The organism is Butyrivibrio sp. INlla14 (assembly GCF_900102515.1).
GTDB lineage: Bacteria > Bacillota > Clostridia > Lachnospirales > Lachnospiraceae > Butyrivibrio.
In genome coordinates, this window is the sequence record NZ_FMVS01000013.1 from 1 (window position 1) to 57,671 (window position 57,671).

A 57,671-nucleotide genomic window follows, 5' to 3' on the forward strand; every position below is an offset into this window, starting at 1 on the left:
AAGATCTAAAGAATGTAATTGTTAAGGCAAATGCAGAGAGGGAGGACTGATATCATGGCAAGAACAAGTTTAGACGATAGAATCAAGAAACAGGAAGAGGCAGTATTTAAGGCAAAAGACAGATATGAAGCAGAGCTTAAAGAACTGGACAAGCTCATAACAAAGCGCAGGGAACTTGAGAGCAAGGAACTGGTGAAGGCTTTCGAGAAGAGTAAAAAGTCACTGAAAGAGATCATAGAATTCATGAATGGGGACGCTGATGAGGAGGATTAAAAATCATCAACCCTGCATTAAGAGATTTTTTGAGGGGATTTACCGGAAGTGACGACGAGAGTTAAAAAGATAGGAAGTTAACAATATACAAAAAAGAATTTGACATATATCGGACATCGATATAGTATATAGATAAGCAATATATCGACAATCTATATAAGGAGGACAAGATGGCTGTAGATAAATCTCTTTTAACAGGAAGTATGACGATGCTGATTCTAAAGCTTTTGTCAGAAAAAGACATGTACGGTTATGAAATGATTGATACACTTAGGAAGAAATCACAGAATGTATTTGAACTCAAGGCAGGGACTCTTTACCCGCTTTTGCATGGACTGGAAGAGAAAGGAATGCTAAAGGTATACGAGCAGGAATACCTAGGGAAGACAAGGAAATATTACAGTATTACAAAAGAGGGGAAAAAACTTCTCAAAAGCAAGACAGAAGAATGGAATGAGTATTCAGGTGCGATAGCAAATGTATTGGCAATGGGGGTATGACAATGGAGGAGTACATTAAGAAGCTACTTGAGCAGGTTCGATTTAAGAAAGCTCATAAGGGGATTGAGGATGAGATCAGGGCACATATTGAAGATCAGATAAGTGACAACATGGCAGCCGGAATGGATAGAGAGTCCGCTGAAAAGGCCGCAGTCGCTGATATGGGAGATCCGGTTGAGGTTGGTATCTCAATGGATAGAGTTCATAAACCTCATTTGGCATGGAGTATGGTTATAGCAGCCCTTGTCGTTGGTATACTTGGCTCTATAATACACATTCTTATAACCAAAGATGCAGTAGCAAGTGGAAAAGAGATTTTTGTAAATGGGAGCGACAATTATATTCTGTATACAATATTTGGCATTATAGCGATGATTCTTTTTTACTTGATTGACTATACTAATATCGCCAAATATTCCAAATTTATAGTAGCAGCATTATTAGTGCAGTTTATGCTAGTAATAAATGATACCTTGATTGTTATTGGACATGAAGGAATATTTGCTTCATCACTTATGCTGTTAATGGTTCCGGCATATGCAGGAATAATCTATAAATATAGGGGCGATGGATTTGGGGCTTTGATAAAATCTCTTCTGTGGATCATTATTCCCTGCGGAATTGTTTTTATTAAGTTTCAGAAGATGCCTGCTGTAGTAATGATAATTAGTATGCTTGTACAGCTTACAATAGCTATTGTTAAGGGCTGGATAAAAGTACCAAAGATTCCTGCTATTGTGTCAATGTGGGCTTTCTTTACAGCTATTCCTGTAGCATGCTTGGCTATTATGTATAGATTTGGTCTTTTGGCGCAATATCAGATGGATAGAATCCGGGTTATGCTGAAAACTGACTCGGAGGCGTATTATACAATAAAAATGGTTCGCGATATTACTAAATCAGCAAGTCAGTCTGGTAAAACATCCTCAGAAATAATTGGAGTGTTGCCCAATCCTGACAGCTATTATATTTTGACTTATATATTGGCAACCTGGGGAGATGCCGTGTTAATAGCTGTGATCACAGTAGTAGCTGCAGTTATAGTAGCAGGGTTTGTAATCTCTTCAAAAGCCAAGAACCAACTGGGAATTGTTATGGGAAGCGGATGCATGATGGCGCTGGCTGTAAATGCTATTGCCAATATGTGTGCTGGATTTGGTGTAACACCATATTTTTCATCCTTCTTTCCATTTATTTCCTCCGGTGGTAGTAATCTCCTAATTTCATATGCTTTTCTTGGGATAGTAATGAGTATATATAAATATAAAGCTGCTTATCCCCAGCATGTGGATATAGATATTCGTGGAAGAATCAGATTAGGGAAAATAGAGATTACGAAGAGCTAAGCAATCAACAAATGGATATTATGGAATCTATTTTGGAGAAGTCTGTGCCTGGGCACTTGCTGATTGCATTTTGATAATTACATATTTTGTGTCTTTGAGTAGTTTTAGAAAATTACAGTGATTGACGTTTTTTGTTCCCGATGATATTATTAATCCGTAATTAACGATTTTTGAAGGGGGCAGATATGACAATAGGACAGAAGATATTCTTCTTACTAGAAGAGCGTCACATGACTCAGAAAGAGTTTTCTCTTAGAACCGGTATCTCAACGACTACTATAAGTGATTGGCGCAAGAAGAATACTAATCCGGGCTCTGATAAAATAATGGCTATATGTGCAGCGCTAGAAGTAACTCCAGAATATCTTTTATCTGGAGTTACAGAAGATAGTAATAGAGGAAGGAATGTTGATTACATGGTTATTCCCAAGGGAACGGATGAAAGAGAATTAATAGAATTGTTCAACTCTATGGACTGGCTGGATAGAGAGCATCTTCTCGAATATGCTCGTCGTACAATAGAAAAGAGAGCAGAATCTGGATATACAGACCAGACTGATAAGAAGTCAATGGTTAAAATTGCAGAATTCTGTGATATTGAGATATTTATGGATTCTGCTTTTGAAGGTAGTCCATCTGTTGATGTTAATTATCTGGATGATAATGTTCAGGGAAGCATTAAACTCAAAGAAGGAACTATAAAAGGTGGCTTTTCTAAATATGTAATTCCCGTTATAGAAGCATGGTACAAGGAACATAAGGCCAGTCTCTTAGAGATGTGGAATAATCATAATATTGAGACAATACCTGCTTGGGAGTGAGTTTTTAATGGCCTGCGTTGTTATAAAGAAACTTTTAGGGTACGAATTATGCGTGTTAGAAAAGGAAGGTACTCTATTTTATTCGGATCCGATTGTGATAATTAGAAAGGATGGCTTTACAGAGATTTACAATTTGCAAAAGCATGCACATGAGACTGGAGACACAATTAGTAAGAAAATTACGAGAAAAACTATTTATGAGTTTATAGAGGAAAATCATGATTTATTCTCGGTATAAAAGCGTAAGAACCGTCAACAGTATGTTGAAGGTTCTTACGTTTTTGTGTCCATTTTCTTTAAGCTGAATCGTATTATTAGTAGAAGGCCTTCTAAAAGAAACAGAAAGTGAGAATATTCACACATGGATGAACAGGAAGTTAGGCGTGTTGTAGATGAATACTCAGATATGATAAAACGAATCAGCTACAACTACCTGCAGCAAACTTATGACAGCGAGGATATATGTCAGACAGTTTTCTTAAAGTATATGACAAGCAGCATTTCTTTTGATAATAGAGAACATGAAAAGGCTTGGATGATACGAACAACGATCAATGCCTGTCATGACTTCAGGAAGAATGCATTTTTCAGGAAAACTGTATCACTGGACGAAGCTTCTGAAAAGGAAGCACAGCAGGTGCAGAACTCTGAAATACTTGAGGAAATTGCCAGATTGCCGGTTAATTATAGGACTGCCATATATCTGTATTACTATGAAGAATACAGCACAGAAGAAATTGCAGATATCATGGGTAAAAGAAAAACGGCAGTTTCCAAGTATCTATCAAGAGGCAGGAAGATTCTAAAGGATACATTGTCAGATGAATATGCCAGTATTTATAAGGTAGGTGAGCAGGCGTTATGAAGAGTGGAAATATAGAAAACTACAAAAAGTCCATGGAGAATATCAAATTTTCTGATTATGAAAAAGAGCATATGATCCGCCAGTTAATGAATGGTGGAAGTGCAAATGGAGGTCGTATGAAGGGAAAACTTGATATTAGAAAGTTAGGAATAGCAGTTGCAGCATGTCTGACACTATTTAGTGTTACTGCATTTGCTGCAGGAGAAGCGGCAGGAATAGTCAGCTGGAATAGGATAGATACCAGGACCAGTAGTTTTGAAGATTTAGCTAAAATTGAGGAAAAAGCTGAGCTTGATATCACAGCTGTTGAAGCCTTTAGTAATGGTTATACATTTGATTGTATGGAGGTTGAGGAAGCAAAGACTCAGGATGAAGATGGCAATGATCTTAGACATTTTAATGGTATTGACATAACCTATGTAAAAGAGGGATGCCCTTGGATAAGCCTCAGTGCTGATCCGGCAGAAATGTATGATGATCCCCACGAAGGAGATACAGCAGTCAGGGATATTGATGGAATTACCGTGTACTATAACTATACAGAGTGTCTAAATCTCCCTGTGGATGAGGAACCTAGTAAGGAAGAGCTTGAAAGAGAAGCAAACGAAAGAAACTTCTCCATTAGCGTTGGAAGCGACGAACGATACACAGATTATTGCAGTTCCGTGACTTTTGAAATAAATGGAATATCGTATTGTCTGCTAGGGTTTGACCTTGATATGACAGAGGATGAGCTCTTTGATATGGCTGAGGAGATAATTACAGCTCCATAACTAGCAGCACTCCTGTCGTGAATGGGAATATGATAGAATATTATAAATGCAATGTATGCGGCAATGTTTTTCCAATTACAAGGGAAAAAGAATAAAACTATTTGAAGTATAAAGACTGTAATTCGCATGGTTTGTGACATTACAGTCTTTTCTATGGAGTGAGTTGATTATGAAAACAAAGGTTGTACTGGGGATTTTACTAGGCACGCTGGCTTTGTCAGCATGTTCTTTTTCGGAAGTAAATGAATCCAATAAGCTTACAGCGGATCAGCCTGCAGAGGATGCGAGCCAGGAAGCGGAAGATGCTGAAACTGCAAGACAGAAGCTCTATGAATATAAACTTCTCTATGCGTTTAAGGATGTGGCGGAAGAAACTTTTCCAGATAAGATACAAAGAGGCCTTAGCTGGGAAGAAAAAGACTGTGCTGATAACACAATTGGTACAGTATCAGTTCCGATACTGGATGAAAACGGTATGCAGGATATGACCAAGTTTTGTGGTGATATCTGCGACTGGATAGAAAGCTCATTAAAAGAGGTTTCATATGAGGAAGCACCCTGGCTGTATCAGGAAATCCTTATTTATATGTATCCTGAGACGGTTACCTTTAATCTTGCACAGTATGTCAGTAATGGCTATGACAGAGAAATCCTCTACGGTGGACTCTATGATTTTGTGGATAAAGAGCTTACCAGACCCAAGAATGTGGAAAACTCTCAGGCAGAAGAGAATTCTGAAGGCCAGGCAGAGGACTTTTCATCTTATAGCCAAGGGAGCTCTTATAAAACTAAAAATGGAATTACCTATGAAATGGTTGCAACTGACAGGGCAGCAGGTAGTAGTTACTATGTCCTGATCTCTTATAAAGAAGGTAGAAACAGTGCAGCCCTGGTAAATAGGGATCCCTTTAATGGAAGTGGTGGAGAAGCTAAGTGGATTACCTTTATTGACGATACAGAGCTTGGCTTTGCCTGCCTTTCATATAATGGTGGAGATGACGCCTTTTTGTACAGGACAGCTGATGGAGGCAGGTCTTTTACCCAGATAAATTTCCCTTCTGCCAGGGTGGCCCTTGCTGATGGATCAATCTACAATCCCTTTGTGATTCCTGAAAAAGTGTGGGCAGAAGATGGTGATCTCTTTATGTTAGTAGGGCAGAGTGCCTGGTCTGGGGATTATTACAGCGAGGAACTAGGCAAACACCCTTCAGGACTATATGTATCTCATGATAATGGAATCAGCTTCGAATATGTAGGAGAGCAATAAACTACTGAATAATTTATAAAAAATTCCCATTTCGGTATTTTTAATTGAGTTATAATCTATATGTTGATAAAAAAGTATACGATGAGAGGGGAATTAAAAATGTTTGATATTCAGTATTTGTTGTGGCTACAGGAAATCAGAAATGCGACAGGGGGAATATTTGATGAATTCTTCAATGGCATTTCGAAAATTGCAGTAGATATTATGCCATTTTTGCCATTTATCATCTTCTGGTGTGTGGACAAGAAATGGGGCTATCGTTTTCTTACAACTCTAGGCGTTGGAGAACTGGTAAATGGAGTTATCAAGCTGACAGTTTGTGCATATCGCCCATGGATAAGGTCTGAACTTATTGAACCTGCGGGAGATTCCAAGGTGGCGGCGACAGGCTATTCTTTTCCTAGTGGACATACTATGAGCGCCACGTGTACTTATGGTACAACCTTTGCCTGGCAGAGGAAAAAGCGCACGTATCTTGCGGTAATCTGCGCAGTAATGATAGCTTTGACAGGTTTTTCCAGGAATTTCCTTGGTGTGCATACTCCACAGGACGTGATTGTGGGCTTTACAGAAGCTGTGATCATAATCTGCATAGTTGGAGCTGTTCAGAAGAAAATAGATGGCAATGATAAAATACTTGATATTCTTTCAATAGTTGGAGTCATTGCAGTCATAGGAGTTTTGATATACATCACCCAGAAGCCATATCCTATGGATTATGTGGATGGCGAACTTTTAGTAAATCCGCAAAAGATGATGAATGACAGCTTTAAGGCTTGTGGCGCTTTTACAGGCTTTTTGGTAGGTAGCTTTATTGAGCGTCATTATATAAAATACGAGATTCCAACAGGTTCAAAAAATCTCCCTGTTCTTGCCTTTGTTGGCTTTTTGATCACCTTTTCATGGAAAGAGTACATTGCACCTGCTACAGTCGGAGCAGCCCTCGGCGGACATTGGGGCAATTTCGTAGCACGTTGTATCCTATGGCTCTTTGTAGTTGCTATATGGCCAATGTTTATCAAGAAAGAGTGCCAAAGAGTTTGAGCATTCAATAAGACTAAAAAATCAGATAATAAAAGAAAAGCCCTTATGATCGGATGATTTCTGTACCGACCACAAGGGCTTTTTCTTTATTGCAGATTTATTATTGAAATATGTCAACTATGCTGACCAGCGGCTCATTGGCTCACATCAGAAATGATTCTTCTTGGATGATGAAGAAGATGATCTGCTTCCAAGAATACGAAGGATTCTGAGGAAGAGATTTATGATATCAAGGTAAATGTCAAGGGCGCTGTCTACAGCATTGTCCACAGTCTTGGGATACTGCTGAGCCTTGTAGTAGTCATACCCGATATACAGGGAAAAGAGTACAGCGCCTGCAAGAGCTGTAAGTGACTGAGAAACCCCAAGGATAAGAAATACTCCTTCTACAATAATAAGTCCGATAAGGCTTCCAAATAATACTCCACCCAGCTTTGAGAAAAACTCAGGCTTTAGGATGCTACAGCAGATCATGATACAAGTAATACCCGCTGTATAAACTATAGCCTGAAGAACAACATAGGAGCTAAGGCCTCCATACCAATATACAGCGGATGTAACTACAAGTCCTACAGGAATAACTACCAGGTTATAGCCCAGGAAACTGATAAGAGGACTGTTACTCTTTGATGAAATCATAGTTCCTGCAAATACGCTGACAAAATATCCAATGTAGAATAATATTGGATTTGTTCTAAGAACAAATTCAGTACAGGTAGAACAAAGTATTATATTGACTAAAAGTCCATAGATAACAACACCGCCAAGATACAGGTTGTACATCTGTGGGGAAACTATCTCATTCTCCATAACCTGTTTATATAGTCTTTCTTGTTTTCTTTCACTTAAACTAAACATAATGAAATCTCCTTGCTATGCACATTTCTATTTCATGGTGCATTTTAATTATCATAAGGCATCTTGTAAGCGATTTTCTCGACGCCTCATTATAGTATTATATTACGAATTGCAAGAGAGTAAATAAACCTCCAAATAGGCAAATTACACACGCACAATAAGTCATGTCGAAAATACATAGCAAAAATTGGTGAACTGTAAAGATCAATAAAGCCGCATTTGAGTAATTTCGGGCAATAAATGCGTAGTGCATCAGAAATTGATTTTGTATCATTAAAATTGCAAAAAATATATTGCACTAAGAGTATTTTTGCTCATATTGACATTACACCGGATAACGAGAGGGCAATCATGAACTTAAAAACCGCCTATGAACCATTTTTCAAGATTGGAGCAGCTATTTCCAGATGGAACCTCCATACAGCCGCTCACATGAAGCTTCTGACAGAGCAGTTTAACAGCTTCACCTGCGAAAACGACATGAAGCCTATGTACTTTCTTGATGTGGAAAAAAATAAAGAGCAGCCGGAAAAATATAACCTGTCACCGGCACTTAACTTCGAAAACGCAATTCCTTACCTTGAGTTTGCCAGGGAAAACGGCATTGCCATGCGCGGTCACACCCTTGTGTGGCACAATCAGACCCCTAAGTGGTTCTTCTGTGAGAACTACAATGAGCTCTTTCCCTATGCAGACAGAGAAACAATTCTAAAAAGGCTTGAAAGCTACATCCACGGCGTTCTTGACTTTGTGCAGACTAATTACCCTGGAATCATCTATGCCTGGGATGTGGTCAACGAGATCGTGGATGAGGGAGCCTTCAGGAAATCTATCTGGACCAAGACAGTTGGAGAGGACTTCTTTATAAAGGCCTTTGAATATGCCAGAAAATATGTGGCTCCTGGAGTAGATCTTTTCTACAACGACTATGAAGCAGCAGAGCCTTGGAAAAGAGATTACATAATAGAGCACGTTTTAAAGCCCCTTATGGAAGAAAAACTTGTAGATGGCATGGGAATGCAGTCTCACCTTCTAATGGACCACCCTGACCTTGAAAACTACAAGACAGCTGTAGAAATGTACGGAGCCCTTGGACTCAAACTCAATATAACAGAGCTTGATATGCACAACGCTGATCCAAGTGATGAGTCTATGCACGCACTGGCCCTTAGATATAAGGAGTTTTTCAAGATCTACCTTGATGCTAAAAAGTCAGGTAAAGCCAACATCACAAGCGTTACCTTCTGGAATCTTAGAGACGAAGACAGCTGGCTTACAGGCTTTAGAAGAGAGACAAGTTATCCGCTCCTGTTCCAGGGAAAATGCCAGGCCAAAGAGGCTTATTATGCGATACTTGAAGTAGCCCTTAAATCTTATGAAGATACTGCCAATGCAGAGAGTAAACAATCAAATACAGATTTTGCAGATATTAAGGAAGAATATAAATGGGAGCCAGACTATTCTGATGAAGACTATCTCCTTAAGGGCATGCCTCAAAATGGCCCTCAGATAAAGAGATTTCGCGAGAATATCTATCAGGATGGAGAGTACAACTACGCTGCAGCCTATGGTTTTACACCAAACGTATTTGCCTACCTTCATGAAGATAGTAAGAAACGCCCATGTATGCTGGTTATTCCAGGCGGCGGATATTGCATGTGCTGCTCCCACGAGGGAGAGTTGCCTGCTATGGAGTTCTTTGGCCGCGGGATGAACGTTTTCGTTCTTAGCTACACAACAGACATCACCATGTCCGTGCCCCTCAAGAAACAGCCACTAGAAGACATTTCAAGAGCTGTGAGATTTATAAGGAAAAACGCGGATAAGTACAACATAGATCCAGAAAAGTTCTTTATCATGGGCTTTTCAGCAGGCGCTCACGTCTGCGGATCTCTTGCAGTGCACTTTGATGATATAAAAGATACAAACCCTGAATACGCCGGAATTTCCAACAGGCCAGATGGCGTGATCCTCTCATATCCTGTTATCACAACAGGAGAGTTTACTCACAAGGACTCAGTAAGGACCCTCCTTGGAGATAACCCTGATGCGGAGGAACTTGAGTACTTCTCATTGGAGAAGCAGGTAAAAGAAAATACGCCTCCATGCTTTTTGTGGCAGACCCAGGAGGACAGTGCAGTTCCAGTAGAGAACAGCTACCTCTTTGCCATGGCACTTAGGAAAAAGAACATTCCATTTGCCCACTACGTATTCCCTGCAGGACACCACGGCCTTACAATAGCCAATAAGACCTTCTTCCAGGGCTGGTCTGGTGGCGATTACACTATGGAACAGGTTATGCGCGCAGCCTTTGCTGTTAAGGAAGGAAAGGGCGTAAATGTATCAGATAAACGAAGAGAAGAGTTGATAGAGCAGTTCTTTTCCGGTAATGAAATGCCAGCATCAGGCATAGACATGAGCCTTAAAGAAGACGTTGGTTACTGGTCAGACCTTGCCTGGGCCTGGATAAAGAGATTATGCGCAGCCTGCAAATAATCCAAGATAACTACTGATTTCAGGAAACACATATTAAAAATAAAAAATATGCACTCAAAAAATGACACCTAAATAAAAAAGGTGTCATTTTTTTACTTTTTTCCCAAATCTATAATTACCTCATAACAAAGAACGTCGGACATGTGCCCTGGTGGCACTGGAAGCATCCGATATACAGTAACCAATGTAATTGGAGGGAGGATTCATTATGGAATTCAAAAGAGTAATGGCTAGCGCGCTTGCTGGCGTAATGGCACTTTCCATGGTGGCATGCGGAAGCGATGGCAGCGCACAGACAGTAGCAGAAACAACAACAGAAACTGCAGAACCTGCAGCAAACACTAATACAGAGTCAGTTGGAACAAGTGGTGAGAAGCTTGTTATCTGGACTCTGGCCAAAGACCTTCAGACCTTCGCAGAGAAGTATGTAGAAGACCATGACGTACAGATTGAGACAGTTGTTATCGAGCCAGCTGACTATGTAACAAAGGTACAGACAGCACTTAACGGTGGACAGACAACACCAGATATCATCGTAGGTGAGCCTCAGATGCTTGAGGACTTCTACGAGGCAGGATATTTTGAAGACCTTAACCAGGCACCATACAACGCTCAGGACTATAAAGACCAGATCGTTGACTATGTATGGGAAGTAGGACAGGATTCAGAGGGAATCCAAAGAGCAATCTCTTATCAGATAACACCTGCAGGAATCTACTACAGAAGAGATATAGCAGAAAAAGTATTCGGCACAGATGATCCAGATGAAATCGGAAAACTCTTTAAGGATTACACAACAATCCTTGATACAGCTCAAAAGCTCAAGGACAGCGGCTATCGTATCTTTGCTTCTGATGCAGAGATTGGATACTTCTCAGGCGATACAGCCTGGGTTGTAGATGACAAGCTCAACCTTGACCAGGCACGTCTTGATTACATGGATCTTGTTGTAAATCTTTATCAGAATGACCTTACAGCTTATGCAAACCAGTGGTCAACACCATGGTATCAGGCTATGGCTGGTGAGGTACCTATCCTTACAGCAGAAGTACAGAGCTATGCAGATGATTCAGTAAACGTTTGGGATGCAGAGGCTTTCGCAGAGGCAACCAAGGACCTTGATACAACAGAAGTTTTTGCGTTTGGACTTCCAAGCTGGGGCGTACTCACACTCCGCGACAATGTTGGTGAAACATCAGGCAAATGGGGAGTATGTTCAGGACCAGCTTACGGTTTTGGAGGGGGCACTTTCATCGGCATTTCAGCAATGTCTGAGCACAAAGACCTGGCTTGGGATTTCCTTAAGTGGGTAACACTTGATGAGAACACAGCTGAGTGGTGGATTGAGAAGTCAGAAGGTGACACAGTATCACTTGTATCTGTTCTTGAGAAGCACAAAGATGATGAGAACGCAGTATATGGCGGACAGCACCTCTATTCATTCTGGCAGGCACAGGCAGCAGGTATCGACTACTCAAAGGTAACACGTTACGACAAGATCATTAACGATGCTTGGGGAGCAGCTTGCACAGCAGTTAAGACTGGAGAGGCTGACAAAGAGACAGCAATCAACGATTTCTACGATGTAATTGAGTCAACATATCCAGAAATTCAGATCGAGAGATAATTCTAAATCTCTATAAATTAAGTCAATAACGGGGCGCTGTACTTTCCTGTGGAGTTAACATTGCCGTGTGATCCGCAAGATGGTGACGGCGCCCCAAATATCCTTAGAAAAACCTTTTCGGGAGGAAATATGAGAGCAGCAATTAAAAAGAAGAAAAACAGGAATAACGCGGCGTATCTGTTCGTACTCCCGTTTGTTATTGTTTTCCTTATCTTTAGTGTTTATCCGGTTTTCAGAACCTTATTCCTAAGTTTTACTACCTATAAGGGCTACGGAGACCCGGAATTTACAGGCCTTGCCAACTATATCAGAGTAGTAAAAGATAAATTCTTCTGGCGGGCACTTTATAATACAGTCAAGATGTGGTCATTAAATATTGTACTGCAGCTGGGACTGGCTTTTCTTTTGACAATTGTATTTAGCGATATCAAGTATAAGGTTCGCGGGCTTGCAATCTTCCGTGCAGTATACTACCTGCCAAACCTGATTGCAGCTACATCAGTGGCATTTTTGTTTAAGACCTTGCTTGACTGGAAATATGGAACCTTTAACCAGCTCCTTCTGGCAACAGGTATAGTTGACCAGCAGATCAACTGGATGGGCCAAAGATCTACAGCTTGGGCTGTAATATCTGTGATCCAGGCATGGATGTGGTTTGGTAACTCCTTTATCATCCTGATGGCGGGAGTTCAGGGAATTCCTAATGACTATTTTGAGGCAGCAGCTATCGACGGCGCTGGCAGATGGAAAGTATTTGGCAGCATTACGCTTCCTCTTTTGCGCCCAATCCTCTTATATGTTGCTGTAACATCACTTATTGGCGGACTTCAGCTCTTTGATCTGCCATTCCTTATGACAGGCCCATCAACTGCAGGTGAACCAGGTGGAACACTTCAGACAGTTGTAATGTACCTTTATAAGTTTGGATTTGAAACTCGTCAGGTGGGCTTTGCATCTGCAATAGCTTACACCCTGTTCTTTATAATTTTGTTTATTTCCATTATGGAATTTAAGTTTATCGGTGGAAAGGAGGATTAAGACCTATGGCTAACAAGATCAAAAAAACTATATTGTACATATTACTGATAGGCCTTGCCCTTACATGCCTTCTTCCTTTTTACCTCATGATCGTCAACGCCACCAGATCTGGTGTTGAAATAACACATTCATTTTCATTCATGCCGGGAAAGAGCCTACACGACAACTGGGTAGTACTTTTTGACTATGTGAATCTTTTCCTTGGATTCTTTAACAGCTTAAAGGTTGCAGTCCCGGCTACTCTCCTTACAGCGTACTTCTCAGCTATTACAGCCTTTGGAATGGCAATGTACGAATGGAAGGGCAACAACCTTTTGTTTAAGATAATCGTGGTATTCATGATGATCCCAGGTCAGCTCTCACTTATAGGTTTCTACAACCTGTGCCAGAAGCTCCACCTCATCGACTCCTATATACCACTTATCATTCCAGCCATGGCATCTCCAGGAATCGTATTCTTCCTGCGCCAGTACGTAAAGGCTACACTTTCAAAGTCACTAATGGAAGCAGCCAGAATTGACGGCGCCTCAGAAATACATATATTCCATAGGATCGTGCTCCCTATCATGGCTCCTGGTATTGCTACAATGTCAATTGGAACATTCATTGGAAACTGGAACTCATACCTGGTTCCACTCATTCTTTTGAATTCACCCAAGAAGATGACGCTTCCGGTTATGATCTCGACTCTTAATGCAGCCACAGATCTTCAGAAGAACCAGGGTGCGATCTATCTTGGAGTAGCAATATCAGTAGTACCTATCATCATCGTATTTTGTTTCTGCTCCAAGTACATTATCAGCAGTATCTCAGCTGGTAGCGTCAAGGAATAAATACGCAATAATACAGAGTTTAACACACTTTTTCTGGCGACCTTTTTCAGGGTCGCCTTTAAGTGTTTTGTGTGCTATTATATTGCAATAAATAAAACGAAGATTCATGAATTTTTATGGGAGCAATAGTTTTTTGATGAAAAAGATATTTAAAAAGAGCATTGCTATCGTAGCGGCACTTTCTCTTGCCATGACTGGATGTGGCATCAGTCATAAGGAGGCTTTTGGTGATACATCTCTTTCCTCTTCGACGCCTGTGACAGACTCAGATAAGGTGACCTTTGACTGGTATATAAACTATTCCTGGTTTAATACCAAGTGGGGCGACAATGCTGTATCTAAGGCTATCACTGACAGAACAGGGGTGGATATAAACTTCATAGCACCGCAGGGCAATGAGGAGGAAAAACTCAATTCTCTTATAGCAGCAGGCACACTTCCAGATCTTATAACTCTTGGCTGGTGGGAACCCCAAGTCAATGAAATGATCCAGGGTGATATGGTCTACGCCCTGAATGAGCTGGCAGATCAGTATGATGCTTATTTTTACGAGGTTTCTGACCCTCAGGCCAGATCCTGGTACACCCAGGCTGACGGCAATATTTACGGATATCCTTGTTCAAGCGTAACTCCTGGAGACGTATCCAATAACGATAACATAGGCTCCAATCAGACCTTCCTTGTAAGAAAGGACATTTACGAAGCAATTGGTAGCCCTGATATGACTACAATTGAAGGCTTTGAGAAAGCAGTCAAAAAAGCTGCTGAGATGTTTCCGGAGGTAGATGGCAAGCCCCTTATACCTATAGGTGCTCATATCTTTGACGATACAGGAAATGTTTCTTTTGACCTATATCTTCAGAATTTCCTGGCTATTCCTTATGAGAAGGATGGCCAGCTTTATGACAGGGACACAGACCCAGAATACATTGAATGGCTTAAGATGTTCAGGCGCCTTGGAGAACAGGGATATCTTTCTACAGATCTTTTCATAGACCAGCGTGTGCAGATGGAGGAAAAGATTGAGGAGGGCAGGTACTTCTGCATGATGTACCAGTACACGGATATGTCTGCGCAGCAAAAGGCCCTCTATGCCAAGAATCCAGACAGCATCTATATTGCTGTGGATGGCCCCAAGAACAAAAATGGCGACGACCACGTGCTTCCAACCAACACAGTAAGCGGCTGGACCATAACCATGGTCAGCAAGAACTGCAAGAATCCTGACAGAGCTATAAAGTTCATAGACTACATGCTCTCAGAGGAAGGCCAGAAGATGGTATACCTTGGGGTGGAAGGCGTAACCTACGATGTGATAGATGGAAAAGAAGTAGTAAAGCCCGAGGTTCAAAAGCTCCTAAATACGGACAGAACAGCTTATGACGCCCTCTACGGAGCTGATGATGCCTACTGGATGTTCCAGGACAATGTAATGCAGCTTAAGTGGAAACAAAAGAGCGATAGCCCCACGCAGCAGCTGGAAGACTGGACATATCCTTATGCCACCTACACCGGCGTCTATGACATAATCCTTCCTGCAGATACAGAGGATGCTTATACAAACGCCAGGATTGAAAAGCTGTGGAGCGATACTCTTCAGAGCCTTCTTCTTGCAAAAAGCGATGAAGAGTTTGACCAGATTCTTGAAAAGTTTATAGCTGACAGGAATGCCTTAGGTTACAAGCAGCTTCAGGAAAAGAGATACCAATATGTCGAAAATGCAAAAGAAAAGCTGGGTCTTAAGTAAGATAAATGACCTAAAACTGAATATCAGACTAACCGGTGTCGTGCTGATCTTTGTCATGTTGCCAATAGCAGTCCTTGGAGGAATCGTCTTTTACAACATGGAACAGTCCTCTGTAAAAGAAAACGTGAACTTCATGCAGGCAACAATGGAAAGGCGCCAGGACTCCATAGCTAACAACATTGATTCAATCAACATGACCACACAGTTCTTTTTATCAAACGATACCATGAACAACGTACTGATCTGTGCTGCAGGAGGCGGCCAGTTCAGCACAAGGCAGTGGATAGATATTTACAGAAATGACGTGGCAGCCTTAGAGAGACTTATAAATAATAACCCTGTTTTAAAGGGAGTAAGATACTATGCAGTCAATGACAACATTCAGGAGATGATGCCGGTTCTCTTTACCCACAGCAGAATGAACAAGCAGAGCTGGGCTCACATGGCTTCAACTGGTGGATGGATATTTGATTATCGGGATAATCTTTTTGCAAACTCTGAGGGAGAGCCTCTGATAGCTCTTATAACACCTATGTCAGATAAGCTTCATGGCAGGATTGGCGTTATTGAAGCAAATATGGCCATGAGAACTATGTTCCCGTCAATGTATGAGGATATTAGCGGCGAGAGCAGCTGCTTTGTTACTGATGAAGGCAGGATCATCTATGGAAGTAATGAAGATGATGGCATTGCAGAGATTGCAATAGAGCTTGCTGATGCAATGAAAGAGCCTGATCAGTCGGGGGAACTTTCAAGGATCACAACCAGCTACAAAAAAGAGCAAAAAAGTGTAGTTTCAGGCATGTATATTCCGGAACTGAAGGGAACACTGGTTTCTGTAAACGACATATCAGACAGCCTCAGCGAAGTCTATAAGCTCAGGACCAATTACATCATAGGTATGCTGATAATACTTGCAGGTATGGCCTTTGTTATAGACGTTGTTGTCAATCATGTCCTTAAAAAATTCTATGAGGTTCTCGCAACCATCAGAAAGGTTCGCGGCGGCGACATGGACGTAAGGACCAGGGAAGATGGCAGAACTGATGAAATGGGTGAACTTGCCCATCAGGTCAACAGGATGCTTGATAATATCCATGACCTCATGAAGGAGAACATAAACAGAGAAGTTCTTGTAAAGGACTCCCAGATAAAGGCCCTGCAGAATCAGATAAATGCCCACTTTATCTATAATGTCCTTGAATCCATCAAGATGATGGCTGAGATAAAAGAGGACTATGACATCTCCGATGCTATAACAAGCCTTGGAAAACTTCTCAGATACAGTATGAAATGGACATCTGAGACAGTGCTGGTATCTGAGGAAATAGAATACATCAAAAACTATATGGCCCTTATCAATCTAAGATTTGATTATGAGATATATCTTTCTCTGAACATGCCAGAGGAGATACTAAGCCAGAGAATTCCCAAGATGTCTCTGCAGCCCATAATTGAAAACGCCATAGTTCACGGAATAGAAGAACTGGCGGACGATACCACAATTTACATGAAGGGCATTCCTGAAGGTGATCTTTGTACTATCGAGATCACAGATAATGGCCGTGGAATGAACGACGAGGAACTTGAGGTTCTAAGGAAAAAGATATCCGGAGAACTGCCAACTGCAGGCGGATCAGGAAACGGAATAGGACTTAAGAACGTTCAGGACAGGATACGAATGGAATATGGCGATGAATATGGAATCGAGGTTGCAGCCATGGAAGGGTGCTACACCAAGGTCTACGTCAAGATTCCTATGAAAAGAGGTTTGAATGCGGACAGTACTTGTAGTTGAGGATGAAAAGTTAATAAGACAGGGAATATCCACCATGATAAAGAGGTGCGGCGTTCCCGTTGAGGAAGTAATAGAGTGTGCCAATGGCTTAAAAGCTATGGAAGTTCTAAGAGAAAAGGATGTGGACGTAATGTTCACTGATATCAGAATGCCCAAGATGAACGGCATTGAGCTTGTAAATGCCATGCAGGAGCTTGAGAAAAAGCCAATTACTATTGCGGTAAGCGGGTATGATGATTTTTCCTATGCAGTAGAGATGATGAGAGGCGGAGTCAGAGAGTACATCCTAAAGCCTGTTGAGAGAGACAAGCTTAAAAACGTTATGGAAAAGCTAGAAGAAGAAATCTCCAAAATGAAGGATGCTCAGAAAAACAATAGAGAGCTCGGCAAAAAGTTCTTGAAATACGTGCTTGAAGATAAGGACGAGAGTCCCGAAACCCTTGAAGCTCTTGGCAAAAACATAAGAGAAGAGGTTGGAGACAGCTACTATATAGTAGTTTCCAGCAGCACAGATGAGATACAAAGGGAACTTTCCGGTAGTTTCATGCTATCTGAGACCAGTGGCTCTGTGATCCATATTTTGGGAAAAGAGAAATATGATCAGCTTATAGAAAAGCTATCCGATGAAGAAAATGGAATTGTATCTACTGCAGGGATCAGTGATTGCTACACTGATGCTGCATACCTGAAAAAGGCCTATCTTCAGGCGATAGACAGAAGGAGCAAAGCCTTTTTTACAGAGACAATTGTCTATGAAACAAAGGAAAATACTAATGTTCCACAAAAGCTTATAGAAAATGGCATAAGACTCTGCGACAAAACTCAAGTCAGTACAAGAGTTCATCTCATAGGCACAGATAAGACAGAGCAGCTTGAAAAAGAGTGGAACGGCTTTTTTATCGCAGCAGGCAGAGAGCAGATTCCTGCAAAAGAATTTGAGGCTGCCTTAGCATTTTTTACAAAGGAGTTTGAAAACGTATACAAGAAAAGCTTCCCTATGGACGCTTCAAAGCCTTATCTATATGGCTCACTTTCTGAGTTTCGGGATGCTTTTTTGGATGCAGTATACAAGGAAAATAGCAGATTTATGGAAAATTCAGGTGACACCCAGACAGAGAAAATGATACAGGCTGTAGATTACATAAAGAAAAACTTCCAGACAGATATAAATATGGCGGTTGTATCTAATTATGTATCTATGAATTATTCGCTCTTTTCCACAGCTTTCAAGAACTATACGGGGCAGAATTTTGTATCCTATGTAAGAGATCTTAGGATTTCTGAGGCTAAAAAGCTCCTTCTTGAGAGCCAGCTAAGAGTTAATGATATAGGTGCAAAAGTTGGTTATGACAACAGCAAGCACTTTATGAAGAATTTCAAGGCAGTTGTAGGAGTATCTCCAACAGAGTTCAGGAGAAACTCGGTACATTAGTAATTCTCAAGAGAGATGATCATCTCAGCAGCTTCCACAAGGTTACAGCCTGACTCCATGGAGCGCTTTTGAAGATACCTGTGGGCCTGTGGCTCTGTCATATGGTGCTTGTCCATCAGAATTTCTTTTGCCTTACCTATAGTTTGTTTATCAGCATCGCTTCTTTCGAGGCGATGCTGTTTTGCTTTTTTGCGGAGCCTGTGTACACCCTCCATCATCATGTTTATGGTGGAGTATAGGCTTTCTCTGGTCACAGGAGTGGGCAGATAAATAAGACGGGAATTATCGTTTCCTACTGGAGCCTTGTCCGGGGAGGCAATCATGAGCATTTGAAAGTACCCGGGAAGGTCAGAGGATAGGTCAGAATAGAGCATGTCACTTAAGCGGTAGCCACAGACTATGACTCCGCTTCCTAGATCCTCCATGGCAGACAGGGCCTGCATTCCGGATGTGACAGCAGTAACGCTCTCAAATCCGCCACGGAGCAATATGCTTTTGAATTTACTGGCATCTTCTGCCTTGGCAAAAGCTACGATAATGTTCACTGATCTGACCTCAAACTCTAAGTGTATTTATGTCTGTTTTAGTATAATCAAAAGTTGTTGAGGTACTTATCTATTTCCCATTTGGTAACGCAGGTTCTGAACTCTTTCCACTCAGCCTTTTTGACCTCCAGGATCTTGTGGTAAACAGATTCACTAAGGATATCTTTTCCAAAGGAGTCAGCTTTAAAGGCAGATATAGCTTCACCCAAGGTCATTGGAAGAATCTCTACACCGCTTTCCTTGGTCTGGTCAAAAGAAATACTTCTTATATTCTCAGAAAGCTCAGCAGGAGGAGTGAGCTTTTTCTCAATTCCTTCTAGGCCTGCGGCAAGGATCAGTGCAATTGCAAGATATGGATTGCAGGTTGCATCAGGGTTTCTGACCTCTACTCTTGTGGCGGCACCCTTTCTTGAAGGAATGCGGATAAGTGCGCTTCTGCCGTTGGATTTTTTGGACCAGGAAATATTTACGGGTGCATCATATCCTGGAACTAGTCTCTTATAGGAATTGACGATAGGATTTGTTATAAGTGTCATGCCCTTGGCGTGGGAGAGAACACCTGCGATAAAGCTTCCTGCTACGTCAGACAGATCACCATTTTTATCAACAAATACATTTTCTCCCTGGCTGTCCTGGGCAAGGAAACTAAGATGCATACCAGATCCGCTGATGCCTTCTACAGGCTTGGGCATAAAGGTTGCATAAAGACCGTGCTTTTTAGCAATAGTCTTGACAGCCATTCGGAAAGTCATGATCATATCTGCAGCCCTAAGAGCATCTTCCTCGTCAAACTGAATCTCATGCTGTGCAGGTGCAATCTCGTGGTGTGATGAGGAAATTGTAAAGCCCATTTCCTCGAGGTTTAATATAATCTCACGGCGAACATTCTCACCCTGATCAAGAGGTGCTACATCAAAATAGCCTGCTCTTTCCTTGGTGGTTGCTGTTGGATTGCCGTTGTCGTCATAGTCAAATAAAAAGAACTCAAGCCTTGGATTAACCTTGAAATTAAGGCCAAGTGCCTTAGCTTTATTAAGAACCTTTTCAAGAATTGTCCTGGGGTCTCCATTAAAGGGCTCCTTGTCTGAGGTATAAACGTTACAGAACATTCTTGCAACTTTACCTGCCTGTGGACGCCAGGGGTAGATCTCAAAGCTGTCAAGATCCGGATAAAGATACATGTCGCTTTCATCATCTCTTGTAAAGCCATCAATTGAAATCCCATCAAACATGCACTCATTATCAAGGGCCTTCTCAAGCTGACTTGATGGAATTGCAATGTTCTTGGGAACGCCGAAGAGATCGCAGAACTGAAGCCTAATAAAGGCCACATCCTCCTCCTCTACAATTCTGAAAATGTCTTCTCTAGTGTACTTGCTCATGATTTCCTCCTAAAGAATTAGTGAAATAAAAAGAGCGCACAAAGCAGAAGGACATAGTATGTCTCTGCTTTGGCGCCCTTGCCATGCTTAAATATATGTTAGGGGTTTTGCCTCAACATGTCAATGAAAATGTATGGAGGAAATGGTACTTGATATTGATGATATATTTGCTGATATTGTAATATTATGGTGTGTATGCAAATTCAGAAATTGCATGCATGGTACAGAGAAAAGCTAGTTATAACTAAAGCTACAAGAGAGGATTAGCCTATGAAAGATGATCTTGCGATAATCGCTCTGGAGTCTTATAGAGATCAGGGAGATAAGATAAACAGCATACTGTGTAAGTGGCGCGGTGCCGAGAATTACATGATTCCTTGCAGTTGTCCCAGGTTTAACAGCGGAGAAGCCAAGGGAATAATTTCAGAATCCATAAGGGATAAAGACCTGTATATTATGGTGGATGTGTGCAACAATTCAATCCGATACAAGATGGATGGGGAAATGAACCGCATGTCTCCCGATGACCACTACCAGGACCTTAAGAGAATAATTGCAGCTTGTAATGGCAAGGCCAAGAGACTTACCGTGATCATGCCTTTTCTCTATGAGTCACGTCAGCACAGAAGAACTACGAGAGAATCTCTTGATTGTGCAATCATGTTAAAAGAGATGGAGTTTCTGGGCGTAGATACAATTGTAACCTTTGATGCGCATGACCCCAGGATGGCAAATGTTCTTCCGCTTAAGGGAATTGAGAATGTATCTCCAGCGCTTCAGTTTACTCAAGGTTTTCTTACTGAATATGAGGATATCATTATAGACAAGGATCATCTTATGTTCATTGCACCTGATGAGGGAGCCACAGAAAGAGTGGTTTTTCTTGCTTCTGTCTATGGTGTCAATATTGGAATGTTCTACAAGAGGCGAGACTACTCCAACATAGTTGATGGTACTAACCCTATTATTGCTCATGACTTCTGCGGTGGAGACCTCCATGGTGTAGATGCAGTGGTTGTGGATGATATGATCGCATCAGGTGGCAGCATTATAGATGTATGCAAGCAGATCAAGGAAAGAGGCGCTAGAAGAGTCTTTATATTCTCTACCTTTGGACTATTCTCAAGTGGCTTTGATAAGCTTGATAAAGCCTACGAAGAGGGACTTTTTGACAGAATCTTTACAACGAATCTGGTTCACCAAAAACCCGAACTTCTGGAAAAAGAATATTACTATAGCATAAACATGAACCGCTATGTAGCAGCAATCATTGACACTCTAAACAAGAACGAGCCAATGCATGGTCTTGTGAAACCAGAAAAAAGAATTAAAGAGATCATTGAGAGCTATAAAGCTGGAAACTGAGCAGTAATGGCAAATTACCTGCCATATATTGTCTACAATAAAATAGTTGACAGTATAATAGCAGATAGTGTAAATTTGTATTTAATTAAATACCACGTTAAACCGATGAAGGAGAGGAGTACCTTTTCATGAGGCCTAAGAGAGAGCCGTGTTGCTGGGAAGCGGTAGGATAGTGATCTGGGAATGGACTCCTGAGGGCGCAGACAAATGGCAGAACTAATTATCAGAGCCAGAGTATCGTGCGACGTAAGGCACACGTCAGTTGCCAGGGATATGATGTATTACTAGCCGGCATATAATGAAATAGTTGGCATTTAGCAAGTGATCCGTATCCTGATAAGAGCATAGGTAAGCCCTATGAATTCAAGGTGGCACCGCGGATTTTATATTTCGTAAATTTCGTCCTTGATGGAAACACAACAGTTTCTATCAAGGATTTATCATTTTCCTTTTCCTTGATAGAACAACCAAAGGAGGAGGTACACATGCATTACTACCCAGATTTTGACACTATCAAAGAGTTTGCAGCAAGCGGAGATTACGACATTGCTCCCGTAAGCTGCGAGCTTCTCTCTGACTTCACAACTCCAATTGAAGTCATCCGCAAGCTAAAAAGAGTATCAACCCATTGCTACATGCTAGAGTCAGCCAAGGCCAACGAGAAATGGGGCAGATATTCATTCCTTGGCTTTGATCCCAAATTAGAGATCACCTGCATAGATGGACAGATGAAGATTGGGAATAAATCTTTTACCACAACAAATCCCTCAAGTCATATAAGAGAAATAATGGCAAGTCACAGAAGCCCCAAGCTTGATAGGCTTCCAACATTTACAGGGGGACTTGTTGGCTATTTTTCCTATGACTACTTAACCTACTCAGAGCCAACAGCCAAGGTCAAGGTCCACGACAACGAAGAGTTCAAGGATGTGGATCTCATGCTCTTTGACAAGGTTATTGCCTTTGATAATGTCAGACAAAAGATAATCCTGATAACCAACGTTGATCTAGGCTATGACCTTGAAGCAAATTATCAGAAAGCCAAGGCAGAGCTTGACTATTTAAGAGACCTTATTACCTACGGAGAAAAAGAGATAGAAAAAAAGGGAGAGCTCCTAAGCCCCATAACGCCTCTGTTTAGCAAGGCCCAGTACGCCAGCATGGTTACAAGCGCCAAAAGACATATCTATGAAGGAGACATCTTCCAGATAGTTTTGTCCAACTACCTTACAGCAGATTTCGAAGGGAGTCTTCTTGACACCTACAGGATGCTTAGAACCATCAACCCATCCCCCTATATGTTCTACTTTGCTGGAACTGATGTGGAGATTGCAGGAGCATCCCCGGAAACCCTTGTAAAGCTTGAAAATGGAGTACTTCACACCTTCCCACTTGCCGGAACCAGAAAAAGAGGCGCAACTGAGGAGGAAGACCTGGCTCTGGAAAAAGAACTACTGGCAGACGAAAAAGAACTGGCTGAGCACAACATGCTGGTAGATCTTGGAAGAAATGACCTTGGAAAAATAAGTGAGTTTGGCACAGTAGAGGTGGAAAAACTCCATAGTGTTGAACGATACTCACATGTTATGCATATAGGATCAACTGTAAGAGGCATCATCAGAAAAGACAAGGATGCCCTTGACGCCATAGAAGCAGTGCTACCTGCAGGAACTCTTTCTGGAGCCCCTAAGATACGTGCCTGTCAGCTTATTGGCGAACTTGAAAACAACAAGCGCGGCGTTTACGGCGGAGCCATAGGCTACATTGATTTTTCAGGAAACATGGATGCCTGCATTGCCATAAGGCTTGTCTATAAGAAAAACAGCAGAGTCTTTGTGAGAAGCGGAGCTGGAATAGTTGCAGATTCTGACCCTGAAAAAGAATATGAGGAAACCATTAACAAAGCCAAGGCTGCCCTAAGGGCTTTGGAGAGCAGCATCGAAGAAATCTAAAAGGCCTGCAGGAGGTGAACAATATGGTACTACTAATTGATAACTATGATAGCTTTTCATATAACCTGTATCAGATGGTTGGAGAGCTGGTCACACAAAAAAATGATTCTCAGAATGGCGAATTAACAAATATAGACAATAATGCTCATGATGACAAAAAGGGTAGTAACAGCGATCAGCTGAAGGTTATTCGTAATGATGAACTTACGATAGATGAGATCAGAGCCCTTGCTCCAGATAAGATCATAATTTCCCCAGGACCAGGCCGACCGGAAGATGCCGGGATCATCATAGAAACAGCCAGAGAACTGGGAAAAGAGATACCTATCCTTGGGGTGTGTCTTGGGCATCAGGCAATCTGTGCAGCATTTGGCGGCACAATTACCTACGCAAGGCACCTTATGCATGGCAAACAGTCGACAGTTACCTTTGAAGGAAAATGCCCAATTTTCAGTGGCCTTGGCGAGAAAGCAGAAGTGGCAAGATACCACTCACTTGCTCTTGACCCAGATACACTTCCAGACTGTCTTACAGTGACTGCAAGAACTGAAGATGGTGAGATCATGGCAGTTGAGCATAGAGAGTATCCAATCTACGGTCTTCAGTTCCACCCGGAGTCTATACTTACTCCAGAAGGAAAGACTATGCTACAAAACTTCATAAATTCTTGAACATACTCAGAAATCAAAATATAACATACCCCTTGTTCTTGACATCATAAAAAGAGTGGCATACAATCTTTTTAGTTTAAAGACAAAGGCGTCTTAGAGAACATCTCTAAGGCGCCTTTATGCGTATTAAAGGCTTTTGAATTTAGGAGGATTGTATGGCTGCTTCAATAAATAAGAACTATTTAAAACTTCCGGGAAGTTATCTCTTTTCCAGAATAGGAGAGAAGGTAAGAACTTTTCAGGAGGCTAATCCGGATAAAAAAGTTATTAGACTTGGAATCGGAGACGTTACAAGACCAATCGCTCCAGCGATTATAGAGGCGCTTCACGGTGCTGCCAATGAAATGGGCAATGAGGCTACCTTTAAGGGCTATGCACCAGACCTTGGCTACGAGTTTCTTAGAAGCGCTATTGCTGATTTTGATTATAAGGCAAGAGGCTGCGATATCTCAGCCGATGAGATTTTTGTATCTGACGGAGCAAAGGGAGATTGCAGTAATATTCAGGAGATTTTCGGAGCGGATAATAAGATTGCAGTCTGTGACCCCGTTTATCCCGTTTACGTTGATTCCAATGTTATGGCTGGCAGAACTGGCGAATACGACGATATAACTGATGGCTTTAAAGGCGTCATCTACATGCCCTGTACCAAGGAAAATGGCTTTGCTCCTGACTTTCCTTCTGAGGTGCCAGACCTTATTTACCTGTGTTTCCCCAATAACCCGACAGGCGCAGTTATAACTAAAGAGAGACTTCAGCAGTGGGTGGATTATGCAAACAAAAATGGCTCAATAATCCTTTATGATGCCGCCTATGAGTCTTTTATCACTGAAGATAACGTTCCTCATAGTATTTATGAATGCGATGGGGCAAAAGAGTGTGCGATTGAATTTAGATCTTTTTCAAAGACCGCAGGATTTACCGGCCTTAGACTAGGCTTTACAGTTATACCAAAAGAACTTAAGGCAGGCGGAGAAAGACTGTGGCCACTGTGGGCCAGAAGACACGGCACCAAGTACAATGGAGCTCCTTACATTATCCAGAAGGCAGGAGAAGCCTGCTACAGCCCTGAGGGTAGAGCACAGATAAAAGAGCAGGTGGCTTACTACCTTGAAAATGCCAGATATATCTATGATGGCCTTAAAGAAGCTGGATTTGAAGTATACGGCGGTGTAAATGCACCATATATCTGGCTTAGAACCCCAGGAAATATGACCAGTTGGGAGTTTTTTGACTATCTTCTTGAAAACGTAAATGTTGTCGGAACTCCAGGATCAGGCTTTGGCCCCCACGGTGAGCATTACTTCAGACTCACAGCTTTTGGAAGCAGAGAGAATACTATAGAGGCAGTTGATAGAATAAAATCTGCCGGACTTATTTCTTTACTTACCTGCCAGCATCTCTAAAAGGCGTTTTCTCTTGGTCCTGGTATCGCCCTCTATGTGGAGCTTGTAGTAGATCTGATTACTGTACTGCTTGACACTTCCTTCTGACAAGAAGAGCCTTTCTGCAATTTCGCAATTTGTCAGACGCTTTGCCATAAGAGATGCAATCTCATTTTCTCTGGAAGTCAGTTCATGAAGGCTCATTACAGTAGTAGAAGAATCGCGATTCTTTCCTAGCTTATTTATCTTTGCAACAAGCGATCCATATTCTTGAGAAAAAGTATCATCTGACAGAATATCTTTTATGTATGAGTAGCATTCTACAAAAGGAATAATAAGGCTATCAGGAGCTGCTATCTCAAAAGCCTCCTTAAGAAGCTGTATGCTCTGGTCGTGCTTATCAAGCATGTGATAGGCAGCAGCCGACTGAATTATTACATGCAGCTTTACTAGCTGGTAATGAAGCGCATCACACATTCCAAGGATTATCGGACTCTTGCCAAGTACCTTGGCGTAATCCTTCTGAGCCAGGTAAACCTGATTCTCAATCATATCTACCATAGGCTTACCAGGAGCTAAAACATTCATAGTTTCTGTTTTATGTGCTGCGAAAATAGCGGGAATTTTTTCTACTTCCCCTGAAAGCGCGTAGAAGTATGCACTAATGGAACTCCAGATATTTATAAAACCACTGTTGTGGTTGTCCACAAGCTCTTTATACCTCTCTTCCAGAGAAACCTTTATCACTGTATCCGCGATTAGTGACAGCCTCTGGCATAGGAAGTCACAGCAGAGCAGGATATTTTCCTGCGGAAATACTTTAAGCTGTGCGTAGGCCTGCTCGAGTTCTATTCTGGTGTCAGAGAGCTTTCCCTGGGCAAAAGAAGCCTCTGCCCGCATTACTGCCTCGGCACCCCAGCCATGGTTGTCTGTGACCTTGTAATAATGAGGCATGCACTCATCCATTTCCTTAAGCTCTTTTTCCAGATCACCTGACTGTCTGTAGAACATCATAAGGACAGATGGCGAGCCAAAGGTCCAGCCCGCGGTATTGCTGATACTTATTGCCGGCCTTGTCATCTGATGACTTGCGCTTTGATGGAGCCTACTCATGGCAGAAATGTCATTATACATGAGAAAACTTGTGACAAGATCGCTTTCTCCCAGAAGATTTCCTTTCTCCTCTTCACTTATTTCAATATGCTCTTTTATAGATTCATGAAGGAGCTCTTTTAACTCCAGCATTTTAGGTATATTGTGCCAGTTGAACATGCACCTCATAAGCACCAAAAGAGCTGCAGGGTGCGCCTTTAATACTTTTTCAGGACAATTCTCAAGGGAATCAAGGAAATTTTTGGGCTTTATGTAGGACAACAGTACTCCGGCGTCTTTTTCTATGACCTGTAAAATCTTGGAATAGTTATCGTCGTATCTGTAGGCTATCATGGCATGGATATACTGATTGTGTGCTTCGTACCAGGCCCCATAGCGATTTATATATTTAGCTCTTTTTTCTCTGTCTAATGTAGAGAAGGTCTTTTCGGCACATTCTTTCATCATATGGTGGAAACGGTAGGTGTGACCGTCAGCCAGCTTTTTTACAAAGGCATTGTGTTTGGTGAAAAGGTTCAGGATATTCCTGACATCGGAAATTTCTGTGATAAATGAAGCCATAGGGAGGTTGAATTCATCAGCAAGTCCCATAACTGCAAGGAATTCCCTCTGATCATCAGGAAGAGAATCAATCATGGCTTCTGTAAACATGGTATAGATATCTGAATCTGAGCTGGGGAGATGCCCCTGTCTTGAAAAGGTATTAAGATTCAGATAAACAGCGGAATACCATCCTTCACTTACGTAAAAGAGCTGCTGCAACTCTTCAGGAGTCATTTCTATACCACATTTGTGCGTGTATTGAACAATCTCATCAAAAGTTAATCTGAGCTGTTCAGTATCAATCTGATACAGCTTATTGCCTAGACTTATAACATCAGATGAATGCATGAAACTATCACGTCCGGCAATGACCAGATGCATATTGTCAGGAATTCTTCTTGCGAATGCGCACAGGAATGTAGATGCAGTCTCATCTGTAAGAAGATGGAAATCATCAATGAAAACATAGACAGGTCTTTTGCCTGATAGTGTGTTGCAAATGGCGTCAGTTACAAGCCCTCCGCTTATAGCATCAGTGGGGCAGGCATATTCTGATAAAAATGTAAGCCCGGCAAAAGAAAAAGCATCCTGAGCGCTTTTCCAGAAAATAGCCAGGTTTTCTGAATAAATATTTATTCTTATAACAAGAGAATTATCTTTTTTAGAACATTCCCCAAGATACCAGTTTACAAGCGTTGTCTTGCCATACCCCATGGGTGCTACAACGGTGGTTAGGGAACAGTTTGATATATTGCAGATTTCTTCTTTTAGCCTTTCTGGAACATAGACGGTATTTAGATTTGGCTTATTTTTAGACATAGAGTTTTCTCCAAAAGTAGGACGAAATAAGTTGATGTCAAATTAGATTTTATCACATTTTCGTTTGCCGGTGGACAAGTATCTGAAAATTTATTTCAGATAGCAAAAAACTTATAGAAAGGGTATTATAAACTAAGTATCAGGGTTAATGGTATGAGAACTACAGACCTATGATGCAGGAACCATTGACATCATAATCAGTATTTTGCACTAGCGTGCATATGAGAGAAAAATGATACAGGATATTTCACCATATAAAATTGATAATCATTATTATCCACAGGAAAGACCAGATGAAGGCAGCAGGTTCGTATGCTTTAGAGGCCCTTCTTCTGACAGGGAAATACTGGTAAAGGAGCTAGATAAGGCCGAGGAAATTCAGCTTCCAGGCTTTTTTGACATTTCCAAGAAGGAAAGAGAAAAGGCTATATATCTTTTTAAGATTGATAAGGAGAAGCTCTTTTTGCTTCCTGGAGATGTGGAAAACTGCGAAAGAGAATCTAATGATCCAGGGCCTGAGACAGCTCTTACATACACTAAGCTGACAGCTCTTCGCAGAAGCGGAATGGGACCAAGGCATCTTATTTTTGCCCTGTACACAGCTTACCATTTAAATGAATGGTATGAAGGAACAAGATTTTGCGGAAAATGCGGTCATAAAACGCAGCACGATACTCTTGAAAGGGCTATTATGTGTCCGGAGTGCGGTCACAAGGTTTATCCCAGAATAAACCCTGCTGTTATAATAGGCGTGATAGACAGGGAAGATAATAAGATACTCTTGACCAAGTACAGGACTGGATTTGCCCAGAATGCACTGGTTGCAGGATTTACAGAAATCGGAGAAACCCTGGAAGAGACAGTAAAAAGAGAAGTTCAGGAGGAAGTGGGGCTAAAAGTTAAAAACATCCGTTACTACAAGTCACAGCCCTGGGGCGTTGCCCTTGATATCCTGGCAGGCTTTTTCTGCGAGGTTGAGGGAGATAAAGAAATTAAGATGGATGAGTCTGAGCTGAAATACGCTGAGTGGGTCTCTCCGGAAGACGTCATTCTCCAGGTTCCGGACTATAGTCTTACTAACGAGATGATGAGATTATTTAAAGAAAAAGGAGCAAGCGGAGTATGAGCAAGGTCAGTGTAATACTCACAGTTTACAATACAGCTAAATACCTTGATCAGTGCATGGAGTCAGTCCTTGCACAGACTGAGAAGGACATAGAGATTATTCTTGTTGACGATGGATCAACAGATGGCATAAGCCCTCAGATGTGCGATGAATATGCTAAAAAGGATGACAGAGTCAGAATTATCCACAAGGAAAACGGAGGCCTTACCTCCGCCTGGATAAGAGGTACAAAAGAGGCAACATCCCCCTACGTCTGCTACATCGACAGTGACGATTGGGTAGAAAAAGATATGGTCCAGTCCCTTTACCCGTATACCAGCCTTGGCAGAGACAAAGACAAGGCTGATGCCCCCTTTGTTCAGAGCGAGATAATCTCCAGTAATTACATTGTGGAAAAGGCCGGCGAGCGCCGCAAGGAAACCCAGAGCCTTGCTCCTGGCGAATATACCGGAGATAAACTTGAGGAGGTTAGAACAAGACTCCTAGGCGAGGAAGTCCGCCCCGTCACCATGTCCAGATGCATGAAACTCATTTCCAAACAGCTCGTGCTTGATAATATCAAGTACTGTAAGGGCAATATAAAAATGGGAGAGGACGTTAATATGACTCTTCCCTGCCTGTGCGATTGCAAGAGACTCGTTGTAGTTAAAGAGGGATACTTCTATCACTACAGACTTGTTTTTGATTCCATGTCTCACGGTTATGATGCCAAACTCTTAAACAATCTTGACAACTATTATACTGTTTTCAGGGATATTTTAAGAGATAAGAAGATTGCAAATGCAGATCAGCAGATAGACAGAGAGTACGTCATTTATCTTTTCTGGGTTCTAAAAAATGAACTTAGATGTCAGGACAAAAATACTGTAAAAAGAGTAAGAGATATCTTTTTACGAGAGGATATAAAAAGGCGTATCGACACAGCAGAAGTTCAGATATCCTCTAAGTCAAACAAACTCCTATACTACTGCATGAAACATCCAAACCCACTGATTATATTTGCCACCAAGGCCATTCTCATAGCTTACGATAGAAAGACTAACTGAGATTTAATGAAAGCGCACTGATTTATTCATAATTATCAAAGATAGCATGTAGCTGAATTCATATACTGTGTCAAGTAATCTAGGCAATGCTAGTTGACAGGGTAGAGCAGTGGAGACACGAAGAAAACTGGCAATTATAAAAGGGCCGTCTTAGAACAGAAACTTCCGGTATAAGAGGCTGGCTCAATCGTCAGAAAGGCGAAAGTGCGCAATATTTTGCGACTTTTTAAACCACGGAGGAAAGACCAATCAGTCTCAAGTGCCCATGCACGCAGAGACTGATGCTATGGGCTTTACGAAGTGCTTGGTTTAACAGGAGCAAAAATTGCGCATTTTGCCGTCCTGGCGATGAGCCAGCCCCTTTCGGATAGCCAGTCACTTTCGGTTACCACCATAGCAAATTTTGCGCAGAATAAGTTGTAATGTGATAGGAAAATTATTGTTGCAGGGAATATCATAGGGGATAGATGAAAAGATTTTAATTGGGCGCTTTAGCCCGAAAGGAGAAGGTATGAAAATATATAATGTCACAGATCCAGAGTTCACAAACTATGGAAGAATAATTGAAGGCTACGAAGAAGAGAAAAAGGCAATCGTCGACGCACTCAAGGCACACACTCCAGTTCCTGAGGGAACAGACTACGTCGCAGAAGAGCCTGCACTTCAGAGCCTTGCAGCAGCTGATTCTATCACAAACAGCCTTTTTGGTGGATCACCAATGCAGTTTGGATGGTGCAACGGCCACAACACTAAGCTCAACTGCCTTGAGTATCACCGCTCATCAGAAATAAACCTTGGCTCAACAGACTTTATCCTCCTTCTTGCCAAGAGAGAAGAAATTGTAGATTACAAGCTTGATTCCAGCAAGGTTAAGGCTTTCTTCTGCCCAGCAGGCACAATGATCGAAGTTTATGCAACAGCACTTCACTATGCTCCTTGCCAGGCTCACAAGGACTCAGGATTCCAGGTACTTGTAGGACTTCCTAAGGGAACAAACGTAGGTAAGCCTGAGTTTGAAGCTAGAAACCAGGAAGATAGAATGCTCACAGCAACTAACAAGTGGCTTCTTGCACACGCTGAGGCAAGTGAAGCAAAAGACGGCGCATGGGTAGGGATTACAGGCGAGAACATCGATATCGCAGCAGACATCGACTGATCAGCCACTCTGAAAAAATAAAGAAAACGCCTGGAATATAAATATCCGGCAAAAATTAGTCTGGCTCAGCAGTCAGCAAGGCGAAAACGTGCATTATCTTGCGCATTTTGCCGTAGCTGACGCTGAGCCAGACCTTATTTATCATTTAAATTAATAATTTAGAAACCTTCCATTCTGCGCTGCTTGCGAAGTTCCCTTCTCTTTATAGCGCCTTCCCACTCAGCTTTTTCACTCTCTGTCTTTACGTTGAGACCATAAGGAACTGTACAGGGAGTACCGTCATTGTCGATACAAACCTCTGTGAGATAGGCCCTGTTCAGAACGTGCCTCATACCAGTCTTAACATCTTCAACGTAAGTATCTACGCGGACTTCCATAGAAGTCTTTCCAACATATGTAATTTTTCCAATAATAACAAGGACATCGCCTAAAAGAGCCCCCTGCTTGAACTGCATGTTGTCAATTGCAGCAGTGGCAATAGGATTTCCTGAATGCCTGATTGCAACAGTTCCTGCCACTTCGTCTATCCAGCTCATGAGTTTGCCACCAAAGAGCCTGTTCTCAGCATTGATATCGCCATACTGAACAACCTTGGTCCATTCAGTTACAGAATCCTCAACGTTCTTGTTGGCAATCTGCTTGTCTACATGAAAAACCTTACCCATAAAAATACCTCCAAAAGAGATTGTTATATAGGTATTTTATCATATTCTTTTAAGGTTTTTTTATGTCAGTTTAATAAATTTGATACACATAAAGTGTTATCATTTAAACGTAATAATATATTCATGCTGATATATATTTTCTCACATCGTTAATTTTGTTTAATGTCGGAATAACAATGGCGAAAGCACGTTTCAGATACAATTGCATGAGGAAAAATTTTAGGCAGGCTTCAAGGCTTATTGCATTAGTTGCTTGCCTTGCGTTTTTGTGCGCTCTTTTACCTGCGCTTGTATCTTATGCGGGAGTACCTGAAAAAAAGAAAGTAAGAGTTGGCTGGTATGAGTCGACATATTGCTACTACGATGCTAATGGCAAACGCAATGGCCTCGCCTATGAATATCAGCAGAGAATAGCAGCTTATTCCAATTGGGAATATGAGTATGTAGAGGGAAACTGGGATGAACTCTATCATATGCTTGAAAATGGTGAAATAGACCTTTTGAGCGATGTTTCATATAAAAGAGAAAGGGCCGGCCAGGTGCTGTTTCCTTCTATGCCCATGGGATCTGAAACCTATTATATGTATATTGTGGCTGGGAATACAAAGCTTGACCCAAGTGACATCAGTACATTTGAAAATGCAACAATCGGTGCTGTTCCTAATTCTGTGCCCAAGGAACTTCTCGAAAGATGGGCGCAAGACAATGGACTTACTATAGAAATCCCTGATTTGTCGGGCTATTCCATTAAGGAAAGTTTCGACAAGCTTAAAAATGGGGAACTTGATGCATATATATATTATGATGCTATGGGTAATGATGAAGTCTGTCTGCCTGTATTTAATATAGGTGAATCAGACTACTATTTTGCTGTTAACAAAGAAAGACCAGATCTCTTAAATGACCTTAATCAGGCCATTCTCCGTATCAGAAATGAGGATCCTCATTATAATCAGAGACTATACGAAAGATATATATTTCCTGTAAGTACAAGCACATTTTTGACAGAATCTGAACTGAGGTGGCTACAGGATAATGGTCCTATAAGGATAGGCTACAGGGACGATTATCTGCCATTTTGCACTCAGAAGGATGGCGAATTATATGGAGCTTTTGCTGATTATATCAAGTATGCAGGCACTTGTATGAAAAATGGGCATATTGCTTTTGAGCCTGTAGCCTATGAGACGACAGAAGATGCTTTAAATGGGCTTAAAAACGGAGAGGTTGACGCTGTATTTCCGCTTTTTCTTTCTCCTTCAGATTGTGATGAAACGGATATTCTTTTGACTAATCCTATCATGAGGACAGAGGTATACGCCACTGTGGGTGATAGGGCCAAGGATATATTCAGTTCAGACGATACAAGAGTTGCTCTCTTAAAGGGAAATATAAATTTTGATAGTTTTGTAAAAGAAAAATTCCCTAAGTGGAAGATTACCTATTACGATACCTTAGAAGAATGCTATAAGAGTACAGTAGATGGAAATACAGATTGCGCCATGGTCGCAAGCTATAGGCTAAACAGAACGGAAACTTTGAGACGAAGATATAACTTATCTCTTAGAACTACGGCCCATGACGTCCTCTTTTCAATAGGAGTTAATAGAGATGACATAGATCTTTTTTCAATATTGAATAAAACAGCAAACGTAGGCACAGAGGATAAGGTAGAGGGATATTTTTATAAGTATTATGCTGGGGAAGAAAAAATCACTTTCCGGGATTTTCTAAAAGATAATTATAAAAGTGTTCTTTTGGTTCTTGCTGTAGTTCTTTTAGTAATCCTGATCTTGCTGCTTTTAGCGCTGCGTTCTGATAAGCGCGCCAATGAGCGACAGGAACTTATCTCTGAAACTGAGCATGATCCTGTTACTGGCCTTTATACCAGAAACTACTTCTTTGCTTATGCAGATAGAATGTTTAAAGAGCATCCAGCTGAGAAACGCGATGCCATAGTTCTTAATGTTGAGCAGTTTCACATGATAAATGCCTTGTATGGCTGGGAATTTGGCGACAAGGTACTTAAAACAATTGGTGATGAGATCACAGCTTTTCTCAGAGAAAATGATGGAATAGCCTGTAGAGCCATGGCTGACAGATTCAATATTTATTGCCGTCATTCAGATGATTACCAGGTTCTGTTTGATAGGACCCAGAAGAAGCTAGACAATATAGCTGAGAACGTAGTTATCCTGCTTAGAATGGGCGTAATGCCCTGGCAAGAAGATATAGGCCCAGTACAGCTTCTAGACAGGGCAAGGACTGCCTGTGCTATGACTAAGGACGGACATCACTCAAGGCTTATGGTCTTTAGTGAAGAGATGAGGAAAAAAGAGCTCGAGGAGCAAAAGCTTCTAAACGATATCAGGAGAGGACTTGAAAACCACGAGTTTAAGGTATATTACCAGCCCAAGTACGACATTCAGGTGGATCCTCCGGTGTTAAAGAGCGCAGAGGCGCTTATCCGCTGGGAACATTCAGAGCTTGGAATGATATCTCCTGGTGTATTCATAAATCTTTTTGAAAAGAATAATCTGATCGGCCTTTTGGATAAATATGTATGGAGCGAAGTAGCCAGGCAGATTGCAGCCTGGAAGGAAAAATATGGTGTGTCATATCCTATTTCTGTGAATCTTTCAAGGATTGATGTCTTTGATCCGGAGCTTGAAGTTGTTCTTGATAAGATTACTCAGGACAATGGCCTTTCCAGAGATTTACTTCATCTGGAACTTACAGAATCTGCCTACACAGGCAATAAAGACCAGATTATTAAGGTTATAGGCAGCCTTAGGGACAAGGGCTATATTATCGAGATGGACGACTTTGGAACTGGTTATTCGTCGCTTAATATGCTGACCTCAATGCCTATAGATATCTTAAAGCTTGATATGGGCTTTATTCGCAATATCGGAAAAGAGGAAAAGGATAGCCGTATGGTTGAGCTTATCCTTGATATTGCAAGGAATCTGAAACTTACAGTCGTGGCAGAAGGCGTTGAAACAAAGGTTCAGCTTGACTTCCTCAAGGAAAGAGGCTGCGATCTGGTTCAGGGTTATTATTTCTCCCAAGCACTTCCAGCAGATGAATTTGAAAAGAAAGCCTTTATTTAATAGTGTCTTGAAAAATATATAGTGGAGTGTTAAAATTTTGTCATATGGCGATTGATATTGAATAACCAATAATATATGGAGGTTTTGTAAGATGAGTAAGAACTTTGATGATATCCTTGCTAAGCTTAAGACAGCAGAGACCAAGAAAATGTCTGTAGCAGTAGCTCAGGACTCACACGTACTTGAGGCAGTTAAGGTTGCCAAGGAAAGAGGAATCGTTGATTCAATCCTTGTTGGTGACAAGGAACAGATTGAGAAGATCATGGGCGAGCTTTCCATGAATCCAGCTGATTATGAGATCATTGATGTTAAGGACACAATCGAGGCTGCACGTACAGCAGTTTCTCTTGTTCACGATGGTAAGGCTGATATATATATGAAGGGCTCACTTGAATCCAAGGACTTCCTTAAGAGCGTTCTTGACAAGGAAGTTGGACTTCGTACAGGCCGTCCACTTTCACACGTTTGCGTATTTGAAATTCCTGGTATTGACCGTCTTTTATTCCTTACAGACGTTGCATTCATGCCATATCCAACTCTTGAGGACAAGAAGGTCATCATTGAGTATACAGTAGATGTAGCAAGAGCCTGCGGCGTTGAGTGCCCTAAGGTAGCTCCACTTGCAGCTGTAGAAGTTGTTAACCCTAAGATGCCTGTAACAGTAGAGGCAGCAGAACTTACAAGAATGAATGAAGAAGGCGAGATCAAGAACTGTATCGTTGACGGACCTCTTTCCATGGACCTTGCCATCGATCCAGAAGCTGCCAAGCATAAGGCAGGTGCCCTTGATCGTAAGATCGTAGGTGATGCAGACATCCTTCTTTTCCCTGACATCCATGCAGGAAACCTTACATACAAGACTATTGTAAGACTTGCAACAGTCAAGAACGGTAACATTCTTACAGGAACCAAGGCACCAGTTATCCTTACTTCAAGATCAGATTCTGTTGAGGTTAAGGTTAACTCAATCGCACTTGCAGCCGTAGTTGCAGAAGATAAGAAAAAGGGAATCCTTTGATCTAAGGGACTTAAATATACATGGTCAGAGGAATCTGACAGAAGGGGAATAATCATGATAAAGAGCTTAATTATTAATCCAGGTTCTACATCTACAAAGGTTGGTATCTTTGAGGACGAGACTCTTGTTAAAGAGGAGACTTTAAGACACAGCACAGAAGAGATTGAAAGCTATGCTTCAATCATCGACCAGAAGGACTTCCGTAAGAATATCATTCTTGATTTCCTTAAGAAAGAAAACATCGACATCAAGTCATTTAACGTAATCGTTGGACGCGGAGGACTTCTTCGTCCTATCCCAGGCGGCACCTATGAGTGTACAGATGCCCTCCTTGAGGATCTTAGAAAGGGCGTTCAGGGTCAGCATGCTTCTAACCTTGGCGGTATCCTTGCAAGAGAGATCGGCGATGAAATCGGCGTTCCATCATACATTGTTGACCCTGTAGTAGTTGACGAGATGGAGCCAGTTGCTCGTATTTCAGGTGTTCCTGAGATTGAGCGTGTTTCAATCGATCACCCTCTTAACCAGAAGGCAGTTGCCCGTAGATATGCCAAGGAAATCGGCAAAAAATATGACGAGATCAGCGTAATTGTTGTTCACATGGGTGGTGGTACATCTACAGGTGTTCACAAGAACGGCAAGATGGTTGACGTTTATGCTGCACTTAACGGTGATGGTGCATTCTCTCCAGAGAGAGCTAACGGCATTCCTGCTAAGGCTCTTGTAGATATGTGTTTCTCAGGCAAGTACACATACGATGAGATGAAAAAGAAGATTGTTGGCTACGGCGGACTGAACGCATACCTTGGAACTAACGATATGAGAGAAGTTAACAAGATGTGCGAGGAAGGAAACGAGAAGGCTATCCTTGTTCGTGAAGCTTTCATTTACCAGATCTGCAAGAACATCGGTGCCTGCGCTACAGTACTTAAGGGTAAGGTTGATCAGATCATTCTTACTGGTGGTATTGCTTATGGTCAGGTTATCACTGATGCTATCAAAGAGCGTGTTGACTGGATCTGCCCAGTTACAGTATATCCTGGTGAGGATGAACTACTTGCACTTGCGCAGGGCGCTATCCGCGTAATGACTGGTGAAGAGCAGGCTCAGAAATATTAATTATCTTGCCCTATAAAATTAGGCAAAAGTGGATTAGTATACATATTGAAAAGGAAAAAAGACCTTCGGGTCTTTTTTTCGTACTGTTTTTCTATCAGATACTACGTGTTTAGGCACATTCCTGGCAAGACTTCTTTCGGAATGATTAGGTTGAAAAGATGGCCCAAATCTGCTACAATGTACAACGGACTTTTGCTAAAATATTGGGTTAGTCTACCCTTTTTCAGGAGTATAAAATGAGTATTATAGACAAGATTATTGGAACACATAGTGAGAGAGAACTTAAGAGAATCCGCAGCACTGTTGATTCTATTGAGGCTATGCAGCCACAGATGCATGCGCTTTCAGATGAGGAACTCAAGGGCAAGACCGAAGAGTTCAAAAAGAGACTTGCTGATGGCGAAACTTTGGATGATATCATGCCAGAGGCTTACGCAGTAGTTCGTGAGGCTGGTAAGAGAGTACTTGGAATGGAGCACTTCAGGGTTCAGCTTATTGGTGGTGTTATCCTCCATCAGGGCAGAATTGCTGAGATGAGAACTGGTGAAGGTAAGACCCTTGTGGCTACTCTTCCTTCATACCTTGATGCTCTTGCTGGTAAGGGTGTGCACGTTGTAACTGTCAACGATTACCTTGCTAAGCGTGATGCTGAGTGGATGGGTAAGATCCATGAATTCCTTGGTCTTACTGTAGGTGTTGTATTAAACAGCATGTCATCTGAAGAGAGACGCGCTGCCTACAACTGTGATATTACTTATGTTACCAATAATGAACTTGGATTTGACTACCTTCGTGATAACATGGCTATTTACAAGGAACAGTGTGTTCTTCGTGGCCTTAACTACGCTATCATCGATGAGATTGACTCAATCCTTATTGATGAGGCGAGAACTCCTCTTATTATTTCCGGACAGAGCGACAAGTCAACCAAGCTTTATGAGGCTTGTGACATTCTTGCCAAGCAGATGACACGTGGTGAGGATATGGAAGACCTTACCAAGATGGATGCCATCATGGGCGTTGAGAGAGAAGAGACTGGAGACTTTATTGTCAATGAGAAGGATAAGATAGTTAACCTCACAGCACAGGGTGTTGCCAAGGTTGAGCGTTTCTTCCGTATTGAGAACCTTGCTGATCCTGAGAACCTTGAGATCCAGCACAACATTATCCTTGCTCTTCGTGCCAATAACCTTATGCAGAAGGATCATGACTACATTGTCAAGGACGATGAAGTTCTTATTGTCGATGAGTTTACGGGCCGTGTAATGCCAGGCCGTCGTTATTCAGATGGTCTTCATCAGGCTATCGAGGCTAAAGAGCATGTTAAGGTTAAGAGAGAGTCCAAGACTCTTGCAACTATTACTTTCCAGAACTTCTTTAACAAGTTTGAGAAGAAGTGCGGTATGACTGGTACAGCTCTTACTGAGGAAAGAGAGTTCCGTGATATCTACGGACTCGATGTTATTGAAATCCCTACAAACGAGCCTGTTATCAGAATTGATCATCAGGATGCAGTTTATAAGACCAAGAAAGAGAAACTCAATGCCATCTGTGATGCTGTTGTAGCTTCCCATGAGAAAGGTCAGCCTGTACTTGTAGGTACTATCACTATTGAGTCTTCTGAGGAGATCAGCAAGATGCTCAAGAAGAGAGGTATCCAGCATCAGGTACTTAATGCCAAGTTCCACGAGATGGAGGCTGAGATTGTTGCAGAGGCTGGTAGAAAGGGCGCTGTTACAATCGCAACTAACATGGCTGGTCGTGGTACTGATATCAAGCTTGACGAGGATGCAAGAGCAGCCGGTGGTCTTAAGATAATTGGTACAGAGAGACATGAGAGTAGACGTATTGACAATCAGCTCCGTGGACGTGCTGGTCGTCAGGGAGATCCAGGTGAATCCAAGTTCTATCTTTCATTGGAAGATAACCTCATGCGTCTGTTTGGTTCAGAGCGTTTGATCTCAATGTTCAACGCACTTAAGATTCCTGATGGACAGGAAATTGAGCACTCATCACTTTCAAAGGCTATTGAGTCAGCCCAGAAGAAGATTGAGTCCAACAACTATGGCATACGTAAGAATCTTCTTGAGTATGACCAGGTTAATAACGAGCAGAGAGAAATCATCTATGCAGAGCGTAAGAAGGTTCTTGATGGAGAATCACTTCGCGATTCTATCTACAAGATGATCACAGATATTGTAGAAGCTGATGTTCAGACAGTAATAGGTGAGGAGTCGGATCCAGACAACTGGAATCTTGCAGAGCTTAACGAGCTCCTTCTTCCTACAATTCCTCTCAAGAAGATCAACAGAGGACGTATTGATAACCTTACTAAGAATGGTCTTACTCAGCAGCTCAAGGAAGAGGCTGTCAAGCTCTATGAGGCTAAAGAGGCTGAGTTCCCAGAGCCAGAGACAATCCGTGAGATTGAGCGTGTTATCCTTCTTAAGGTTATCGATAGAAAGTGGATGGATCATATCGATGATATGGATCAGCTCCGTCAGGGTATCGGACTTCAGGCTTATGGTCAGAGAGATCCTAAGGTAGAGTACAAGCTTGCTGGTTATGAGATGTTTGATGACATGACCAAGGCAATAAGAGAGGATACAGTAAGACTCTTGTTCCACGTTCATATCGAAGAGAGAGTAGAGCGTGAGCAGGTTGCCAAGGTTACAGGAACTAACAAGGATGATTCAGTTGCCAAGGCTCCTGTCAAGAGAGTGGAAGCTAAGGTATATCCAAATGATCCATGCCCATGCGGAAGTGGCAAGAAGTTCAAGAATTGCCACGGTAGGGTCTAAGTAAGTTAATAGGAGAGATTTATGGTAGTTTTAGATCAGATGAAGGTTGAGATTCAGAACCTTAAAGGTACTCTTGACGAGGTTACAGCTTCTCTTGACCTTGGTACAAAGAAAAAGATAATTGAAGAGCTTTCAAGAGAAATGGAAGAGCCTGGTTTTTGGGATAACGCTGAGAAGGCTAACAAGAAGACCAAGGATCTCAAGAATATGCAGGACCTTGTAGCTGACATCGAGAGACTTAACAATCAGTATACTGATATCATCGACCTTATCGATATGCAGAATGCAGAGGGCGTTGATGATGACGATATGGCAGCTGAGATCAGATCTGAGCTTGACGAGTTTGAAGAGACTCTTGAGAATATCCGTATCAGCAACCTTCTTAATCAGCCTTATGATAAATATGATGTAATCCTCAGACTTAATGCCGGAGCAGGCGGTACAGAGGCTTGTGACTGGGCATCAATGCTCTATAGAATGTATACAAGATGGGCAGAGAGAAAGGGATTTACTACAGAAGTTTTAGATCTTCTTGATGGTGATGAGGCAGGAATCAAGTCAGTCACATTCCAGATTTCAGGAACTAATGCTTATGGACTTCTTAAGTCAGAGCACGGCGTGCACAGACTTGTTCGTATCAGCCCATTTAATGCGCAGGCCAAGAGACAGACATCTTTTGTATCCTGTGACGTAATGCCAGATATTGAGGAAGATTTAGATATTGAGATCAATCCAGATGATCTGAGAATTGATACATATCGTTCAAGTGGTGCTGGTGGACAGCATATTAACAAGACATCATCAGCTGTTCGTATCACTCATATTCCTACAGGTGTAGTTGTTGCCTGCCAGAATGAGCGTTCTCAGTTCCAGAATAAGGATAAGGCTATGCAGATGTTGAAGGCCAAGCTCTTTATCATGAAGCAGGAAGAGCAGGCAGCCAAGCTTGCAGGTATCCGTGGAGAAGTTATGGATAATGCCTGGGGCAGCCAGATTCGTTCTTATGTCCTTCAGCCATATACTATGGTTAATGATACACGTACAGGCTTTAAGGCTTCTAACGCAGATGGTGTTTTAGACGGTGAGCTTGATCCATTTATCAATGCATACCTTAAGTGGCTTGCAACAGGTGGTAAGCCGGTTGGAGATACTTCCGAGGAGTAAATGATAGGGTTCTCGCATGATTGCTAATGCGAGAACCCTTTGTCGTATCGTAGGAAAAAATAAAAAAATAAAAAATATTGTGAAACATTGTTGGGATTTTAAGTGTATAAAAGGTAAGAACACAGGGAGGTATGAAAAATGTTTTGTACAAATTGCGGGGCTGAAATATTACCGGGACAGACCTTCTGCACAAATTGCGGAGAGGCAGTTACTGGTGGAAATGATGTAAATACAGGGTATGGAAATAGCTATGGCGGATCTGTTTATGATAATTCGCAGGCAGGTGCATATTATAACAATGCGCAGCAGGCTTCTCCTGTAACACCATCTTACCAGTATACGGATTCAAACGCTTATAATACAGGAACATATGGAACGCAGGCTTATGGAGCGCAGGCTTATAGCACGCCGGTTTATAATGCACCTGTATACAACAACCCAGTAGTAAAACCCAAGAAAATGGGAACCGGGATTCTTGCAATTGCAATTTGCGTAGCAATTCTGGGTGGTATTACCTATGGATATACACATTTGCCATCCCTCCTTGGAGGCAATAAGAGTTCAGGAGCAGAACCAGATCCAGCACCAGTGAGCGTAGCGACTGCTTCTACTGAGGAACCAGATGAAATAAACGAGATTGATAATAACAATGGTGACCAGGACAAGGTAGAAGTTGCATCTGGTACAGACGCTACTACTGATGATCAGAATACTGTTCCTGCTTCTTCTGGCGGATATTCCACAATGAAGAAAACAGATGGCACATCCACTGAATTTGCTGAGGTTGATGCTAAGGGCTATGCAGAGACAGATTTTTCTGGCTATGGCAAAATGGAATATGAATTTGCTACAGCTTATATGGGCACTGATGAATATATCTTTGTTCCTAATGGTAAGCTCAATGGAGATACACTTATTCGTGACAAAAAGTTAAGCGAGTTCTGTGATTATGTAGATACAAAGCTTCCAAGTTCAGTAGGGAAACTTGATAGAGAACTTTTTTATAAAGTCCTGGCAGCTGATATAGTAGACAGCAGTCTTGGGGCAGCCGATGATGTATATCTGGCACAGTCACTTATGTATGCATTGACATTTGCAGTTAACTTTTCTGATATGCAGGTTGATCTTAACTACGTAAGAATACTAAATGGAGCTACTACCAGATACTACTATAATGTCAGCGTATTTGATAATGATGATATTTGGATGATCGATTATAAAAATAAATTGTGTTATATGAACAAGGGCACCACAGAATATAATGATCATGGCGATTTCGCTCTGTTTAGTGATGAATCCTATGGACTGTACATTTTATTAGGAATGTCTTACTTTGGACTTGAAATCAAATAATCAAATAAGCATATAAATAAAAAGAATCACTTCCTTTGGGGTAAAGGTAAGTGATTCTTTTTTCTTAATATTATTATCAAACGACAACAACCTTATTTCGCCCTGTATTCTTGGCTTTGTATAGGGCGTTATCCACATTTTGGATTGACTTGGAGAAATCACCGGTATACCTTGAAACACCAACAGAAATGGTAAATGGAACAGGCGTATCAGTTGCAGCTTCAATATCTCGCCTGAACTGCTCCATTCGGGCACAGGCGTTATTCACATCGCAGTTCTTTAGAATGATAACAAATTCTTCGCCACCATAGCGAATAACATAATCATCTTCGTGAGTTCCTCTTGCCAGCTTCTGTCCTATGTACAAGAGGGTAAGATCGCCAGTGTAGTGGCCATGCTCATCATTTACCTGTTTAAAGTGATCTATATCAAGCATAGCAATTGCCACAGGCCCCGATATATCTTTTAACGCGTTTTTAGTTATGATCTTTTCCAAAAGATGCCTGTTGTACACCTGAGTAAGAGGATCTGTGACCATGGCAAGCTCAAGCTTTTGCTGAACACGGTAATGATCAAGGTAAATAAGCATCAAGAGAAAGTGTGATACAAATACGGCTAGAGCTAGTGGAATCTGATTAGCAATTATTATTTCAAGGCTTGGATAGTGGTTGAAATTATTAGTAACAAGGATTTCAACAAGGAATACCACTGAAGAAATGAAGGTTTCACTTGGCTTTGCAACAAAGCCTACCGTCAAAAATACTATGTTCATAATGATAAAGCCTTCACTTGCATGTATCCTGTCATCTAAGTGATAAATAGACCAGATAAGAGATATGACGATAAAGTGTGCCAAAAAGAAGTCCATAAAGACTACGACACTTCGGCTTTTTAAAAAGTGGGTCACAATAAAAAAGATAATTACCCCTATCAGAACTGATAGCCTGGGAATCAACGTAGGCATCACGGTTCCGTTTATTATGTAATCTGCACCAATAAAGCCTATAGAGGCAAGGACCCCAGCCATAAGGCTGATGCCTACATAATTTTGATAATAATCGCACTTGGACTGATAGAAATCTGTAAGATCATCATCGTTCATAGTGCGATAATCCTTGTACAAGGTCATTAAAGTTTTGGCATTACTAAATACTCTCATTGTTCCACCCCTCACTATCTATTGTATACATGTTAACGAAATAAAGAAAGCATTAAATTTTAATAAAGTAAAGTTGCGCAGATATATTCTTTTTTATGTAGGGAGTAGTTATAATAATTCTTAAAACACAGTATTCATGGGGGTTGGGATATGATAATCAGATATATAGGGCTGCTAGGCTACAACGATATAAGTCTTCCAATAAATATTAATCTTGGAGGGCCATACTCGTATGAGCTGGTATTAGGAAAAGGAAATACAAAACCTTACGTAACAGTAAGTGAGTGCAACTTAGATTATGTCTATGGTTTATATGAAAATGTAAGTGATATTTCTGCCATAGTAGGGAGAAATAGCAATGGCAAGACAACTACTTTGCGTATGATCAGCAGTGTGATAGGGGTAGATAAGAAAAATTCAAAAAAAGAGGGAACTCCTCAATTTGTGATCATAAAAGAAGATGAAGAAAGAAGACTTCATATCACTACAAATATAGAAAAACTTTCTGTCGCAACTCTTGCGAAGAAACTTCGCGAAAAGATAAATGAAAATATAAAAGAAGGTGGCAAAAAAGTTGTTGTTGTACCTGAAAAAGACTATGGAAGGATGATAGAAAATATATCACAGATTTATTTTTCTGGTGTCTATGACAAGGCAACGCCTCTTTTAGATGCGGATAATTTAAAGGACATTTCAACAAATAATGAGCTTTCAAAATTTGTTGATAATATAAATGAGGAAGACTGGAAAGCTGGAGATATATCCCTGTCTGGATTTAAATACGAAGAGACTCGCAAGAGGCTGCAACTTATCAGGGACTATAAAAAACTCGAAGATGATTTTTTGTTTAAATTCCCAGAAAATGTGGATGTGTTCTTTGCTGACAATTCAAAGTCAAAAGCAGATTTTGAAAGAATTATAGAAGAAAACTACGATGCTTTGAAGGATGAATATAAGGATAGAGTAAAAAATCTTGGAGAAATAATGGATATCTGGATATCTGGTAATGAGGATGACACAAGTGACTTGGAAACAACCTTTGTGGCATACCTTATCAGGAACTATATCTTGAGGAGTTATAAGGATATTTCTGCTGGATTACCACAAGTAGTGGATAAACTCAAGCAAGAGGTGTCCAAATATATAGAAAAACATCAGGAAACAAATCTTTCTAAACTTGAGGAAATGATAGATGAAATAGCCATATACAAAAACGAAGAAGAAAAGAGAGGTAAAGGCTGGGAGAGTAAAGGGGAATCCGATAAAGAAGAAAATGAAGAGAGTTTTGGAGATAGCGGTGAGAATGCAAGTGCATTGGGGAAAATAAGGGAACTGATTAGCGAAGTTACTAATGCTTCTTTTGAGGATTATGAAGACAATTACAATGATGAAGATGGATTAAGAAACCGAATTATAGGTATAGTAACTGCATATGGAACAGAAGAAATGGTTGATGAAATAATAGCTGCCCTTAGTTTTTGTGATCCATATAATGACGATGGCTTTAGCTATGGCGCATATGGAGAAGAAGAAGCAGAATACATTATTGACATCCTAGATAAGATAACTATCTTACTTGAAAGAGAAGTAATAGAAAAATATAAAACAGGACATGATGATGGAACAGAGCAGCAGATATTTGATAAAGTCAATAACAGCAATCAGAAGCTGACGGAGTTGGCGTTATCTTATTTAGGGGAAAAAATAGACAATGTCCGTCAAAAGAAATACTGCTATCAAGTCATAGAATTGTTTGAACAATTTTGTACTCTTATGAATTTGGGTACAATTATCAAAGATGATAAAAATGGTGAAAGCCTTAGAATCAGGATGAGTGGAGAATCCGAGCAGGAACTTCTTGTTTTTTATGATTTATTCTATAACAGAGATTTGCATTCTGACAAAAGTGAAAAGGAAATAAGTACTACCTTTGATTTGATCGTGGATCATATGGATATGAGTTCAGGTTTCAATGGGTATTTTGACATGATGGCGAGAATGGCCTTTGTGTCAAAAGATATCAATAGGGCACGATTCGGAGAAAAACGGGAAAAAGCAAAAGATGAACTCATTATCATGCTGGATGAAGGAGAACTTTATCTGCATCCTGATGCGCAAAAAAGTTTTATAGAAAAATTTATAGAGGCTTCAAAAGAGTTCTTTCCCAGAAAGAAAATACAGCTCATTGTATCCACAAACTCCCCGTTTATTCTGTCAGACATTCAGAGCTCAAATCTGCTTTGCCTTGACGGATTGAATACGGAAGATGGACTCAAACTCTATAACAGAAATAATCTTGGAATGACTTTTGGCGCTAACATAACATCTCTTTTGATAAAAGAATTCTTCATGGAAACAGGAGTAGTAGGGGACTTTGCAAAGAATAAGATCAATGCGGTTATTAAGGAGCTGAATCGTGATCCCAAAAACGATAATGACGGGAATTGTGTTATGAGCAAGCAAGAGGCCTACAATATCATTCAGATTGTTGGCGATGATCTTATAAGGCAAAAACTCACTCAGATGTTTATAAATAGATATCCTTTAAATGAGACGGAAATAATAGATGCTGAAATTGAAAGACATAAAAGGATAATTAACAGGCTTGAGATGAAGAAAAGTGGCAGGTGATTAGAAATGATACATTTGGAATTATCTGAGGAAATTATAGAGAGCCATAGGATCTATCTTAGAAAAAAGCTACCAGATATGATTTCTGATTTTAAAAAAACATGGAAAAAACAAAGTTACACGACAGCTCATAAAAAGTTTTGTGATTGGCTGATGGGGCAGGTCAATCTACTAGGTGAGAGTAACTATAAGAAGTCTATTTTTCTTCAAAAACCTGAGCAATTTCAGGATACTTACAATTATATAAAGAATTACCACCCCAAAATAATTGAGCTGATTAACGCACCTACTAAAAAGAAAAAAGATGGAACTAAAGAGAAAAGCTACTCAGAATATATGCAGGATGCTCTTGGATATAAAAAGTTTTGTGATAAAACACCATCGCCAAAAGCAGGACACAGATACATGGTGGGAGAATATAAGGGTGATGCTGATGAATGGTGCGCCTATGCCTATATTATGAGCACAGGGCTTAAGGTATGCCCATATTGTAACAGGTCATATATTACATCTTATTATTCTGAAAAAAATAAGGTGAGACCGGATCTTGATCACTTTTTTCCTAAGTCCATTTATCCATTTTTTTCAATGTCGATATACAACTTGGTTCCTTCATGCAAGGTGTGCAATTCAAGTTTTAAGGGACAAAAGGATTTTTCTTTTGATAGCTATATTAATCCTTATGAAGAAGCGATGAAGGATGAACTTATGAAGTTTAATTATAATGTTTCATCTCTTACGGGAATTCTGGGACTTGAGGAAGAAAAGCTCGAATTGACTATTGATTACGACAAAGAAAATGAAGATGCCAAAAGGCTAAAAAACAATAATGAGGTCTTTAATATTGAGCTTCTTTATCAGTATCACAGGGATACAGTATGCGAACTGTTAAGAAGACAGTATATTTTTAACGAAGAATACAGAGGGACTGTTTTGAAGGAATATGAAGACCTTTTTGCAGATGAAAAAGAAATGGATGAGCTATTGTTTGGGCTTGCCAAAGATGGAGATACTAAAAACACATTGCTAGGAAAGCTTAGAAAAGACATATATGAGGAGTTCAATTCATCTGTAGGAAGAGATGTATCTGATAGGAGAAGTTATGAATAAGATTAAGGAAATAAAGGAAAATATAGCAAAAATCATAGTAGGCAAAGAAGATGTGATCCTATACACATTAGTATCCATGGTGGCAGGAGGACACGTGCTTTTAGAGGATGTTCCCGGAACAGGAAAGACTATGCTTGCTAAAGCTCTTTCTAATTCTATAGAGGGAAGCTTTAACAGGATTCAGTTTACACCAGATCTTTTGCCATCTGATATCACAGGACTTAATGTGTATCAGGCCGGGAAGGGTGAGTTTGTATTTAATGAAGGACCTGTCTTTTGCGACATCCTTCTTGCTGATGAGATAAATAGAGCAACACCCAGAACTCAGGCGGGACTCTTAGAATGCATGGAGGAGTGTCAGGTAACAATAGATGGCCAGACAAGAAAACTATCGGATGCATTTTTTGTAATAGCGACGCAGAATCCGATTGAAACAAGTGGAACATTTCCGCTTCCGGAGGCACAGCTTGACAGATTTATCATGAAATTGTCCATGGGATTTCCTGGTAAGGCCCAGGAACTTGAGATTTTAAAGAGATTCCAGGAAGGGAATAAAACAGAAAAACTATCAGAGATGGAAAGCGTAGCAAGTCTTTCAGATATCATCACAATGAGAAAAGAAGCTATGGCTGTTAGGGTGCATCAGGATCTTCTTGCCTACATAACAGAGATAATTGAGGCCACCAGAAAAAGAAATGATGTCGCATCAGGCGTAAGCCCAAGAGGAAGCCTTGCACTCCTATACTGTGCCAAGGTTTTAGCCTATGCCAATGATAGAAACTATGTGATACCAGAAGATATAAAGGCCCTTGCAGTGCCTGTTCTTGCACACCGTCTCATCATGGGTAATACCTATGGCTCTTCTAAAAATGCAGCTTCTGTTATAGAAGAAATTCTTGCAGAAGTTCCGGTGCCTACAGAGGCAAATATTTTAAACTGATCAATATTACTACATAAACAGAGGTACCCATGCCAATTATATTGATACCTCTGATATTAGTGCTTTTGTACGTTCTGGAGCGCAAGATTTTTAACAGGTACTGGCAGCGCGGATTGTCTGCAGATCTGTCTTTTGAAAAAGAAGCAGCTACAGAAGGGGAAGAAGCTCTTTTAACAGAGGTCATAACAAACAGGAATTTCATACCGCTTCATATTCTTCAGGTTAATTTCCAGACGGACGTAGGACTTGAGTTTATGGACACCACCAACGCATCAGTTACAGACAGAGTAAATGTAATTGATGTCTTTAGCCTGCGTTTTTATGAAAAGATAACAAGGTCTCTTAGGATCAAATGTAAAAAAAGGGGATTTTACAGTATCCTGCAGACTTCCCTTGTGGCATCAGATCTTTTTAGCCCGGATATACATTATGCCACAAGAGATCAGAACACTTTCTTTTATGTATATCCAAAGCTTCTTGAGCGCAGTGAAATCGATGTGGCCTTTGAGCATCTTTCAGGAGAAGCTCAAGCACAGAGGTTTTTGTATGAGGATAACTTTACTTTCAGGGGAATAAGAGACTACGCTCCAACAGATCAGATGTCCTCCATAAACTGGAAGGCCAGTGCCAGAACAGGAAGTCTTAAGGTAAACCTTCATGACTATACGGTAAGTCCTGAGGTCAGGATTGTCCTTAACGTAGAAGAGCCTGGAATCTTATTTGAGACAGAGCTTATTGAGGATTGTATCAGGCTTGCAGCTACTATGGCTATGCGCTTTGTAAACGGGAATATTCCAGTATCTCTTTTGACCAATGGAAAAGATAAAGCGACATCAGAACAGGTATCCCTGGAAGCAGGAGCATCTGCGGATCATCTGCAGAGCATTATGAGGGCGCTCTCCAGAATTGACCTGGCAAAAGGCACAGCGGATATGGATCAGCTTGTGGATAAGGAACTGGAAAGTGGTGGATTATCGCAGGTTATTTATCTTTATATTTCTACAAGCAGGAGAGAGAAAGCCATGAATGCGGCTACGGAACTGGCAGATGCCAAGGGAAAGCTTATCTGGATGTGTCCTGTTACAAAAAGCATGGATGATACTGCTCCTTCTGATAAACGAATTGAATTTGTGAGGATCCTTCATCAATGAATATAGATCGTAAACTGGAAACTATCAGAATAATAAATAATGTACTTCTTGTAAGCCTAGTGTTTTCTGTGGTTGTCATGTGTTTTCAGATAACAACATTTAATATGGCTTTTTTAGGGAGCCTTCCGGTTGTGATATTTCTTTTACTCTCTGAGGCAGTAAGGCGTCGCGTGCAGAATCTGATCGCCTTTTTGCTGATGCATCTTCTGGGGGCTGCGCTGCCAATCTATGTTGCCTATGTTATGGATCTTAGATATTATGCTGGCCGCGAATTTGGTGGTATCTACGTTTCAAACGTGATGCTCTCACTCCGCATACTTACCGCGGTAATAATAGTTCTTTTGGCCATTTATTCAAGGGTTGAGGACAAAGACAGGTTTTATCCTGAAATATCTGAAGCTTTTGTTTTCTTTGCTCTTTTTGCCCTTAGCCTTATAACTCATCAGAAGCTTGTTTTAGCACCGATACTGATAGGTGAAGTGGTATGGGCAGTTCTGTGCATGCTATTTTATAATCTCAAGCAGACCAACAACGCGCTTGTTATCTGGAAGAACAAGGATTACGTGCCCTATGACGCAATCGGTAATAACAATAGATTGATGATGGGAGCATCTATCGCCATTTCTCTTATCTGTATCGCTGTAGGAATCTTTTTTGACTATGGAAAAGAAATACTCTCTGCCATAAAAAGAGGCCTTGTAACAGCACTTAGATGGCTGTTTTCACATTTTCAGTTTGAGGAGACCATAGAGTATGAAGATCCTGTAAGTGAGCCTATGTCAGGCGGGAGACTTGGGGGACTTATTCCTCCAGCCAAGCCGGATACATCCATCTGGCATACACTCTGGAATGTCCTATTCTGGATCGTGGCAGCAGTTGTAACGGTATTTATCATCTACCTTGTTATTATCGGAATCAGAGAGTTTTACAGATTCTTTAATTCAAAAGGCATGGGTCTTAAGGACAAGCTCCATAGGGATAAAAGAGAATTCCTAAGCCCAATCCGCAAGGAAGAAAATGCCTTCGAGACTAAGCCTGGCCGTATAACCCTCCGAAAGCGCCTGACCCCTGAGGGCCGCATCAGGTATATGTTTGTAAAATACATCAAGAAGTCTACTGATGCATCTTCCATTCTAGGGTCTGATACCCCAATGCAAATGGAGTCAAAAACCCACAACACTACCGCTGCCTCTACCTTATACGAAAAGGCCAGATACAGCACCGAACCCATCACCAAACAAGACCTCGACACCATGAAAAACCTATCCCGCTCATAGCCAGGCCATTCATAGATTGTTTAATCCTCTCCCTGCCGCAGTACCGTATGTGAGCGATATTCATGAAAGTTTTTTTCGTCTGTGTAAGGAGGTGTATTTCATGAGGCTCCTGGAAGTGCATAAGAATTCTGCTTCGGTTCAACATGTCTGAGCGCCAAGGGGCAGCTTTTTACTCACGCCAGTTTCCGTAGTGCTCGTCACTGACAAATGCAGATTTTCTTAGATGTTTCCGCAGTTTTTCTTTTAATGCGCATGCTGCAGCTGAAACTTGCAGGACGGGAAGAAATACTACAATAGAAAATGCCATAGCCCGCGATGCGGGCGTTACAAGAAATGGGGAATCAATTCTCTCAAGCTAGCTTGGAGAGATTGATTCCTCATTTCTTTATGGCGCGGTGCGCCAAATGGCATTTTCTTATAAAGATAAATATCCCCGTCCTGCTTCAGACAACGCTTCGCATGCGCGGGAAAAACTGCTGTGGAAACATTAGAAAATCGCATTTGCCATCTAAGACTCGCATAGGAAACTGGACGACTCGCAAGCGCTGCCCTGGCGCGAGTTTTGAACCGTAGAATTCTTATGCATCTTCCAGGAGCCCATGAATACCCGAACTGAAGCCGACGAAAAAAACTTTCTGAATGAGCGATGCTCCGGTACTGCGGCTGGGAGAGGAGCCAACGCCAAAACTTTCTGAATGAGCGATGCACATGAGTGGGGGTGAGGGCTGGATAATAGTTTTTCTTGAAAAATTATCAGTAAAACGTTAACATTAATGTGTGACTTCCTGTGGGCAAAAGCAGAAAATACTCGCAGAAATCTGGAATGTATTGGAGGTGTGACTGTGGCTACGATCAGCTTGTGCATGATAGTTAAAAACGAAGAGAGCTGCCTTGGCAAGTGCCTTGATTCGCTAAAAGGAATCGTTGATGAGATGATTGTGGTGGACACAGGGTCCACTGACAACACTATACAGATTGCCAAGGAAAGAGGTGCCAAGGTTTACAATTTTAAGTGGACCGGCGACTTTAGTGACGCCAGAAATTACTCTTTTTCTCTTGCGAGCTGTGACTACATTTATACTGCTGATGCAGATGAGGAGCTGGATGAAGAGAACAGACAGAGGTTCCTTAAATTAAAAGAAGATATTGTTGAACTTGATGTTGACATCGTTCAGATGTATTATAGCAATCAGTTGTCTTTTCGAACTGTATATAATTTTGATAGAGAACTAAGACCTAAGCTCTATAAGAGAATCAGAAAGTTCAGGTGGGTTGATCCTATTCACGAGCAGGTGGCCTTAGAACCAGTAGTCTGCGACAGCGATATTGAGATCATTCACAAGCCAAAAGAGAACCATGCAGGCAGAGACCTTGCTGCTTTTAGAAAGGCAGTAAACGATGGCAGAAAGTTTTCCAGAAGGCTTCTTGGCATGTATGCAAGAGAACTCTTCATGGCAGGAACGGATGATGACTTTATTCAGTCCAAGGATTTCTTTGTTCAGGCCACACTTGATAATAACAGGAGCCTCGATGAGATCAAGGAAGCCAGTTGTGTTCTGGCTCATATAGCTGTCCTTGAAAAAGATGCTGAGTCAATGCTAAAATATACCCTCAAGGATGCCATAACTGAAATGTCCAGTGAGATGTGTTATGAACTTGGAGACTATTATTATGGCAAGCGTGACCTTGATGAAGCAATAGTATGGTATTTCAATGCAGCTTATGAGTGCAGCAGTATTCTTGATATCAAGAAGAGTATGGAACTTCCAAGGCTTGCTATAGCAAAATGCTACAGGGAACTAGGCAATGAAGAACAGGCGGCTGATTATGAGAGAGAGGCTGCCGATGTAGCAAATATGGAGTAGATGTGAGTTTGATGTTAGATTTTTACAAGGGCAAGAGGGTATTTGTGACAGGCCACACCGGTTTTAAAGGGAGCTGGCTGACCAAGATACTGGTCATGGCGGGAGCTGATGTTTATGGATATTCGCTCATGCCCGGAGTTAATGAAGATATTTATGCGGAGGGCTTTAAAGAGCCCTCTGATAATGAGAATCTATATGATATTTCTAAAGTGGATGGCAGTATTCATTCATGCATAGGAGACATAAGGGACTTTGAGAAACTAAGAGACTTTTTTGACAAGGCACAGCCTGAGATAGTATTTCATCTTGCGGCGCAGCCTATTGTAAGAGACAGTTATAAGAGCCCCAGATATACCTATGAGACCAATGTCATGGGAACAGTCAATATATGTGAATGTGTAAGGGCAAGTTCCACTGTCAGATCTTTTCTCAATGTGACAACTGATAAGGTTTACCAGAATAATGAGTGGGAATGGGGCTATAGAGAGGACGAGAAATTAGACGGCTATGACCCATATTCTAACAGTAAGTCCTGCTCAGAGTTGGTTACTCATTCTTATATTAATTCGTTTTTCAGAGACAGAGAAATTGCAGTCTCTACAGCAAGGGCTGGTAACGTAATTGGTGGCGGAGATTTTGCAAAGGACAGGATTGTTCCTGACTGCGTAAGGGCAGCAAGAGCCGGGGAAAAGATAATCCTCAGAAACCCTGATTCTACAAGGCCGTTCCAACACGTACTTGAGGCGCTGTCGGCATATCTTTTGATAGGCAAGGCTCAGTATGAGGATTATGGCAAGGCAGGCTATTACAATGTTGGCCCTAATGAGAGCGATGCCGTGACTGCAATGAAGATCGCAAGCCTCTTTGCCAATAACTGGAATGAGAAAATCAGAAACTGCGAGGCAGGAAGTGTTCTTTCAGGATTTAAACAGCTTGGCATTGACATCCAGTCAGACGGAGGGCCTCATGAAGCCAATTACCTTAAACTTGACTGTTCCAAGATAAAGACAAAGCTCAAGTGGGCACCTAAGTGGGATATTGACATGGCTATCAAAAAGACTGTGGAATGGACAGTTTTATACCTTGAAGGCAAGGGCTCAGAAGCCATGGAACAGCAGATTGAAGAGTATTTTGGCTGATATCGTATCCATCAGGCCAAAATATATTGGGACAAGATTTTGTATTGGGATAATGATCAGAGACATCTGATAAGTAGTTAAAGTATAGAGAAAGAAGTAATTTGAAATGAACAAAAATATGGAAGCTGAAAAAGCTGCAAGACAGGAAATATTAGAAAAGGTAACTGAGTACTACAACAACTTTTTAAAAACAGATAAAAATGATTTTAAAGAGGGTGACAGAATCTCCTATGCCGGAAGAGTATTTGATGAAAAGGAAGTAGTCAATCTTGTGGATTCTTCTCTTGATTTCTGGCTTACAGCTGGAAGATACACAGAGGAATTCGAGAAGAGATTTGCCGAGCTTTTGCATGTAAAGTTTGCAAACCTTGTAAATAGTGGCTCTTCCGCTAATCTTATTGCCTTCATGGCGCTTACTGCTCCAGAACTGGGCGACAGACAGATAAAAAGAGGGGACGAGGTGATCACAGTTGCCTGCGGCTTCCCTACAACTGTGGCTCCTATCATGCAGTACGGTGCTATTCCGGTATTTCTTGATGTGACAGTTCCAGAATATAACATAGATGTAACTGAGCTTGAGAAGGCCCTTAGTCCCAAGACAAAGGCAGTAATGATTGCTCATACTTTAGGTAATCCTTTTGATCTTAAGACTGTAAGAGAGTTCTGTAACAAGCACAACCTCTGGCTTGTTGAGGATAACTGCGACAGCCTTGGTTCTGAGTACACTATCGATGGTGAGACCAGATGCACAGGAACCTGGGGAGATATAGGTACATCCAGTTTCTACCCACCACACCATATCACTATGGGAGAGGGTGGATGCGTTTACACTAACAATGCACTTCTTAATAAGCTTATAAAGAGCTACAGAGACTGGGGAAGAGACTGCGTATGTCCTCCTGGCAAGGATAACTTCTGCGGCAGAAGATTCGATGGCCAGTTTGGCCAGCTCCCTGTGGGATATGATCACAAGTATGTTTACAGCCACCTTGGTTATAACCTTAAGGCTACAGACATGCAGGCTGCTGTAGGATGTGCACAGCTTGATAAGCTCTTTGGTTTTGCTGATGCAAGAAGACACAACTGGGAGAGACTCCATGCTGACCTTGAAGAGGTTTCAGATGTTCTTGTGCTTCCACAGGCTTCAGAAGGCAGCAGACCTTCATGGTTTGGCTTTATCATGAGTGTAAAAGAGGGCGCTGTTGACAAAAAGGGCGAACCTGTTACAAGAAATAGGATCACAAGAGCCTTAGAGGATCATAACATTCAGACAAGACTTCTTTTTAGTGGCAATATAATCAAACATCCATGCTTTGATGAGTATAGGGATACTGACGCGTACAGGGTTGCATCAGACCTTAAGACTACAGACTACATCATGAACAACAGCTTCTGGATTGGCGTATATCCAGGTCTTTCCGATGAGAAGATTGATTATATGGCAAGAGTTATCAAAGAGGCTGTAAGAGGATAATAACAGGGCATATGAAAATAGCCATAGTTACAGGTGCTTTCGGGTTTGCTGGTGCAAACCTCGTAGAGCACCTTTTACAAAATGAATATAAAGTATATGCAGTTGGCAGGAAAAAACCTACAGCTGCCCATAATGACAGATTTGCCGGAAACAACCCAGACAGGCTTGTCAGAGTGTTTCTTGAAATGGAAGAGTATGACAGGCTCCCAGACTATATTCCTGAGAAGGCAGATGTCTTTTTCCACCTTGCCTGGGGCGGAGGAAGAGATGATTTCGATGCTCAATTTAAAAATGTGGATGGAGCACTTAAGGCGATAGATTCTGCAGCAAGGATTAATCCAGATATTCGCTTTGTGGGCATTGGTTCTCAGGCTGAGTATGGCATTAAGTCGGATGCAGAGCTGATAACAGAGGATGTGTCTCTTGAGCCATTTACTGCGTATGGATCCTGTAAGGCGGCGGCTTTTTACCTTTTAAAGTCAAGGGCCATGGCTCTTAACATAGATTTTATCTGGGGCAGGATATTTAGCCTTATAGGGAGATATGAGCCAGAGGGCCGCATGTTCCCTGACCTTGTCCGCAGATTACATAATGGGGAAAAGATAAGTCTTTCATCCTGTGAACAGTACTGGGATTATCTGGATGCCGGAGACTGCGCAGATGCTATTATTGCGCTGGGTGAAAGGGGAAGAGCTGGAGAAGCTTATAACCTTGCAAATGGAGATTTTAGGCCTCTTAAGGACTACGTATTGGAGGCTGCCAGAATTGTTGAGACCTCAGAAAATGCAGGCGATGAGCATCCTTATGAGTCTCTGGAGAATCTTATCGGTTTTGGAAAAAAGGCGGAGCCCTTTGTATCTCTTAGACCATCTGTGGATAAGATATGCAGGGATACCGGTTGGAGAGCCTGCAGAACTCTTCAGGATAGTATAAGAGAATACGGTCTGTAAACCATGGAAAATAAGTAATTCAGATTAATAACAAAAATTGGGCAATATAATATAGGATTAAGTTGGATTGTGATCCTTCTAGAAGTTATCATTATATTAGATGTTATTCTTTCTAATATTTCGAAATGCTACTAGGAGGATTTTTTTATGGGCCATTTTAATAACTTCAAAGTAACAGTTTACTGCGTCGCACAGATTTTGGAGCGTATGGACCTTGATACGCTTGGAAAACAGTACGATTTCATCGAAAAGTATGTGGGACTTGATAAGGTTTACCTTGAGCCCTACAGAGATGGACACTGGGTTGATGAAGAAAAGATGAAGAGCTTTATTGATTTCTTCAAAAAGAAAAATGTGGAGGTAGCAGGAGGCTTTACTACTGTTGTACCAGATATTGATAAAGAGGATGAAAAGAGACAGCGCATATTTGGAACCTTTTGTTATACCAACCCTAAGATGAGGGAGTACGTTCAGAAAGTATCTGAATACTGCGCAAGGCAATTTGATGAAGTAATCCTGGATGACTTTTACTTCACTAATTGTACCTGCGAGGACTGCATAAAGGCAAAGGGTAATAGGACCTGGGTGGAATATAGAAAAGAGCTGATGAAGGACGTTTCTGAGAACCTTATAGTAGGTCCAGCCAGGAAAGTTAATCCTAATGTGAAGATGATAATAAAATTTCCTAACTGGCGTGAATCCTACCATGCTACAGGTTACAGACCTGATGTGGAAAAAGATATTTTTGACATGGTATATACTGGTACAGAAACAAGAGCCAGTGCCTATCAGGATCAGCATCTTCCAACATATCTAAGCTACAGCCTGGTAAGGTGGATGGATGCGGCATCAGGTGGAAGAAACCATGGAACCTGGTTTGATACCTATCAGTGCTGGCCAGTGGATGATTATCTGGAGCAG

44 protein-coding genes (1 of these 44 running past the window's edge) are annotated in these 57,671 nt (G+C 41.3%); 38 read left to right on the forward strand and 6 right to left on the reverse strand.

What is annotated here, in order from left to right; genetic code table 11:
• The first annotated feature begins 54 nt into the window (after nt 1–54).
• From BLO53_RS09780 to BLO53_RS09820, 8 genes are all read left to right on the forward strand, one after another.
• Nucleotides 55–273, forward strand: coding sequence for a hypothetical protein (locus BLO53_RS09780; protein WP_022755965.1), 219 nt, complete (start codon nt 55–57; stop codon nt 271–273).
• Nucleotides 274–443: 170 nt separating this feature from the next.
• Complete coding sequence (locus BLO53_RS09785; RefSeq protein ID WP_092060997.1) at nt 444–773, forward strand: PadR family transcriptional regulator; 330 nt, start codon at nt 444–446, stop codon at nt 771–773.
• Nucleotides 774–775: 2 nt separating this feature from the next.
• On the forward strand, nt 776–2,119 hold the full coding sequence (locus BLO53_RS09790; protein WP_176757237.1) for a permease prefix domain 1-containing protein: 1,344 nt from the start codon (nt 776–778) through the stop codon (nt 2,117–2,119).
• Between the two features lie 185 nt (nt 2,120–2,304).
• On the forward strand, nt 2,305–2,940 hold the full coding sequence (locus BLO53_RS09795; RefSeq protein ID WP_092061001.1) for a helix-turn-helix domain-containing protein: 636 nt from the start codon (nt 2,305–2,307) through the stop codon (nt 2,938–2,940).
• A gap of 361 nt (nt 2,941–3,301) precedes the next feature.
• Nucleotides 3,302–3,805, forward strand: a complete 504-nt coding sequence (locus tag BLO53_RS09805) for an RNA polymerase sigma factor (RefSeq protein WP_092061006.1) — start codon at nt 3,302–3,304, stop codon at nt 3,803–3,805.
• Nucleotides 3,802–4,578, forward strand: a complete 777-nt coding sequence (locus BLO53_RS09810; protein ID WP_092061008.1) for a DUF4179 domain-containing protein — start codon at nt 3,802–3,804, stop codon at nt 4,576–4,578. Before BLO53_RS09805 ends, BLO53_RS09810 begins: the two co-directional genes overlap by 4 nt.
• A 169-nt stretch (nt 4,579–4,747) precedes the next feature.
• Nucleotides 4,748–5,845: a hypothetical protein gene (locus BLO53_RS09815; protein ID WP_092061010.1), complete on the forward strand. Its 1,098-nt coding sequence runs from the start codon at nt 4,748–4,750 to the stop codon at nt 5,843–5,845.
• Between the two features lie 99 nt (nt 5,846–5,944).
• Nucleotides 5,945–6,889: a phosphatase PAP2 family protein gene (locus tag BLO53_RS09820; protein ID WP_092061012.1), complete on the forward strand. Its 945-nt coding sequence runs from the start codon at nt 5,945–5,947 to the stop codon at nt 6,887–6,889.
• 147 nt (nt 6,890–7,036) lie between these two features.
• On the opposite strand, the gene BLO53_RS09825 is transcribed toward BLO53_RS09820, so the two are convergent.
• A complete protein-coding gene (locus tag BLO53_RS09825; RefSeq protein ID WP_092061014.1) occupies nt 7,037–7,747 on the reverse strand; it encodes a Bax inhibitor-1 family protein in 711 nt (236 codons plus the stop codon).
• Nucleotides 7,748–8,098: 351 nt separating this feature from the next.
• On the opposite strand from BLO53_RS09825, the gene BLO53_RS09830 reads away from it, so the two are divergent.
• The 7 genes from BLO53_RS09830 (at nt 8,099) to BLO53_RS09860 (ending at nt 18,718) form a co-directional block, all read left to right on the forward strand.
• Complete coding sequence (locus BLO53_RS09830) at nt 8,099–10,243, forward strand: endo-1,4-beta-xylanase (protein ID WP_176757238.1); 2,145 nt, start codon at nt 8,099–8,101, stop codon at nt 10,241–10,243.
• Between the two features lie 208 nt (nt 10,244–10,451).
• The gene (locus BLO53_RS09835) at nt 10,452–11,870 is read left to right on the forward strand and encodes an ABC transporter substrate-binding protein (protein ID WP_092061018.1); all 1,419 of its coding nucleotides are present in this window, start codon (nt 10,452–10,454) and stop codon (nt 11,868–11,870) included.
• 129 nt (nt 11,871–11,999) lie between these two features.
• Nucleotides 12,000–12,908, forward strand: a complete 909-nt coding sequence (locus BLO53_RS09840; protein ID WP_092061020.1) for a carbohydrate ABC transporter permease — start codon at nt 12,000–12,002, stop codon at nt 12,906–12,908.
• 5 nt (nt 12,909–12,913) lie between these two features.
• Nucleotides 12,914–13,741 carry a carbohydrate ABC transporter permease gene (locus tag BLO53_RS09845; RefSeq protein WP_092061022.1) on the forward strand — a complete coding sequence of 276 codons (828 nt, stop codon included), beginning with the start codon at nt 12,914–12,916 and terminating at the stop codon, nt 13,739–13,741.
• 136 nt (nt 13,742–13,877) lie between these two features.
• A complete protein-coding gene (locus BLO53_RS09850; protein ID WP_092061024.1) occupies nt 13,878–15,488 on the forward strand; it encodes an extracellular solute-binding protein in 1,611 nt (536 codons plus the stop codon).
• Nucleotides 15,451–17,286: a cache domain-containing sensor histidine kinase gene (locus tag BLO53_RS09855; RefSeq protein WP_092061026.1), complete on the forward strand. Its 1,836-nt coding sequence runs from the start codon at nt 15,451–15,453 to the stop codon at nt 17,284–17,286. The genes BLO53_RS09850 and BLO53_RS09855 overlap by 38 nt, the downstream gene beginning before the upstream one ends.
• Nucleotides 17,264–18,718, forward strand: a complete 1,455-nt coding sequence (locus BLO53_RS09860) for a response regulator transcription factor (RefSeq protein WP_092061028.1) — start codon at nt 17,264–17,266, stop codon at nt 18,716–18,718. Before BLO53_RS09855 ends, BLO53_RS09860 begins: the two co-directional genes overlap by 23 nt.
• Here the strand turns inward: BLO53_RS09860 and BLO53_RS09865 are convergent.
• Complete coding sequence (locus BLO53_RS09865) at nt 18,715–19,263, reverse strand: ANTAR domain-containing response regulator (protein WP_092061030.1); 549 nt, start codon at nt 19,261–19,263, stop codon at nt 18,715–18,717. The two genes, BLO53_RS09860 and BLO53_RS09865, sit on opposite strands and share 4 nt — an antisense overlap.
• A 47-nt stretch (nt 19,264–19,310) precedes the next feature.
• Nucleotides 19,311–20,645 carry a type I glutamate--ammonia ligase gene (gene glnA, locus BLO53_RS09870; RefSeq protein WP_092061032.1) on the reverse strand — a complete coding sequence of 445 codons (1,335 nt, stop codon included), beginning with the start codon at nt 20,643–20,645 and terminating at the stop codon, nt 19,311–19,313.
• Between the two features lie 270 nt (nt 20,646–20,915).
• Here glnA and BLO53_RS09875 point away from each other — a divergent pair, with 270 nt between their 5' ends.
• The 4 genes from BLO53_RS09875 (at nt 20,916) to BLO53_RS09890 (ending at nt 26,039) form a co-directional block, all read left to right on the forward strand.
• A complete protein-coding gene (locus BLO53_RS09875) occupies nt 20,916–22,010 on the forward strand; it encodes a ribose-phosphate pyrophosphokinase (protein ID WP_092061034.1) in 1,095 nt (364 codons plus the stop codon).
• A gap of 485 nt (nt 22,011–22,495) precedes the next feature.
• Complete coding sequence (trpE, locus tag BLO53_RS09880; protein ID WP_092061036.1) at nt 22,496–23,962, forward strand: anthranilate synthase component I; 1,467 nt, start codon at nt 22,496–22,498, stop codon at nt 23,960–23,962.
• Between the two features lie 23 nt (nt 23,963–23,985).
• Nucleotides 23,986–24,633 (forward strand): anthranilate synthase component II, encoded by a 648-nt coding sequence (locus tag BLO53_RS09885; protein ID WP_092061038.1) that lies wholly within the window; start codon nt 23,986–23,988, stop codon nt 24,631–24,633.
• A 155-nt stretch (nt 24,634–24,788) separates the two neighbouring features.
• Nucleotides 24,789–26,039, forward strand: a complete 1,251-nt coding sequence (locus BLO53_RS09890; protein ID WP_092061040.1) for an LL-diaminopimelate aminotransferase — start codon at nt 24,789–24,791, stop codon at nt 26,037–26,039.
• On the opposite strand, the gene BLO53_RS09895 is transcribed toward BLO53_RS09890, so the two are convergent.
• Nucleotides 26,016–28,493 carry a helix-turn-helix transcriptional regulator gene (locus BLO53_RS09895; RefSeq protein WP_092061042.1) on the reverse strand — a complete coding sequence of 826 codons (2,478 nt, stop codon included), beginning with the start codon at nt 28,491–28,493 and terminating at the stop codon, nt 26,016–26,018. The two genes, BLO53_RS09890 and BLO53_RS09895, sit on opposite strands and share 24 nt — an antisense overlap.
• A gap of 232 nt (nt 28,494–28,725) precedes the next feature.
• On the opposite strand from BLO53_RS09895, the gene nudC reads away from it, so the two are divergent.
• The 3 genes from nudC to BLO53_RS09910 all read left to right on the forward strand — a co-directional run bounded on the left by nudC (nt 28,726) and on the right by BLO53_RS09910 (nt 31,821).
• Nucleotides 28,726–29,619: an NAD(+) diphosphatase gene (nudC, locus tag BLO53_RS09900; RefSeq protein WP_092061044.1), complete on the forward strand. Its 894-nt coding sequence runs from the start codon at nt 28,726–28,728 to the stop codon at nt 29,617–29,619.
• Nucleotides 29,616–30,665 (forward strand): glycosyltransferase family 2 protein, encoded by a 1,050-nt coding sequence (locus BLO53_RS09905; protein ID WP_092061046.1) that lies wholly within the window; start codon nt 29,616–29,618, stop codon nt 30,663–30,665. Before nudC ends, BLO53_RS09905 begins: the two co-directional genes overlap by 4 nt.
• A gap of 511 nt (nt 30,666–31,176) precedes the next feature.
• Nucleotides 31,177–31,821 carry a DUF4867 family protein gene (locus BLO53_RS09910; protein WP_092061048.1) on the forward strand — a complete coding sequence of 215 codons (645 nt, stop codon included), beginning with the start codon at nt 31,177–31,179 and terminating at the stop codon, nt 31,819–31,821.
• A gap of 158 nt (nt 31,822–31,979) precedes the next feature.
• Here the strand turns inward: BLO53_RS09910 and BLO53_RS09915 are convergent, their stop codons facing one another.
• A complete protein-coding gene (locus BLO53_RS09915; RefSeq protein ID WP_035789453.1) occupies nt 31,980–32,486 on the reverse strand; it encodes an acyl-CoA thioesterase in 507 nt (168 codons plus the stop codon).
• A gap of 206 nt (nt 32,487–32,692) precedes the next feature.
• On the opposite strand from BLO53_RS09915, the gene BLO53_RS09920 reads away from it, so the two are divergent.
• The 6 genes from BLO53_RS09920 (at nt 32,693) to BLO53_RS09945 (ending at nt 43,054) form a co-directional block, all read left to right on the forward strand.
• Nucleotides 32,693–35,599, forward strand: coding sequence for an EAL domain-containing protein (locus BLO53_RS09920; RefSeq protein ID WP_176757239.1), 2,907 nt, complete (start codon nt 32,693–32,695; stop codon nt 35,597–35,599).
• A 91-nt stretch (nt 35,600–35,690) separates the two neighbouring features.
• Nucleotides 35,691–36,617, forward strand: coding sequence for a phosphate butyryltransferase (gene ptb, locus BLO53_RS09925; RefSeq protein ID WP_026488765.1), 927 nt, complete (start codon nt 35,691–35,693; stop codon nt 36,615–36,617).
• Between the two features lie 54 nt (nt 36,618–36,671).
• On the forward strand, nt 36,672–37,736 hold the full coding sequence (gene buk, locus BLO53_RS09930; protein WP_035789451.1) for a butyrate kinase: 1,065 nt from the start codon (nt 36,672–36,674) through the stop codon (nt 37,734–37,736).
• Between the two features lie 236 nt (nt 37,737–37,972).
• A complete protein-coding gene (gene secA / locus BLO53_RS09935) occupies nt 37,973–40,537 on the forward strand; it encodes a preprotein translocase subunit SecA (protein WP_092061051.1) in 2,565 nt (854 codons plus the stop codon).
• A gap of 21 nt (nt 40,538–40,558) precedes the next feature.
• Nucleotides 40,559–41,701, forward strand: coding sequence for a peptide chain release factor 2 (gene prfB / locus BLO53_RS09940; protein ID WP_092061053.1), 1,143 nt, complete (start codon nt 40,559–40,561; stop codon nt 41,699–41,701).
• 138 nt (nt 41,702–41,839) lie between these two features.
• Nucleotides 41,840–43,054 (forward strand): zinc ribbon domain-containing protein, encoded by a 1,215-nt coding sequence (locus BLO53_RS09945; RefSeq protein WP_092061055.1) that lies wholly within the window; start codon nt 41,840–41,842, stop codon nt 43,052–43,054.
• Nucleotides 43,055–43,130: 76 nt separating this feature from the next.
• Here BLO53_RS09945 and BLO53_RS09950 read toward each other — a convergent pair whose 3' ends face one another.
• On the reverse strand, nt 43,131–44,213 hold the full coding sequence (locus BLO53_RS09950; RefSeq protein WP_092061056.1) for a GGDEF domain-containing protein: 1,083 nt from the start codon (nt 44,211–44,213) through the stop codon (nt 43,131–43,133).
• Between the two features lie 150 nt (nt 44,214–44,363).
• On the opposite strand from BLO53_RS09950, the gene BLO53_RS09955 reads away from it, so the two are divergent.
• From BLO53_RS09955 to BLO53_RS10000, 10 genes are all read left to right on the forward strand, one after another.
• On the forward strand, nt 44,364–46,844 hold the full coding sequence (locus BLO53_RS09955; RefSeq protein WP_092061058.1) for a hypothetical protein: 2,481 nt from the start codon (nt 44,364–44,366) through the stop codon (nt 46,842–46,844).
• 6 nt (nt 46,845–46,850) lie between these two features.
• The gene (locus tag BLO53_RS09960; RefSeq protein WP_092061060.1) at nt 46,851–47,954 is read left to right on the forward strand and encodes a hypothetical protein; all 1,104 of its coding nucleotides are present in this window, start codon (nt 46,851–46,853) and stop codon (nt 47,952–47,954) included.
• Nucleotides 47,947–48,894 (forward strand): AAA family ATPase, encoded by a 948-nt coding sequence (locus BLO53_RS09965; protein WP_092061062.1) that lies wholly within the window; start codon nt 47,947–47,949, stop codon nt 48,892–48,894. The genes BLO53_RS09960 and BLO53_RS09965 overlap by 8 nt, the downstream gene beginning before the upstream one ends.
• Before the next feature lie 29 nt (nt 48,895–48,923).
• Nucleotides 48,924–50,045 carry a DUF58 domain-containing protein gene (locus BLO53_RS09970; protein ID WP_092061064.1) on the forward strand — a complete coding sequence of 374 codons (1,122 nt, stop codon included), beginning with the start codon at nt 48,924–48,926 and terminating at the stop codon, nt 50,043–50,045.
• The gene (locus BLO53_RS09975) at nt 50,042–51,322 is read left to right on the forward strand and encodes a hypothetical protein (protein WP_092061066.1); all 1,281 of its coding nucleotides are present in this window, start codon (nt 50,042–50,044) and stop codon (nt 51,320–51,322) included. The genes BLO53_RS09970 and BLO53_RS09975 overlap by 4 nt, the downstream gene beginning before the upstream one ends.
• An 842-nt stretch (nt 51,323–52,164) precedes the next feature.
• Nucleotides 52,165–53,187 carry a glycosyltransferase family 2 protein gene (locus BLO53_RS09980; protein ID WP_242875356.1) on the forward strand — a complete coding sequence of 341 codons (1,023 nt, stop codon included), beginning with the start codon at nt 52,165–52,167 and terminating at the stop codon, nt 53,185–53,187.
• Between the two features lie 11 nt (nt 53,188–53,198).
• Nucleotides 53,199–54,326, forward strand: coding sequence for a CDP-glucose 4,6-dehydratase (rfbG, locus tag BLO53_RS09985; RefSeq protein WP_207648472.1), 1,128 nt, complete (start codon nt 53,199–53,201; stop codon nt 54,324–54,326).
• Nucleotides 54,327–54,432: 106 nt separating this feature from the next.
• Complete coding sequence (gene rfbH, locus BLO53_RS09990; RefSeq protein WP_092061072.1) at nt 54,433–55,800, forward strand: lipopolysaccharide biosynthesis protein RfbH; 1,368 nt, start codon at nt 54,433–54,435, stop codon at nt 55,798–55,800.
• 11 nt (nt 55,801–55,811) lie between these two features.
• Nucleotides 55,812–56,750 (forward strand): NAD-dependent epimerase/dehydratase family protein, encoded by a 939-nt coding sequence (locus BLO53_RS09995; RefSeq protein ID WP_092061074.1) that lies wholly within the window; start codon nt 55,812–55,814, stop codon nt 56,748–56,750.
• 147 nt (nt 56,751–56,897) lie between these two features.
• Nucleotides 56,898–57,671: the beginning of a hypothetical protein gene (locus BLO53_RS10000; protein WP_092061077.1), read on the forward strand. The gene runs 975 nt beyond the window's last position; 774 of the gene's 1,749 nt are visible here — the first part of the coding sequence; it begins with the start codon at nt 56,898–56,900; its stop codon lies off the right edge, out of view.

Bases quoted from the DNA above. Each gene is read 5' to 3' on its own strand.
- BLO53_RS09780 (WP_022755965.1), top strand. From the start codon at position 55: ATGGCAAGAACAAGTTTAGACGATAGAATCAAGAAACAGGAAGAGGCA.
- BLO53_RS09785 (WP_092060997.1), top strand. From the start codon at position 444: ATGGCTGTAGATAAATCTCTTTTAACAGGAAGTATGACGATGCTGATT.
- BLO53_RS09790 (WP_176757237.1), top strand. From the start codon at position 776: ATGGAGGAGTACATTAAGAAGCTACTTGAGCAGGTTCGATTTAAGAAA.
- BLO53_RS09795 (WP_092061001.1), top strand. From the start codon at position 2,305: ATGACAATAGGACAGAAGATATTCTTCTTACTAGAAGAGCGTCACATG.
- BLO53_RS09805 (WP_092061006.1), top strand. From the start codon at position 3,302: ATGGATGAACAGGAAGTTAGGCGTGTTGTAGATGAATACTCAGATATG.
- BLO53_RS09810 (WP_092061008.1), top strand. From the start codon at position 3,802: ATGAAGAGTGGAAATATAGAAAACTACAAAAAGTCCATGGAGAATATC.
- BLO53_RS09815 (WP_092061010.1), top strand. From the start codon at position 4,748: ATGAAAACAAAGGTTGTACTGGGGATTTTACTAGGCACGCTGGCTTTG.
- BLO53_RS09820 (WP_092061012.1), top strand. From the start codon at position 5,945: ATGTTTGATATTCAGTATTTGTTGTGGCTACAGGAAATCAGAAATGCG.
- BLO53_RS09825 (WP_092061014.1), bottom strand. From the start codon at position 7,747: ATGTTTAGTTTAAGTGAAAGAAAACAAGAAAGACTATATAAACAGGTT.
- BLO53_RS09830 (WP_176757238.1), top strand. From the start codon at position 8,099: ATGAACTTAAAAACCGCCTATGAACCATTTTTCAAGATTGGAGCAGCT.
- BLO53_RS09835 (WP_092061018.1), top strand. From the start codon at position 10,452: ATGGAATTCAAAAGAGTAATGGCTAGCGCGCTTGCTGGCGTAATGGCA.
- BLO53_RS09840 (WP_092061020.1), top strand. From the start codon at position 12,000: ATGAGAGCAGCAATTAAAAAGAAGAAAAACAGGAATAACGCGGCGTAT.
- BLO53_RS09845 (WP_092061022.1), top strand. From the start codon at position 12,914: ATGGCTAACAAGATCAAAAAAACTATATTGTACATATTACTGATAGGC.
- BLO53_RS09850 (WP_092061024.1), top strand. From the start codon at position 13,878: ATGAAAAAGATATTTAAAAAGAGCATTGCTATCGTAGCGGCACTTTCT.
- BLO53_RS09855 (WP_092061026.1), top strand. From the start codon at position 15,451: ATGTCGAAAATGCAAAAGAAAAGCTGGGTCTTAAGTAAGATAAATGAC.
- BLO53_RS09860 (WP_092061028.1), top strand. From the start codon at position 17,264: ATGCGGACAGTACTTGTAGTTGAGGATGAAAAGTTAATAAGACAGGGA.
- glnA (WP_092061032.1), bottom strand. From the start codon at position 20,645: ATGAGCAAGTACACTAGAGAAGACATTTTCAGAATTGTAGAGGAGGAG.
- BLO53_RS09875 (WP_092061034.1), top strand. From the start codon at position 20,916: ATGAAAGATGATCTTGCGATAATCGCTCTGGAGTCTTATAGAGATCAG.
- trpE (WP_092061036.1), top strand. From the start codon at position 22,496: ATGCATTACTACCCAGATTTTGACACTATCAAAGAGTTTGCAGCAAGC.
- BLO53_RS09885 (WP_092061038.1), top strand. From the start codon at position 23,986: ATGGTACTACTAATTGATAACTATGATAGCTTTTCATATAACCTGTAT.
- BLO53_RS09890 (WP_092061040.1), top strand. From the start codon at position 24,789: ATGGCTGCTTCAATAAATAAGAACTATTTAAAACTTCCGGGAAGTTAT.
- BLO53_RS09895 (WP_092061042.1), bottom strand. From the start codon at position 28,493: ATGTCTAAAAATAAGCCAAATCTAAATACCGTCTATGTTCCAGAAAGG.
- nudC (WP_092061044.1), top strand. From the start codon at position 28,726: ATGATACAGGATATTTCACCATATAAAATTGATAATCATTATTATCCA.
- BLO53_RS09905 (WP_092061046.1), top strand. From the start codon at position 29,616: ATGAGCAAGGTCAGTGTAATACTCACAGTTTACAATACAGCTAAATAC.
- BLO53_RS09910 (WP_092061048.1), top strand. From the start codon at position 31,177: ATGAAAATATATAATGTCACAGATCCAGAGTTCACAAACTATGGAAGA.
- BLO53_RS09915 (WP_035789453.1), bottom strand. From the start codon at position 32,486: ATGGGTAAGGTTTTTCATGTAGACAAGCAGATTGCCAACAAGAACGTT.
- BLO53_RS09920 (WP_176757239.1), top strand. From the start codon at position 32,693: ATGAGGAAAAATTTTAGGCAGGCTTCAAGGCTTATTGCATTAGTTGCT.
- ptb (WP_026488765.1), top strand. From the start codon at position 35,691: ATGAGTAAGAACTTTGATGATATCCTTGCTAAGCTTAAGACAGCAGAG.
- buk (WP_035789451.1), top strand. From the start codon at position 36,672: ATGATAAAGAGCTTAATTATTAATCCAGGTTCTACATCTACAAAGGTT.
- secA (WP_092061051.1), top strand. From the start codon at position 37,973: ATGAGTATTATAGACAAGATTATTGGAACACATAGTGAGAGAGAACTT.
- prfB (WP_092061053.1), top strand. From the start codon at position 40,559: ATGGTAGTTTTAGATCAGATGAAGGTTGAGATTCAGAACCTTAAAGGT.
- BLO53_RS09945 (WP_092061055.1), top strand. From the start codon at position 41,840: ATGTTTTGTACAAATTGCGGGGCTGAAATATTACCGGGACAGACCTTC.
- BLO53_RS09950 (WP_092061056.1), bottom strand. From the start codon at position 44,213: ATGAGAGTATTTAGTAATGCCAAAACTTTAATGACCTTGTACAAGGAT.
- BLO53_RS09955 (WP_092061058.1), top strand. From the start codon at position 44,364: ATGATAATCAGATATATAGGGCTGCTAGGCTACAACGATATAAGTCTT.
- BLO53_RS09960 (WP_092061060.1), top strand. From the start codon at position 46,851: ATGATACATTTGGAATTATCTGAGGAAATTATAGAGAGCCATAGGATC.
- BLO53_RS09965 (WP_092061062.1), top strand. From the start codon at position 47,947: ATGAATAAGATTAAGGAAATAAAGGAAAATATAGCAAAAATCATAGTA.
- BLO53_RS09970 (WP_092061064.1), top strand. From the start codon at position 48,924: ATGCCAATTATATTGATACCTCTGATATTAGTGCTTTTGTACGTTCTG.
- BLO53_RS09975 (WP_092061066.1), top strand. From the start codon at position 50,042: ATGAATATAGATCGTAAACTGGAAACTATCAGAATAATAAATAATGTA.
- rfbG (WP_207648472.1), top strand. From the start codon at position 53,199: ATGTTAGATTTTTACAAGGGCAAGAGGGTATTTGTGACAGGCCACACC.
- rfbH (WP_092061072.1), top strand. From the start codon at position 54,433: ATGAACAAAAATATGGAAGCTGAAAAAGCTGCAAGACAGGAAATATTA.
- BLO53_RS09995 (WP_092061074.1), top strand. From the start codon at position 55,812: ATGAAAATAGCCATAGTTACAGGTGCTTTCGGGTTTGCTGGTGCAAAC.